Raw genomic sequence first — 57671 nt, 5'->3', positions numbered from 1 at the left:
CATCTATCAACAACTATAAGCTGATGCAGATGTACCGGTTGGATCGTAACGACGGTCGTGCCGATATGTTTGTGTCTTCCTTTATCGATGGTGTAGACTGGAAAGACGAGGTGGCTTCTTTAGATCGCATGAGTAAGGTGACAAAACAGGAAATTGTTGATTTTGCAAACAAGTATTTTGGTGATAACTATGCTTTAATCTATAAGAAACAAGGCAAAGACCCGAACGAAAAGAAAATCGACAAGCCTAAAATCACGCCTATCGTGATGAATCGTGATAGTTCAAGCGCATTCCTGAAAGAAATCCAGGCATCCAATGTCGCTCCGATCGAACCTGTATTCTTGGATTACAATAAAGATTTGCAGAAACTGACAGCTAAATCGAATATCCCTGTCCTGTATAAAGAAAATACATCGAATGATCTTTTCTCTCTGATGTATGTTTTCGAGATGGGAACGAATAATGATAAGGCAATGGGTACTGCTTTCGAATACATGAAATATCTGGGTACTTCCAAAAAGAGCTTGAAGGAAATCAACGAAGAATTTTACAGACTGGCTTGTTATTTCAGCGTCTTCCCGGGTTCTGACCGTACGTATGTAATGCTGGAAGGTTTGAAAGAAAATATGCCGAAAGCGATGGCATTGTTCGAAGAAATCCTGGCCGATGCACAGGTTAATAAGGAAGCTTACGACAATTTGGCTGGCGATATCCTGAAGAAACGTTCCGATGCGAAACTGAATCAGGGACAGAACTTCAACAAATTGATCCAGTATGCTATCTGGGGACCGAAATCTCCGTCAACAACTGTGTTGACAACTGCCGAATTGCAGCAGATGAATCCGCAGGAACTGGTAGACCGTATCCATAAGATCAACTCTTTTGAGCATAAGATTCTGTATTATGGTCCGGAAAAACCGCAGGCAGTTCTGGATATTATCAAACAATATCATAATGTCCCCGATCAGTTGCAACCGGTTCCGGTAGGTATCGAATTCCAGCAGCAGGAAACTCCGGCCAATAAAGTACTGTTTGCCCAGTATGATGCAAAACAGATTTATTATTCTGCCGTGTCTAATCGTGGTGAAAAGTTTGATCCGGCTATCCAGCCTACATTGAATATGTACAACGAATACTTTGGTGGCGGTATGAATGCAATCGTATTCCAGGAAATGCGTGAATCACGCGGTCTGGCCTATTCTGCCGGTGCATTCCTGATCACTCCGTCCAAGTTGAAATATCCGTATGTCTACCGTACGTTTATCGCTACCCAGAACGATAAGATGATCGATGCCATGAAAGCATTCGATGAGATTATCAACAATATGCCGGAATCAGAAAAAGCGTTCAATCTGGCTAAAGACGCGCTTATCACTCGTCTGCGTACCGAACGTATCACGAAATCCGATGTTCTCTGGTCTTATCTGAATGCACAGGATTTAGGTCTGACAACGGACAGCCGCAAGGAATTGTTCGAAAAAGCCCAGACCATGACATTGCCTGAAATCAAAGCATTCCAGGAAAAATGGGTAAAAGGCCGTACTTATACGTATTGCGTATTGGGCGATGAAAAAGACCTCGATATGAAAGGTCTTTCCCAATATGGTCCCATTCAGAAGCTGACGCAAGAGGAGCTGTTTGGGTATTGATGAAATTGATAAATAGAGAGTTGAGTCTAAAGAAACACTCAATTCTCTATTAGAAAAGGAGGGCGTGTCAAAAACATTTTGTTATTTCGATACGCCCTCTTATTGTATTAACAAAAACATAAAAAGAAAATACCTATATTTGGAAAATAAAGAGTACGTAAAATGAGAATCAAAGAGGACTTACTGATACGTTTAAAGGCTGGTGAAGAAAAAGCCTTTGAGACTCTGTATTGGACTTACAATTCTCAGGTTTATCATTTTATTAATTCTTTATTGTTTGATAAATCTCTTGCGGAAGATCTGACACAGAATGTCTTCTTGAAAATATGGGAGAAGCATGAACAGATAGAACCGGAACAGGGATTTACTGCTTATTTGTTTACTATTGCCCGCCATTTTGTGTATAAGGAAACGGAGCTCCGTTTATCTCAACATGCAGCATTGCATGTTGAGAATTTTGATGTAAGTGATAATGCTATAGAAGAGCAGCAACATGATGCCGATTCTCTTCGTGAATATATTGATAGTTTAATAGAAAACCTGCCTCCTGCACGAAGGGAAATTTTCCGTTTAAGTCGTTTTGAACAACTGTCTAACAAAGAAATCGCCAAAAAACTATCCATCTCTGAAAAAACGGTAGAAACGCAACTCTATCGGTCTTTCCAATACCTACGTTCCAAACTGCCTTTAGATAAAGGTTTGGTCCTCCTATTTCTTTATTTAGTTAATCAAAGTTAAACACAGGGCTTCTTGTAAGTGATTTCCCGCTGTGATGGATATACATAAGTATAGACATGGATAAGCATATATACATAGATTTGCTGGATCGCTTTATGCGCGGTGAACTCCCGGTTGAAAGGGAGCATGAATTGTTGACTTGGTTCCGACAAGCGGAGGCGCGTGAACAACTATTCCAACATTACCGGCAACGTTGGGTAGAAGCGGAAGATAAAAGTCTTCCGGTAGAAGTTCAGACTCGTATGTTCCGGGAGATACAGGCTCGTATGCATGCCGGTATGGGAGAGAAGAAAAAACGAAAGGCCATTTTCAGGCTGAAGATACCGCAATGGGTATCATATGCTGCTGTTGTGATTCTTCTAATTGGCTTTTCAACAACAGCCTTTCTGTATAAGAATTTGGCAGATGAGATCGCAAGCGATCCGTTACGGACTTATAGAGTCTTGGTCGATAAAGGACAGCGTGCAAGTGTCATGCTACCGGACGGAACGAAAGTTTGGTTAAATTCCCATATGGAGTTGACCTATAATGCCGATTACGGGAAAGAGAACCGCCTGGTGGCCTTGTCGGGAGAAGCCTATTTTGAAGTGGAGAAAGATTCAGCCAGTCATTTTATTGTCAAAGCTGGAGAAATGGAGGTTGAGGCTTTAGGAACCGCTTTTAATGTAAGGGCTTACGAAGAAGATAAAAAATTGACAGCTACACTCTTTGAAGGAAAGGTTCGTACGGCGGTAGGAAAAGATGAAGTTATTTTAAGGCCGGATGAGAGTCTTAGTTTTGATAAGGTTTCCCGGAAAATGCAAGTATCCAAGGATATTGCCGCTTATGCACGGATGTGGAAAGATAATGAGCTATTCTTTAAAGGAGAGACGCTGCAGGAGGTGGCGGTGATGCTGGATCGTTTGTATAATGTCCAGGTACGGTTTGCATCTGAAAAGGTAAAACACTATCGTTTTTCCGGAGTTATTAAAAATAATAGTTTGGAGAATGTGATAGAATTGATAAGTCTTACAGCACCGATTACTTATAAAAAAGTCGGAGGTGATATTGTAATAGATGAGAGAAAATAGATAGTTCAATTGTTAATTAAAAATGAAATGCTTATGAGAAAGGAGTTATGAAAAAACGCAGGTGCATCTACGGATAGATACACCTGAGATTTGTGCAATGTAATTTTGCTGAATTGAAATCACGCTTCTCACCACTTGATTTCACCACAAAGTTACCTGATAAATTTATTACTAATTAAAGAAGAACACTAAAAAACATGAATGTCTTAAAGAATTTCTTTCGGAAAGGACTTGTTATTGGAAGTTTTTGCCTTGTTTCGGGTACTATACTTTCTGCGCAGATTTCCTTATCCATGCAAAACAAATCAACTCGTGAGGTTATTCGCGAGATAGAAAAAGTCAGCGATTATCGTTTTTTTTACAATGATAATCTGTCCGGTCTGGATACCAGAATAACAATCTCAGCAGATGAAGAAAATATTCAAAATTTGCTGGAGCAGATAAAACAGCAGGCTAAAATCAGTTATATTATTAAAGAAAACAAGCAGATTGTACTTTCTGCGTTAAATCTGCTTTCTTCGACTCAACAAAACACAAGAAAAATCACCGGTACGATTAAAGATCAGAATGGCGAACCGGTAATCGGTGCAAATATCGTTGAGAAAGGAACAACTAACGGTACGATTACGGATGTTGAAGGGCAATATTCATTGGAAGTAACTTCGAAGAGTGTTTTGGTAATCTCTTATATCGGATATGTGACCCAGGAAGTCGTTGTAGGTAATAACAACACGGTGGATGTATTGCTGAAAGAGGATACGGAAACACTGGACGAAGTAATTGTCATTGGTTATGGTACGACAAAGAGAAAAGATTTTACCGGTTCTGTCAGCTCTGTAAAATTGGAAAATTCTCCGATAGCCTTGTCGCCCAATTTGAATGCGTTGGAATCTTTGAAGGGAAATGTTTCCGGATTGGATATCGGTGCAACCAATTCCGCGGGGGGGGAACCTTCCATGCAGATGCGCGGGCAAAAATCCATATCAGGATCAAATGATCCGTTGCTCGTTGTTGACGGAGTTATTTATATGGGAAGTATCAATGATATAAATCCCAATGATATCGCTTCGTATGATATCCTGAAGGATGCAACGTCTGCTGCCGCCTACGGTTCCCGTTCGGCGAACGGTGTAATTATCATTACCACGAAAAAGGGTAGAATGGGTAAACCTGTGATCACTTTTAATGCGACGGGAAGTATGCAAACCTGGCAAAATCGACCGGAGTTGATGAAAGGCGAACAATGGCTGGAGTCGGTTATGGCAAGAAACAACAGTACGGATTTAAGCTGGCTGAAACCCCAGGAACAGGCTAATATGGAAGCGGGACGGGAAACCAACTGGCTTGATGCTTCGACACGTACCGGTTGGGTGCAGGATTATCAAGTATCTGTTTCCGGTGCAGGTGAAAAAATGAATTACTATTTGTCTGCTGCCTATTCTGATAATCAAGGTATTGTCATTGGTGATAATTATAATCGTATAACAGCATTAGCCAAGATAAACACGGATATAACCAGTTGGTTGCAGATCGGCGTGGATGCGGCATTTACAAAGTCGGATTATTCCGGTGCCGGTGCCGACTTGCGTCAGGCTGTATTGATGTCTCCATACGGTGTCATGTATAGAGACGAAGATGAAAAACTATTGGAAAAATTTCCTTATACTCAATCTGGAGTAAATCCTTTGTGGAACACTGATAGAAGCCTTCGTGATAACAAAGATCTCCGGAATAATTTCCGGGCAAATGCATATGCGGTTGTTAAGCTGCCTTGGGTGGAAGGTTTGAGCTACCGTTTTAATTATGCCGGGAATTTGAGCAAAATTCAATCCGGAGATTTCTATTATGAAGGATATTATGTCAAGGAAGGTGATTATGATGATGAAACCCGATATTCTCCTTCTGCATTCCAGGATCTATTGTCTCGTGCAAACGGAAAGATAAATAATAATACAACAAACAGTTGGGTAATCGATAATATTCTGAATTATAAAAATACGTTTGGAAAGCACACGATCGATTTGACAGCCGTTGCCACACGTGACCGGAAATCATATAAAGAAATAATCACTACCGGAACAGATTTTGCTGCAAATGGGAATACTACTTTAGGTCTCAATGGTTTGCATAAAGCAACCGTTCAAAAAATAGACATGAATAATAACCGGCGTTCTAATATCGGTTATTTGGGACGTGCCTCTTATTCTTTTGACGATCGTTATTTCCTGACCGGTTCTTATCGTCGTGACGGTGCTTCTGTTTTCGGTGCCAATCAGAAATGGGGTGATTTCTTTGCTTTCGGTGCTGCTTGGAGAATGACCGGCGAAAAGTTTATGGAACCTGTCTCTTTCCTGGATGATTTGAAGTTGAAATTGTCGTGGGGTAAGAATGGTAACCAGGGATTGGATCCTTATGGAACGCTGTCGACTATTAATAATGGCTCTTCCGGAGGCGTTCGTTATGAGTTCGGGGGAAGTGATATTATTTATGGCTTAAATCAAAAAGCATTGGGTAACGCCAATTTAGGCTGGGAATCTACGGAATCCTGGAATACGGGTTTTGAGTCCGCATGGCTTGGAAACCGTTTATTTGTCGATCTGGACCTCTATTTCTCTAAAACGACAGACCAGATATTCACGAGAGATATTCCGGTTATGACTGGTTTTAAGAATATCAAATCATCGATGGGACAGGTGAATAACAAAGGTGTCGAACTGACGGTACGTTCGGTGAATATCACTACGCAGGATTGGTATTGGACAACAAGTGTTACCTTCTGGTTGAACCGGAATAAACTGACCCACCTTTATGGCGAAGATTTGAACGGTGACGGAAAAGAGGACGATGATATCTCCAACAGCCGTTTTATCGGTAAACCGTTAGGCGCAATTTACGGATATCAGCAGGATGGTATTGTCCAGGAAACAGATGTGGACTATATGGAAGCGAATGGTGCTACGGCAGGTATTCCGAAATATAAAGACTTGGACGGAGATGGCGTTATTACATCTGCAGACCGTACCATTTTAGGATATGAGACTCCTAACTTCAAGTTGAACATGAGTAATACGGTTACTTATAAGAACTGGGATTTGTATTTTATGTTGACAGGAACATTCGGTGGCGGCGGATATTATATGAAATCCAATACCAGTGCATACATGACAAACGGATCCGGATTGTTTAATTCGAATGGAATTTATATCCCCTGGTGGACTCCGGAAAATAAGAGCAATGTATATCCTTCTGCTACATTCTCCGGTGACGGAGGCCGTTACCAGGGATTGCAAAACCGGGCATTTGTTCGCCTGCAAGATGTGACGTTGTCATATACATTCCGTGAACCTTGGGTAAAGAAAATGCTTATCAATAATTTGAAAGTATTCTTTACGGCAAAGAACCTGTTGACAATAACAAATTGGGAAGGTGGAGATCCTGAAGTCGGAGTAACGGTGGGTGCAAACACTTATCCCGTATTGACCTCTTTCTCATTGGGAGCGAACATTAGTTTTTAATTTATAAGAAAGATGAAAATGAATCACTTAATAAAATATGGTATCTATAGCCTGCTGTTTGTAGGTCTATTCAGTAGTTGTAATGATTCGAAGTTTCTGGAAGAAAATCCTGAAACATTCTATACTGTGGATAATGCTTTTTCGACATCTGAACAGGTTGACCAGGTTTTGGTCGGCTGTTATTCCCACATACGGGTCATGACGTGCATGGTTGAAGAGAATATGACCGCTTTTGCTTTTCGCGGCGGAAACGGTACGGATATGTTTGATGTTGCAACGATCAGGCGTAGTAACCGTTTCAATGACTACGGTATATTGAATCCGTCGAACGAAGTTTATTATACGAATTATTCACATTGGTATCAGTTGATCTCGAAAGCGAATTTAGCTTTGTATGCGGCAGAACTTCCGCAAATAAGCTGGGGTTCGGAGGCCGACAAGGCTTATGTGATTGCACAAGCCCGCTTTTTCAGAGCTTTTGCATATAGGAACTTGGGTGAATTATACGGAGGCGTCCCTGTCGTTACCGAAATTACGACTACTCCCCAGTATGATTTTAAGAGGACCAGCCGTGTGGAAACATATCAGTTCGCAATCGATGAACTGGAAGCTGCTCTGAATGACCTGCCTGAAACGACCAATAGCCCGGGCCGTCTGGTAAGAGGCGCTGCACAGCATAACCTTTGTCAGTTATACATCGATAAAGGTGTTGCTTTGGAAGAAGCCGGACAAGGCGGGGAAGCTCCTGCTGCCTATGCAAAAGCCATTACTTACGGGAATGACGTGATAGACGGTTCCGTATATGGCCTGATGACAGAACGTTTTGGCAGTAGAAAAGATGAGAATCCTGATTTCTATTATGCAAACATAGAAAGCCAGCAAACACCGGATCATTTATATTCGGCTGCCGGTTATCCTATCGAAGGAAATGTCTATTGGGACTTGTTCCAGGAAGGAAACCAGAACTATCAGGAAGGAAATAAAGAAGCGATATGGGTGGCACAGATCGATTATGACGCCTATAAGGCGGAAGACGGGCAAGCTAAATTGCAATACACCCGTGTTTATGGTCCTGTTTACAGAGACCCGATGTCTGCTCACCTGTCCGGTGCGTTGGAAGATGTAGGAGGGCGCGGTATCGTGCAAACAATGCCGACCATGTACACCCGCGATGTCATTTATGACGGTAAATGGGGGAAAGATATGCGTAATTCCGAAGCTGTATTCAGACGTACATTCTTAGGCAATGTTCCGACATCTCCCTATTACGGCAAACCTGTTCCCTGGAGTGTCATTTACAGGGATGGAGAAAGCCAGGATGCCATCGATGTGGCAAAGACGCAGTGTTTCCCGGTCTCTTGTAAAATCTCAACAGATAAATACAGAGGTATTGCAGACGGCGAAAACAGAAGTAATCTGTTCCGGGATGAATACCTGATCCGTTTGCCGGAAACCATCTTGTTGCGTGCGGAAGCGAAGATGCGCGCTGGTGATAACGCAGGTGCGGCCAACGACATTAACTTGTTGCGTAAGAGAGCGCAGTGTGATTATCTGGTACAAGCTTCGGATGTGAATGTCGATTTAATACTGGATGAGCGCGCCCGCGAATTGGTCTATGAAGAATGTCGCTGGAATACCTTGTTGCGTATGGGTGGCACGATTGCTGTCGACCGGATTAAGAAATATTCCTATTGGAATGATCCGAGAGCGACATTGACTAAGAACTTTAATCTGTGGCCGATCCCGCAGGTCGTGATCGATACGAATAAAGATGTGGTAATGGAACAAAACCCGGGCTGGAATTGATTCCTGTGCCTTAGTTAAGCAAGAGCCCGCTAAAGTTTTATTGATAGAAAGAAAATAAGATTTTAGCGGGCTCGATTTTTTAGACTGATAATATACATGAATTATGAATTGGAAGATAATAGTATGGGAGCTTATGTTGGTTAGCTTCCTGTTTAGTTGTACGGACCCGGGAAAAGTGGGTGTAAACGATGATCAGCAGGTTAATTATGACTATCTGAAAAGCCATTTTCAGCAGCCGGAACAGGTTTATGGCGTAAATTGCTGGTGGTGGTGGCTAAATGGAAATGTGACAAAAGAAGCCATCACGAAAGATTTGGAAGCCATGAAATCCAAAAATTTCCAAGGTGCCATGATTTTTGATGCCGGTGGTCATAACCAACGGGGAAATAAAGATATTCCGGCCGGTCCCTTGTTCGGCAGTAAGGAATGGACCGATCTTTTTGTTTTTGCCTTGGATGAGGCCAAACGTTTAGGCTTGGAGATGGGTTTCAATATCCAAAGCGGCTGGAATTTAGGAGGTCCTTGTGTCACTCCGCAATATGCCGCCAAGCAATTGACCTATTCGGAATTGAAAACGACAGGAGGAAAAACGCTCCATTTGCAGTTGGCGAAACCGGAAGAGCATAAAGGGTTTTATAAAGATGTCGCAGTGTTGGCCTTCCCGGCAAACGGGGAAAATCAGACAGACAAAACAGTTGATAAGTTAGATTTGAAATTGGGCCTGCACGAATTGGGCGGCTCTGCTCCGGACTGCCGCTTCTTATTGGAAAATACATCCCGGAGCGAAGAACGGAAAACGGGTAAAACGGCTTATCTCGTTGATCCGTCAAAAATAGTAGACCTTACGGCTCAGATGGATGAAAAGGGGGCGCTTAGTTGGGATGCTCCCCAAGGCGAATGGAACATTATGCGTATAGGATATACGTGTACGAATTCGGAAGTCTCGACTTCCAGTAATGAATGGCAAGGCAATGTGTTGGATTATATGAGTAAGGAAGCCTTTGACTATTATTGGAATACTGTCGTCGAGCCGATTTTTAAAGCGGCCGGAGACCATGTCGGTTCCACCCTTAAATTTATGGAAACAGATAGTTGGGAGTGTGGAGGAATGAACTGGACGGATTCTTTTTCCGATGAGTTTCGCGCTTATTGCGGATATGACCTGAAACAGTATTTGCCTCTCATAGCCGGTCATGTAGTCGGAAATGTAGATGTTTCGAATGCTTTTTTGGCTGACTTCAGAAAAGCGATCGCCCATTTGGTCGCCAATAACCATTATGCCCGTTTTGCAGCGTATGCCCATAAGAATAATATGGGGATTCAGCCGGAGTCTGCCGGTCCTCATGCCGGTCCGCTGGACGGTATTAAGAATTATGGTTTCAGTGATATCGTGATGAGCGAGTTCTGGTCTCCGTCACCGCATCGCCCGAGGCCGCAGGACCGCTTCTTTATCAAGCAGGCTTCTTCCGCCGCCCATATCTATGGAAAGAAAATCGTAGGAGCCGAGTCTTTTACGACTATTGGCCCGCATTGGAATGATGAATTGTGGCATGACCAGAAGTCGGCGTTCGACCATGAAATCTGTGACGGTTTGAACCGGCTCTATTTCCATACCTTTACTTGTTCTCCTGCGGAACAGGGATTGCCGGGGCAGGAATATTTTGCAGGTACGCATGTGAATCCGCGCGTTACGTGGTGGGATCAATCCGGGCCTTTTGTCGACTACTTGCACCGGACACAAATGCTTGTGCAAGAAGGTAAGTTTGTTGCAGATGTCCTTTATTATTATGGCGATCATGTTCCTAATGTCTACCCGTTCAAACACCGGGATATGGCTGGCGCAATGTTCGGATTTGATTATGACGTGACGGATGAGACCATTTTTATGAAGTTAGATGTGGACAACGGGAATGTTACGACACCGGCCGGCGGAACCTACAAAGTGTTGGTTCTTCCGGATCACCGTGTTTTGTCTTTGGCAGTGTTGAAAAAACTGGAAACATTAGTGAAAGAAGGCGCTCATGTGATCGGTTACAAACCGTTGAAAACCGTGTCTTTGGTCGGTGGAAAAACTGCAGATGCCGAATTTAAGCAATTGGCGGACAAACTTTGGGGTGATGTAACTGAAGCTACGGGCCGGAATGAATATGGCAAAGGCACTGTCTCATGGGGAAAGAATGCTAAAGAATACCTGCTTTCGCAGAATATACCGGTGGATTTCTCCATCGAAGGAAACGACAGTAAAACGGACTTTGATTATATCCATTACAGGATCGGTGAAACCCATCTCTATTTTGTAAGTAATCAAACGGATGAAAAGCAAACGGTTACGGCTCGATTCCGTGTATCCGGGCTTCAGCCAGAACTCTGGGATGCACTTTCCGGGGAAATACGCGAAGCGGAAGCCTTTGCCCAGAAAGACGGGTTGACGTCTGTCCCTCTGGTATTGGAACCTTACGGTTCGGTGTTCGTTGTGTTCAATAAAGAGATCGGCAAGAACCGGCAAGGTACGAAACAACGCAATTATCCGGATTATGAAACCGTAAAGACCTTGGACGGCTCCTGGACTGTCTGCTTTGATCCGAAATGGGGCGGCCCGGCGTCTGTTGTATTTCCGGAATTGATGGATTGGACGACACATCCGGACAAGGGCATCCGGTATTATTCGGGTACGGCCGTCTACAACAAGAGATTCACTGTCGATTTTGAAAAGACTCCGGCAAACCGTTGTTTCCTGCAACTGGAAAATGTAAAGGATGTCGGAATTGCTGCTGTCCGTATCAATCATACGGATAAAGGCATTGTCTGGACCAAACCTTTCCGGGTGGATATAACAGATGCCCTGAAAGAGGGTGAAAATGAATTGGTCGTAGAAGTTACGAACTCATGGTTCAACAGGGTTGCTGGAGATGAAATGTCGGTAAGCCCGACCCGATACACGCAAACGAATGTTGTTTTGGGAAATGATTTCAGGGGAAACCCGGTTTCCGAAATACAGTTGGAACCTTCCGGCCTGTTAGGACCTGTGACAATTGTCCGGACGAAAACTCCGGATAACGGATAGTGGAATATGGAAACGGATGGGCTGAAAATTCGATGCCCATCCGTTTTCAGTCCGATGCCCATGGAATTTTCATTCGATGGGCATCGGATATTTTTATTTCGCTTTTGCTTCTTCCTCTTTCAATTCTTCCTCTTCCACCTCTTTCACTTTGCGGAACAGGTCGGACGCAAAGATGAAGTCGTTTAGCGCCTTGTTTTGGGAAGTAATGACCTCTTTGCTGTTTCCCTGCCATTCCTTGACGCCTTCTTTGATGAAGATGATGTTTTCACCGATATTCATAACCGAGTTCATATCGTGCGTGTTGATGATAGTCGTCATCTTGTATTCGCTCGTAATATCGTGGATCAGATCGTCGATAATCAGAGAGGTCTTCGGGTCGAGTCCGGAGTTGGGTTCGTCGCAAAACAGGTATTTCGGATTCAGGGCAATCGCCCGTGCAATAGCGGCGCGTTTCATCATACCGCCACTGATCTCGGAAGGATACAAATGTCCGGCCTCCGACAAGTTGACGCGGTCCAGGCAAAACTGAGCCCGTTTCAGACGGTCTTTGTTGGTATCGTTGGAGAACATATCCAGCGGGAACATGACATTTTCCAACACCGTCATGCTGTCGAACAAGGCTGATCCCTGGAACAGCATACCCATTTCACGGCGCAGCATATTCAGTTCATGCTTTCCCATCGATGTCAAATCACGTCCGTCATACAGGATTTCCCCCGAATCCGGCCGCATCAACCCGATGATATTTTTAATAAGAACCGTCTTTCCGGAACCGCTTCGGCCGATAATCAGGTTCGTCTTCCCTGTTTCAAAAACAGCGCTGATGTCGTTCAGTACTGTCCGTCCCTCAAAGGATTTTGTAATATGTTTTACTTCTACCATTTCTTTATGTCAGCATTAAGTTGGTTAAGATCACGTCGGCAAGCAGGATCATTATACTGCTCATTACGACTGCATTCGTACTGGCTTTACCCACATCCAAGGCACCGCCTTTTACATTATAACCGAAATAGGCTGCGATCGACGAAATGATGAATGCGTACACCACCGATTTGATGATGGAATACCAGATATAAAACTCATTGAAGTAGAACTGCAAACCATATTCGAACGAGGCCGGTGTCATGCCTGTCCCGGTGGAATGGCTGGCAGCGATACCGCCCAATATCCCCGTGAACATACTGAAAATAACCAATACCGGAATAAAAATCATCAGTCCGACGATTTTCGGCATAATCAGGAAATTAGCCGAGTTAACACCCATGATCTCCATTGCGTCGATCTGTTCCGTCACGCGCATGGTGCCGATCTCGGATGCAATGTTACTGCCGACTTTACCGGCCAGGATCAGTGACATGATAGAGGATGAAAACTCCAACAGGATGATTTCACGCGTTGTATATCCGATTGTAAATTTAGGAATAAGCGGCGAACTGATGTTCAGTGATATCTGGATGGCGATAACCGTACCGATAAAAACGGAGATGATGATAACAATCCAGAGCGAGTCGACTCCTAATTTGTAAATCTCTTTTATCAGCTGCTTAAAGAACATACTCCAACGGTTCGGGATGGAGATGCTTTTGCCCATCAACATGACATATTCACCTAATTGATGTAATGCTTTATTCATTATTATATATTTCTGTTCAATTTCAGTCTGCAAATATAACGCAAATCTGGGAACAACTGTTCATTTCCTGTTGATACTTCTGGTTTGGATTTAATCTAACTGGGTTGTAAATTATTTAGGAAGAACATCCGGAGAGCAGATTTGTCGATTATTTGAATAAAAGAATATACCTTTGAGGGTTCCATTAAATAAGTATAGTTACATGAAAACACAGACCATTAAGCAATATCTTTTTTGTAGTTTTATGTTTGCGGGAAGCGTTCTTTTGATGGGGGCTTCTGCCGGTAAATCATATCGGGACACCTCTCTTTCTCCGGCCCGGCGCGCCGATTTATTGTTGAAGGAGATGACCTTGGAAGAAAAAATCGGCCAGATGTGCCAGTATGTCGGACCCGGTCATATCAAGCAAAACGAACAGAAAGCCGATCAGAACAGCAGTGATATGGGAAATATCGATGCCAATGCTTTCGGCTTGAAATCACAGGCGATCATCGATAAAGTACGGAAAGGCGAAATCGGTTCTTTCCTGCATGTCCTTTCTGTCGATGAGGCGAATGCCTTGCAACAGGTGGCGCAGCAGACCCGTTTGAAAATTCCCTTGTTGATCGGTGTGGATGCGATTCACGGCAACGGACTTCATGCCGGTTGTACGGTGTATCCGACTTCGATCGGTATGGCTTCGACGTTCAATCCCGACCTGTTGGAACAAAGCGGCCGGGAGACGGCTTCCGAAATGCGTGCCAGCGGCATGCACTGGGCGTTCAATCCGAATCTGGATGTGGCCCGCGATGCGCGTTGGGGACGTATTGGGGAAACATTCGGCGAAGATACTTATCTGGTTACCCGCATGGGAACAAGTCTGATTTTAGGTTTGCAGGGCCGGGACGGTGTAGAGCCGGATCGCGTGCTGGCTTGCGCTAAACACCTGATCGGCGGTGGTGAGCCGGCCGGCGGTATCAATGCCGCTCCGATGGATATGTCGGAACAGAAATTGCGTGAAGTCTTTCTGCCGCCTTTTATATCGGCTGTCCAATCGAAAGTCTTTACCGTAATGGCAGCCCACAATGAGTTGAACGGCATTCCCTGTCATGGCAATTATTGGTTGTTGAACGACCTGCTGCGCGATGAAATGGGGTTCAAAGGATTTATCGTCAGCGACTGGATGGATATCGAACGTATGCACTCCATGCATCATTACCTGCCGAGTGAGGAAGAGGCTTTCCGGGTGTCGGTGGAAGCCGGTATCGACATGCACATGCAGGGTGATAACTATTATGAAACGATTCTGGCTGCCGTTAGGGACGGACGCATTCCGGAAACCCGGATCGACAAGGCCGTACATAAGATTCTGGAAGCTAAATTCTTATTGGGACTGTTTGAAAAGCCGGTAGTCGATATTCCGGCAACCCGCAAACTGATTGCTCCGGCTGCTCATCGCGAGACAGCGCTGGATGCTGCCCGCCAGTCGCTTGTCTTGTTGAAAAACGACGGGTTGCTGCCCCTGAAGAAAGGTGCATACCGCAAAATATTTATTACCGGTCCGAACGCCGACAGCCAGACGATATTGGGTGACTGGGCTATGCCGCAGCCGGATGATAACGTGGTAACCGTTTACGAAGGTATCCGCGCCGCTTGTCCGGACGCCTCGATCGATTCCTTGTGTTTTTCCGGTGTCATAACCAGCATAACGCCGGAAGATGTCGAGATGGCCGGACGGAAAGCACAGGAGGCCGATCTGAATATTGTCGTGATAGGCGAAAATTCCCAGCGCTACGAAAGCAAAGGCCGTACCTGCGGTGAAAATTGTGATCGCGACAACCTCGATTTCCCCGGCTTGCAACAGGAATTGCTTGAAAAGGTCTGTGCATCCGGCAAACCGACTGTCCTGGTGATGTTGAACGGCCGTCCGTTGAGCATTGTCTGGGCGAATGAACATGTTCCGGCTATTCTGGAAGCATGGGAACCGGGTATGATGGGCGGACAGGCGATTGCTGAAGTTCTTTTCGGCGATATCAATCCTTGCGGAAAACTTCCGGTAACTGTTCCGTATAATGTCGGACAGATCCAGACAATCTATAATCACAAGGCTTCCCAATATTCCCGCCAGTTTGCTTTGGGACATACGGGCCCGCTTTATCCGTTTGGCTTCGGACTGAGCTACACTTCGTATCAATATGGCAAACCGGCCCTTTCAAAGGATAAGATCCGGAAAGATGAATCCGTAACAGTCTCTTTCGATGTGACAAACACGGGCAAAATGGATGGAACAGAAATCGTGCAGTTGTATATCCGCGACGAATACGGTTCAATCACTCGTCCGGTCAAAGAGCTGAAAGGTTTTCAACGTGTCTCCCTGAAAGCCGGCGAAACCAAACGTGTCGAGTTTGCGATCACTCCGGACGACCTGAAATTCTATACCGTCCGTAAACTCTGGGAAGTGGAACCCGGTGATTTCACCCTAATGGTCGGCTCCTCTTCAGCAGGCAAAGACTTGCAGAAATTAGCGTTAACGGTGGAAGGGGATTAGCCCTTCCATTCATAGCGTCCTCTCTTTCTGTTTTTGTTTTTATTGATATTTTCCAATTCTTCCATTGTGCTGTATTGAGGTTCGGATAACAATGCTTTTATCTCTTTCGCATATCCTAATGCTTTTGCAAGAGCAACGAAAGAAGCCAATGAAATAGTATATTTCTGTTCAAATTTGGCAATTGTTGGAGCTGGTACGCCGCTAAGCTGGGAAAGAGCTTCTCTGGAAAGATTCTTCTCTAATCTCCTTTTTTGCAGATTCTGGGCTATTATCTGTAAAAGGCTCTGTGCCGTATCTAAATCAAATGTATATATTAAAGATATTATTGTATCTTTTATGTGACAAAATTAGCTATAATGAATATTATTGTATTTATTGCAAATATACGGAAAACTCACATAGTCGTATCCGTTTGATAGTAAATTAACATTTGTTCTTATTTGTCTTCTATCAGTCCGTTATTTAAGGGGGCTTATTGTATAAAACGTATTTTTTAGCTTCGAAAGACATCCGAAACAAAACAAATGTTAATCCGCTTTTCGGACGTCAAAAAGTGGCTTTTTCGACTTTTTCGAGCGTTTTCCCAAATTACGACCGTCCTCTTTGCCATTACGACCGTGCTAATGTGTAGTGCACTCGGCACCTCGCGAAGATTAGCACGGTCGTAATGGCGATTTGGACGGTCGTAATTGAAAAGAGGACCGTCTTTAGGGCAAAAAAGCACCTGAATTTCCTTGGGATATTTGGGACGCCGTCCGTTTTATTTTCAAATATTCGATTCTCCGGGAGTTAAGGTTTATCACTTTGTCGGTTTTTCAGCCTTTAGACAATCAAATTGCAGGCATTGCGGGACGAGTTCGGCACCTCGTTTCATCAGTTGTTAGTCCTAAAAGCTAAAACCGTAAAAAAAGTCAATCCAAAATTGATCAAAATTTTAGATGAAATAGAAAAATGGCCGAAATGGGGGGTTATTGTATTTTTTTATTTGCGGGAGATTTAAATTTAGGTAGAAGTGAGTTACTTTCTTATGATTAATATTCGCAAAGATCTTGAATTACCTTCTCAATGGTAGGAAGTAAGGTCGGAATATCTTCTTTTATTGTTGAATAAACAATTCCAGCATCAACATCAAAGTAATGGTGAGCAATTTTATCTCTTATCTGCATAACTCCTCTCCAATATATTTCAGGGTATTGAGGCAAAACTTTCCCTCCTGTTATTTTGTCGAAACTTTTAACTGATTCTCCTAATGCTATCAGATTCATACAAATAGCATCTAACCGTAACATACCATCCGGTGAACAAAGAAAGTCGTTTACACAAGAAATGACTGTAGCACGTTCTTCTATAGTTAACAATGCTTTTCTAATATTTTCCAGACATTGGACAGCTAACTCTCGGTCAAACATAAATAGCCTCCTTTGTGATACGTTGTTTCAAATAAGCATTCATGTGTTCTCGTATGCGTACTAAGTCAACAGGACATCCAAACAGATTCTTTAGCTCTGATTGCATCTTATCCAATGTTAACAAAGACGGTGCTTTTCCTTCGTAGCAAATATCGATATCACTTTCTTCTTTTTGTTCGCCACGAGCAACAGAACCAAATATACCCATGCGAGTAATCCCGTATTTACCAGCATGTTGTGCCTGGTAGCTCTTTAGGATTGAAAGATATTCAGTTGTTGTTTTCATATTACCACGTTTTGGGCAAATATACGGAATATTATCGAAAGCTGATAAATTCTATCCTGATTTCGGGTAAACCTGTAAGCTGTTTTTAGCTCTTTTTACCCCCCCTTTTTTGCCGCATCCCTTCAAAAATAACAAAACAGCACTTCAAGCACTACTTGAATGGAGGTGGTGTAAGTGGTTATAAATAAGAAATATATACACAATTGTAAGCGGACACGGAAAAGCCCGTTTTTTAGGGGTAAAAATGACCTGTTTTTGACTTATAACTGACTGGAAATAAAAAAGATAGGAGGCTAATTCAAAATGACGAAAAAAACGTACGTTTAAATTCGTCACAAATTTACGCATACTTTTTAAACCTGCAATTCTTTTCTCTAATAATTTTTCATTTTCTATGTTGTTTCTTATCAATTAGATAGCTTATCAAGGACAAAAATACCTCTTTTTGCAACAAACTCCAAAAACGCCTCAAAAAATGACGAATTTAAACGTACGTATTTGTAGTCAAAATACAATCGTTAACATTCACAAAGTGATATACATTATATAACACATAAGTTTTATTACTAATTAAATTATTAAATTATGAACAAAAGATTTTCTACTCTTTTGGCTGCCATTTTGGTAGCCGGTGGATTGTCAGCAAGTGCAACGCCTACCGATTATAACGAGTTAGACGGCACTAAGCTCAAGGATGGTTTCATCTACTTGAGAAGCGCCAGTGGCGATAACTCTTTGGTCGTTAAAAACGGGAAGCTTGATTCTACAGTAGTCGCTTCAACCGATTCCACTTTCGCACGATTGGATTCTATGGCATGGAAGGTCACTGTGAAAACAACTTCTATCGGTAAGTCTTACCAATTGCAAAACAGGGCAACCGGTGATATTCTTTCATACGAAAAGAAAACCGGAACAATGAAACTTGGTGGTGCCATTAACGAATGGGGATTGGATGACACAGGTTTCTATGCAATGAGCGGTGACTCTACTTATTATTTGAAAGCAGGTGCAAGTTTTGCAGGTGTTGTTGAAAGTAGTACAACCACAACATTTACCAATGTGGATTATGTAAAGCCGTATGAGATTACAACTTCTTTCAACTTGACAGCTGAAGATTTCAACAACGTTGTCAAGAAATTTAGTTTTGCTGCAGTGAATGGTCGTAAAGATCCTGCAAAAACATCCGAAGGACAGGCAAACGTATTGACCGATAATGACTGGGTGGCTATTTCCATTCATGGTAAAAAGAAAGCAGACGGTACGTTGGACGGACAGTATTTCAAACGCAATGACAATACAGCGTCTCTTGACACTTTGTTGTTCCAGAAAGTAGGAGCAAAGGATTCCACAGGCTTCCTGTATGTGGATACGGCAAATATTAATCCGACTCAGTCTATGAAGTTGGCTGTAGGTGACTCTGCATTCTTCCGCCGTGCTGCAGGAACAGCGTCTCCTTCTAACTACTACAAAGCAGGTCTTGACAGTTTGCATATGTTTGTCGTTTCTTACGATTATGTGACAGACTCTATGTCAATCAAGCCGGTAGCCACTCCGATCAAACTGAGTTCTCCGAATACAAACGGTGCTTCATGGTGGAACGCTGATGGACAGGAGAATGTAAAGACAGGATTAGGCGAAAACGGTTCTACAGAAGCTGTTGTTTGCTTGAGAGCATTGGATAATGTGACTGTTTTAGCTGTGGATTCAACATCTATGATTGACGCTGAAAATACCGGCCTTTCTTATGCCAACATCAAATCTCCGTTGCGCTCTGCTACTTTGGGTGGTGATGCTAAGATTGCAGCCGACAAGGTGTATTTCATCAAGTATGCAAACAAAGGTGACAACAAGGACAAATATGTAGTTGCCGGTGCTATTGTAAATGCTACTGAAAAGTCTTATAGCGACCATGCTTATGCTTATATGCCTTCTACTCAGTGGGTAGTTGAGGCTGGTACCGCCGATGGCTTGTATGTGATCAAGAACCGTGAGTTCCCGGCTATTAAATATTCCGGCGCGTTCAACAAGGTAAAAGATGCTGATGGCAAGGCTATTGCCGATACATATGTTGTCGGTAGCGACACGCTTCTGTTGGAAGACGCCAAGTGTGCAGTTGTTGAAGGCAAAATCACTGTAAATAAGAAGAACTACGCTACTACCGGTTATGGTTACTATGACCCGAAAGTTCTGGAAAACAAAACATTTAAGGTGGCTTCTGCTTCTCCTTTCATGAAAGATTTGTTTATGCAAGCTAAAGCTGATTCTACAATGAATTTGGCTGAAGATGATTATTTCTTCTACCTGAAAGATGTAAACAATGCAGCTTATGGCGCAACAGTTAAGGGTGTGGATTCTCTGTATCGTTACACATATAAGTTGGTAACAAAGAAGGGAGAGTTTGTTGCTCAGAAAGATAGTAAATATATCTTGACAAAAGACGCAGCAAACAAACCGTCTGTATTCTTCTTCAAGTCTTGGGGTGCAGCTGACAGCTACATGTTGATTGATACGACCGGTATTGGTGCTGCTACTGTAGATTGGAGCAAAGCTATTATCGTAAGCGTAAATGCTCAGAATGCAGAAATCTATCCTTCTTCTTTGACTGCTGCTAAGAGCGATTTGTTCACAGTAACAGAAAAGGCTGCTCCTTCAATGTTGTTCACAGATCCGACTCACCAGAATATCTATAATAACAACGACCGTCTGGCTGTTGGTAAGAACAATTTGGCTGTGATGGCTCAACCGGGTAACGACTTGAAGGCTGATGCTGACAAATTCGTAAATGACAACTTTACATTGTGGTTCGATACTGTAAACTACAAAGCTGATATCGAAGCTTCTTACTTCATTTCACAGGGTATCAAAGCCGCTGGCGAAGAAACAAAGGCTGAAGATGCTGTTGCTGAAAGATTATATCTGACAGTTGCAAGCAATGACTCTATTAAGAAATCAGATGATCTGGCCAAGTTATATACGTTAGATGGTGCTGCTCGCCTGTACTTCCGTACTGCTGCCCGCCATGGTGTAGATACTTTGATCGTAAATAACTTTGATGAAAAGGCTGGCGTTATGGCTCCTGATACAGTAGCTGCTGGTGCTAACGGAACTAAGCATTCTGCAGATGCCGCTAAGGGCTTGTTGCTGGGCGGTATCGATAACTTTAAGTTCCAATTCGAAGTAGTAGATGGTACCGATAATTATCTGATGAAATCTATGACAGGTAAATATGTCGTAAGTGTTAACGGCCTGTTAGTTGTTAAAGCTGATTCTGATGAAAATATGCTTGCTACTTTGAAAGCTCCTGATTATGCAACATCAAACGAAGCTGCTCCTTCCGTAACGGAAGTGAAAGTTATTGCTGCTAACGGTGGTGTTCAGATCATCGGTGCTGCCGGTAAGAAAGTTGTTGTAACTAACATCTTAGGCCAGGTAGTTGCTAACACAGTTCTTACTTCAAGCGACGCTGTAATCGCTGCTCCTGCCGGTGTAGTGGTTGTCGCTATCGAAGGCGAAGATGCTGTAAAAGCTATCGTTAAATAACTAAGGATATTATAAGAATAATTCTAAAACCGACCGCGCGGGTTTGTAGAGACGGACGGCCGTCCGTCTCGATCAACACCAATTACCCTGTGACAGGCGAACAAGCGGTCAAGTTTAATATTAATAATACTAAAGTATATTGAATTTAAAAAGTTCAATGTAGCCGGTAACCCTGTGAAGGACGAAAGCATACAAAAAAACAAGCCCCGGGAGATGGTAACACTTCCGGGGCTTTGTCGTTAGCCGGTATATCAGCGATACGATCTGCCACTACTGCCGGAAAGAAGAAGTGGCTTTCTTTCTGGTGCGCCTGATCAAAAGCGAACGTCAGGAATTTCTCGATTACTTGCATGACGAAACGATATTAGGGTAATTCCTGTATGAGATGGAATAGCAGATTAAAAAGGGCGGGCCTCTATTTGTATAGAAGGAATTAATTCCGTTTCTTTGTGGCAAAGATTTTTGGATATGGCAGACGAACAACAAATGGTGCTCCGCACGGAGGACCTCGTTAAGAAATATAAGACACGAACCGTTGTAAATCATGTTTCTATTAATGTGAAGCAAGGGGAGATCGTGGGATTGCTCGGACCGAACGGGGCGGGGAAAACGACTACGTTCTATATGACGGTTGGCTTGGTGACGCCCAACGAAGGAAAGATATTTCTGAACGATATGGAGATCACGAAGTTTCCGGTATATAAACGTGCCCGTAACGGTATCGGTTACCTGGCGCAGGAAGCTTCCATCTTCCGGAAAATGACGGTGGAAGATAATATCCGGTCCGTATTGGAAATGACGGAAACGACACCTGAATACCAGAAGGAGAAGCTGGAAAGCCTGATTGCCGAGTTTGGTTTGAACAAGGTGCGGAAAAACTTAGGTGACCAGTTGTCAGGAGGTGAACGGCGCCGTGCCGAGATTGCCCGCTGTCTGGCTATCGACCCGAAATTTATCATGCTCGACGAACCGTTTGCCGGAGTCGACCCGATTGCCGTACAGGATATCCAGAGCATCGTTGCCAAATTGAAACACAAAAATATCGGTATCCTGATTACCGACCACAACGTGTATGAGACGCTGAGTATTTGCGACCGTGCGTACCTTTTGTTTGAAGGAAAGGTGCTCTTTCAGGGAACAGCCGAGCAGTTGGCTGAGAACGAGATCGTACGCGAAAAATACCTGGGTAAAGACTTTGTGCTTCGCAAGAAAGACTTTTAGTTTTTGGCTGCCGTCAACTGTTTAATCTTTTTTGCACAGGCATAAAACAGGAACAACGAGATAATGGCTATGACGGTGTAAGGCAACAGGTTTTGCGCAGAGATATCGCCGGTGATAAATTCGTTGTCTTTGAGCTTGGCATCCGACATGCTTATTACGGCAAAAGCGTTGTTCGTAAAGTGGGCGAATACCGGTATCCAGATATTCCGTCCCCAGTAGAGCAGATAACCGAAATAAGCACCTAACAGCATACGGGGCAGGAAACCGAAAAACTGCATATGGAAGGCGCTGAAAAGAATTGCGGCGCTCCAGATGATAATATGGTGGTTACGTGTCCATCCTCCGATTACCCGTTGCACAGCTCCCCTGAAAAGAAATTCTTCCGTGATCCCGGCTGCAAGGGCGATGACAAGCAAATTGAACAATAACGTTACGATCCCTTTGCCTGCCAGCAGCATCAGTGTCAACTCTTCAGCGGTCTTTTCCTGCGCGCGCATCCAGTTTTCTACCGGTTCCATAAAAGACGGCAGTTCCATTTGTTTATTCAACAATCCGACCAGGCTGATGGAGGGAGAGAGCAGGAAGATACTGACCAGTGTGAGCAGCAGAATTTGTCCTTTGGGGATTTTGCCGATCGACAGATATTCTTTCGGATTGTTGCTGCAAGTCCAGGCCAGTGCTACGGCCGGAAACAGGAAAGTTCCGACAGCCGATATCAATTGCAAAAGGCGCATCATGTCGGGATATTGCATGATATCGGACTGGAAACCATACACCATATAGAATATTCCCATTGCGATCAGCGATGAGAAAATAGCCCCGAACAAAACCAGCAGGAGCAAGACGAACAGTTGAAAGAAAGCCGGTTTTCCGGCATATATACCTTTTAAGAACATACGTTTGGACATAAAAAAACTTCTGCTCAAAGATAAGCAGAAGTTTTTTATTTCTTTCCGGAAAAGTAATTATTTAGGACGAGCCTCTTTTACTACCATCTGACGGCCTTCGTATTCAGCTTCGTTTAATTCTTCGATAGCCTTCTTTGCGGCTGCATCGTCGGGCATTTCAACGAAAGCAAAACCTTTTGATTTGCCGGTTTCACGGTCTTTGATGATCTTTACGGAATCAACAGTACCGTATTCTTCCATTACTTGTTTCAAATCATCTTCCCGAACACGATAGTTCAGGTTTCCAACATAAATGTTCATAAAATAGAAAATTAAAAAAATAAAATTGTTACTTAATGAAAGAAGTAAACCGGAACTTCGTAACAGGTTGCCCTTTCATGTCACAAAGGAATACATTTATTTTAGATAAACAACATTTTAGCCGGGAAAAAATAATATTGCTCTTAAATTCATCTCGGTTATAACAAATTAAGCAAACAATTTGCGAGATTAAAAGAATAAGTCTAATTTTGCACCCTAAAATTCGAACAAGACTATTAATTAAATAAATCATTCAGAATGAACGTTTCGCTTAAAAACATTGATGCCACAAAAGGCATTGTGAAATTAGAAATAGTGAAAGCTGACTATGCTGAAAAGGTCGAAAAGAGCCTTCGCAGCTTCCGTCAGAAAGCAAATGTGCCTGGTTTCCGTAAAGGTATGGTGCCGATGGGTATGGTGAAAAAGATGTATGGAAAGCATGTGTTGGTGGAAGAAATCAACAAATTGGTTTCTGAAAACCTGTACAACTATATCCGTGAAAATAACCTGAACATTTTGGGCGAACCGCTGCCTAACGAGACTGAACAGAAAGAAATCAACTTTGATACTCAGGAAGAGTTCGAATTTTGTTTCGACGTTGCTTTGGCTCCGGAAATCAAGCTTGAACTGTCCAAGAATGATAAAGTTCCTTACTATCAGGTGAATATCGACGACGACATGATCGGCAAGCAGGTTGAAGCTTACCAGGCTAATTTCGGCTCTTATGACGAAGTTGACGATGTGGAAGAAAAAGACCTGATAAAAGGTACTGTAGCTGAGCTGGAAAACGGTTCTCCGAAAGAAGGCGGTATTGTTGTTGAAGACGCAGTCCTGATGCCTATGTATATTAAGGATGAAGCAGAAAAGGCTAAATTCTTGGGTGCAAAGAAAAATACGGTTGTCGTGTTCAACCCGAACAAGGCTTATGAAGGTGCAGAAGCTGAAATCGCTTCATTCCTGAAGGTAGAGAAAGAGGCTGTTGCCGGCATCACAGGTGACTTTAGCTTCGAAATCAAGGAAGTGACTCGTCATAAAAACGCAGAACTGAACCAGGAATTGTTCGACAAAGTATTCGGAGAAGGTGTAGTTACCAGCGAAGAAGAATTTAAGAACAAGATCCGTGAAGCGTTGGCTGAACAGTTCACTCCGCAGAGCGACTTCAAGTTCCTGACCGATACACGTGATATTTTGGTTAAGAAAGCCGGAGAACTGGCTTTTGCCGAAGACCTGTTGAAACGTTGGTTGCTGGTTGCAAACGAAAAGAATACAAAAGAAAAGATCGACGAAGAATATCCGCAGATCGTGGAAGACCTGAAATATCACCTGATCAAGGAAAATCTGGTGAAAGAAAACGGTCTGAAGGTTGAAGATGCCGATATCGAAAACTTCGCTAAACGTGTGGCTAAAGCCCAGTTCGCACAGTACGGAATGCTTTCTGTACCTGAAGATGTGCTGGCTAACTATGCGAAGGACATTTTGAAGAATAAACAAACCTTGCAGAATATCATCGACCGTGCTGTCGAAGAAAAACTGGCTGGTTGGTTGAAGGAACAGGTTGAGCTGGATGTTAAGGAAGTATCAGCCGACGAGTTCAATAAACTTTTTGAAGAATAATATCCCCTGAAAAAGCAGCTCCGGCTGCTTTTTTCTTCTAAAAAGGGCTTTCTCTCGAAAAAATATCTTACCGGATTGCAAATAAGTTGTTTCTTTCAGAAATTTATTTATAACTTTGTTTTTCCGATAAGTAAGAGGGGAATCCCTTTTTTTATGACTTTTCGGTAATACAAATAAGACTATAGATTATGGAAGATTTCAGAAAGTATGCAACGAAGCATTTAGGGATGAGCAGTAATGCGCTGGACAGTTATATGAACATAACCAGCAGTTACATCTCTCCGACGATTATCGAAGAGCGCCAATTGAACGTTGCTCAGATGGACGTTTTTTCACGGTTGATGATGGACCGTATTATATTTTTAGGTACACAAGTTGACGATTATACGGCCAATGTAATCCAGGCACAGTTGTTGTATCTGGACTCCAGTGATCCTGGTAAAGATATTTCAATTTATATCAATTCGCCGGGCGGTTCCGTCTATGCCGGATATGGCATCTATGACACCATGCAGTTTATCAGCAGTGACGTATCGACAATCTGTACGGGTATGGCAGCTTCATTTGCAGCCGTATTGCTGGTGGCCGGAACAAAAGGCAAACGTATGGCATTGCCCCATTCCCGCGTGATGATTCACCAACCGTTAGGTGGTGCTCAGGGACAGGCCTCGGATATCGAGATTACGGCGCGTGAAATCCTGAAAGTAAAGAAAGAACTGTACACGATCATATCGACCCATTCCGGTCAGCCGTATGAAAAGGTAGAACACGACAGTGACCGTGACTACTGGATGACAGCGGAAGAAGCGTTGGCTTACGGTATGGTGGACAAGGTTCTGGTACGTAACAAATAATATTAATGCAGGGGCAAGGTAAGCTTGCCCTTTAAAAAAACAAATACGGAATGGCCAAAACAGGCGATAGCTGTACGTTTTGCGGGCGCAGTAGCCGGGATGTTAATATGCTGATTAACGGAATTTCCGGCGCTATCTGTGATGAATGTGCACAGCAGGCGTACGAAATAGTAAAAGAACAAATGCCCGGTAAAAAGAGCTCTTTCGGATTAAGCCAGGGAGAGTTGCCGAAACCGGAAGATATTAAGGCTTTCCTGGATCAATATGTAATAGGGCAAGACGATGCCAAACGTTACCTGTCGGTTGCCGTTTATAACCACTATAAGCGTTTGATCCAGAAAGTGACATCGGATGATGTCGAGATCGAGAAATCGAATATTATTATGGTGGGTGCTACGGGTACCGGTAAAACGTTATTGGCCCGTACGATCGCCAAATTGCTTCATGTCCCGTTTGCTATTGTCGATGCAACGGTGTTGACGGAAGCCGGTTATGTAGGGGAGGATATAGAAAGTATTTTGACCCGTTTGTTGCAGGCAGCCGATTATGATGTGGATGCGGCGCAACGCGGTATCGTATTTATCGACGAAATAGACAAGATTGCCCGCAAGAGCGATAATCCTTCCATTACACGTGATGTCAGTGGTGAAGGTGTACAGCAGGGATTGCTGAAACTGCTGGAAGGTTCCATCGTGAACGTGCCTCCCCAGGGTGGCCGTAAGCATCCGGAACAGAAGATGATTGCTGTGGATACCAAAAATATCCTGTTTGTATGTGGTGGCGCTTTCGACGGAATAGAGAAGAAAATCGCCCAGCGTTTGAATACCCGTGTAGTTGGATACGCCGCAAACGAAAACACAGCACAGGTTGACCGTAACAATCTGCTGAAATATATTACGCCTACCGATTTGAAGTCGTTTGGTCTGATTCCTGAGATCATCGGACGTCTGCCCATCCTGACGTATTTGAATCCGTTGGATAGAAGTACGCTCCGGAATATCCTGACGGAGCCGAAGAACTCCATTATCAAACAATACATCAAATTGTTCGATATGGATGATATAAAGCTGACGTTTGATGAGGACGTGTTCGAATTTATTGTCGATAAGGCACTCGAATTTAAGTTGGGAGCACGTGGTCTGCGTTCCATTGTAGAGGCTGTGATGATGGATGCCATGTACAGTATGCCGTCTGCAAAAAAGAAGACACTCCATGTTACGTTGGAGTATGCGAAGGATAAGTTTGAAAAGTCGGACGTAAACCGTCTGCAGGTGGTCTGATCGGCGGTTTTTAAAATATTAATTAGTATGGCAAAGAAGGATAATTTGACAGAGGCGCTCAAAAAACATTTTGGTTTGGTACCTTTAAAGGTAATCAGAGAGCGATCATCGAAAATGTGCTGGCAGGAAACGATACCTTTGTGTTGATGCCGACCGGAGGAGGAAAGTCTTTGTGTTACCAATTGCCTTCTCTGATGATGCAGGGGACGGCCATTGTGATTTCTCCCTTGATAGCCCTGATGAAAAACCAGGTGGATGCCATGCGTAACTTCAGTGAGGAAGACGGGGTGGCTCATTTCATCAACTCCTCTCTGAACAAGTCGGCTATAGATCAGGTGAAAGATGATATCAGAAGCGGCCGTACCAAGTTGCTTTATGTGGCCCCGGAGTCTCTGACAAAGGAAGAGAATGTCGAATTTTTGCGTCAGGTCAATATTTCGTTTTATGCCGTGGACGAAGCGCATTGTATTTCAGAGTGGGGACATGACTTCCGGCCGGAATACCGTCGTATCCGCCCGATCATAAACGAAATCGGCAAACGTCCGTTAATAGCCCTGACTGCTACGGCAACGCCAAAAGTGCAGCACGATATCCAGAAAAACCTGGGAATGATCGATGCTTCAGTTTTCAAATCATCCTTCAACCGTTCTAATCTGTATTATGAGATTCGTCCGAAAACGGCGAATATCGACCGTGAGATCATTAAATATATTAAGTCCAACGAGGGAAAATCAGGTATTATTTATTGTCTGAGCCGTAAGAAGGTGGAAGAGTTTGCCGATATCCTGAAAGCAAACGGCATTAAGGCGTTGCCTTATCATGCCGGTATGGATTCGCAGCAACGTTCGTCCAACCAGGATGCATTCCTGATGGAAAAAGCGGATGTGATTGTGGCGACTATTGCTTTCGGTATGGGAATCGATAAACCGGATGTACGCTATGTCATTCATTACGATATACCGAAAAGCCTCGAAGGATATTACCAGGAAACCGGACGTGCCGGCCGTGATGGTGGCGAGGGGCAGTGCATTGCTTTTTATGCATACAAAGACTTGCAGAAATTAGAAAAGTTCATGCAGGGGAAGCCGGTTGCGGAGCAGGAAATCGGAAAGCAATTATTGCTGGAAACTGCCGCTTACGCCGAAACTTCCGTATGTCGACGGAAAGTATTGTTGCACTACTTCGGTGAAGAGTACCTGGAAGATAATTGTGGAAATTGTGATAATTGTTTGAACCCCAAAAAGAAAGTGGAAGCAAAAGAATTATTAAGCGCCGTACTGGAAGTTATTGGTACGTTAAAGGAAAAGTTTAAGGCAGAATATATCGTCAACATGTTGGTTGGCAACGAAACCTCCGAAATTCAATCTTACAAACACAACGAACTGGAAGTTTTCGGCTCCGGTTCGGATGAAGAAGAGAAAACATGGAATGCTGTTATCCGTCAGGCTCTGATCGCCGGGTATCTGGCTAAAGACATTGAAAACTACGGACTGCTGAAGATTACGGAAAAAGGAAAAGAGTTTATAAAAAAGCCGGTCTCTTTCAAGATTACGGAAGACAACGAATTTGACGAAGAGGAAGAAGAGGTTCCGGTACGCGGCGGGGCTACCTGTGCTGTCGACCCGATCCTTTATTCGATGATGAAGGATTTGCGTAAGAAGCTGTCGAAACGCCTGGAGGTTCCTCCTTTCGTGATTTTCCAGGACCCGTCTTTAGAAGCGATGGCAACGACTTATCCGGTGACATTGGATGAGTTGCAGAACATCCCGGGAGTGGGTGCCGGTAAGGCAAAGAGATATGGCAAGGAGTTTGTCGAGCTGATTAAGAAACATGTGGAAGAAAATGAGATCGAACGTCCCGAAGACCTTCGTGTGCGTACGGTTGCCAATAAGTCCAAACTGAAAGTTTCAATCATCCAGCGTATCGACCGCAAGGTGGCGTTGGACGAGATCGCGATGACGAACGGACTGGAGTTTAACGAACTGCTGGACGAAATCGAAGCGATCGTTTATTCCGGAACCCGTATCAATATCGACTATTTCCTGAACGACGTGATGGATGAAGATCATATCGAAGATATTTACGAATACTTCAAGGATTCGGAAACGGATGATCTGGAAGATGCTATTGAAGAATTGGGAGGCGATTATACCGAAGAAGAAATTCGTTTGGTCCGTATCAAGTTCCTGTCTGAAATGGCGAACTGATTAATAATTATTTAAAGTATAAGTTTATGTCATTTATAGCAGACAGAGTAGTGATGGACGGGTTGACATTCGACGATGTATTGTTGATTCCGGCCTATTCGGAAGTACTTCCCCGTAATGTCGATCTGACTACGAAGTTTTCCCGTAACATCTCTTTGAATATCCCGATGGTTTCGGCTGCGATGGATACGGTTACCGAAGCGAAGATGGCGATTGCCATTGCCCGCGAAGGCGGTATCGGTGTTATTCATAAGAATATGACGATTGCCGAACAGGCAAAGCAGGTTCAGAGTGTGAAACGGGCCGAGAACGGCATGATCTATGATCCCGTTACCATCACAAGAGGCAAGACCGTTGGGGATGCTTTGGGGATGATGAAGGAGTATAAGATCGGAGGGATTCCTGTGGTGGATGAAGCCGGTTGCCTGGTCGGGATCGTGACGAACCGTGACTTGCGGTTCGAAAGAGACATGAACCGTTCGATCGACGAGGTGATGACAAGGGAGAACCTGATTGTGGCGGACCAGTCGACAGACCTGGAAGCGGCAGCCAGCATCCTGCAGCAGCACAAGATCGAGAAACTGCCGGTAGTGGACCACCATAATAAACTGGTCGGCCTGATTACCTATAAAGATATAACGAGGGCAAAAGACAAACCGACCGCTTGCAAGGACTCAAAAGGCCGTTTGCGTGTAGCTGCCGGTGTCGGCGTTACGTTCAACACGTTTGAACGGGTTGCCGCTTTGGTGGAAGCCGGTGCGGATGCGCTGGTGATCGATACGGCCCACGGGCACTCCAAAGGGGTTGTCGACGTGTTGAAGCAGATCAAAGCCCAATATTCGCAAATCGACTGTGTCGTGGGAAACATAGCGACAGGCGATGCGGCCCGGTATCTGGTGGAAGCCGGGGCGGATGCCGTAAAAGTCGGGATCGGTCCGGGTTCTATCTGTACGACCCGTGTGATTGCAGGTGTCGGTGTGCCCCAGCTGTCAGCCATCTATGAGGTGGCAAAGGCGTTGAAGGATACGGAAGTCCCGTTGATTGCAGACGGAGGCTTGCGCTATTCCGGTGATATCGTGAAAGCGATTGCCGCCGGCGGCTCGTCGGTCATGATGGGTTCGTTGTTGGCCGGTGTGGAAGAGTCGCCGGGTGAGACGATCATCTTCAACGGGCGTAAGTTCAAGTCTTATCGTGGCATGGGTTCGCTGGAAGCCATGCAGAAAGGTTCGAAAGACCGCTATTTCCAGGATGTGGAAGACGATGTGAAGAAGCTGGTTCCCGAAGGTATTGCCGCGCGTGTGCCGTACAAAGGCTCGCTGTATGAGGTGATCTACCAGATGGTAGGCGGTCTGCGTGCAGGGATGGGGTATTGCGGAGCACACAATATCGACGAACTGCATTCGGCCCGGTTTACCCGTATCACGAATGCCGGTGTGCTGGAAAGCCATCCGCATGATGTGGCGATTACGCAGGAAGCGCCGAATTACAGCCGTGGAGAATAAGAAAGTCATATGACCTGTATTATAAAAAACACTAATTTAATTGGATAGCATACTTTTCTTGCCTGCTCTCCGTTAGATTAGTGTTATTTTTGTAATGTATATCGTGATATGATAAAAGGAGGATTAATGAAGAAGTTACTTGTATTATCTTTGGTATTCGCTTGTATGACAGGACATGCCCAGATCCCGGCCGATTCAGTTGTGATGACGGTTGCCGGAAAGCAGATCCCGTTGGATGAATTTATTTTTATTGCACAAAAGAATAGCGAAGTTAATTTGTCAGACCAGAAGTCCGTGAATGCCTATGTGGAGTTGTTTAAGAACTTCAAGCTGAAAGTGGCGGAAGCGGAAGAACAGGGCCTGGACAAGACAAAGGCGTTCAAAGACGAATTGGACGGCTATCGCGCTCAGTTGACTTCGAGTTATTTGTCGGATAAAGAAGGTGAAGAGGCTGCAGTGCATGCCGTGTACGATCGCTATGGCGAGGTGCTCGAATTAAGTCACATCTTATTCCGCTTGCCGGCGCGTACCTTGTCGAAAGATACGGTTGCCGTTTATCAGAAAGCGATGCAGGCTTACGAGCGCATTCAGAAAGGGGAGGACTTTGCCGCTGTAGGTGAGGAACTGAAAGAAGCCGACAAAGAAAATGTCGGTTATGAGTATGTCCATTGCCTGCTGCCGATGCAGACGGTCAAAGCCTTTGAGAATGTCGCCTATTCCATGCCGGTAGGGGCTATATCCAAGCCGGTGCGTACGACGATGGGTTTCCATCTGATAAAGATACATAGCCGTAAGCCGAATCCCGGTCTGGTGCGTGTGGCGCATATCCTGATCCCGTTTCCGGCGGACTCGGTGAAGCAGGATGAAGCAGAGGTGTTGGCGCGTGCGGAAGAAGTTTACCGGAAAGCAAAAGAAGGAGCCGACTTTGCCGAGTTGGCAAAAGAATATTCATCGGATACCGGCTCTGCCAAAAGGGGTGGCGAACTGCCCGCTTTCGGTGTCGGCGAGATGGTAGAACCGTTCGAAGCGGCTGCTTTTGCATTGAATACGCCGGGGGAATTGTCCCGTCCGGTGAAAACGCGTTTCGGCTATCATATCATTAAGTTGATCGAGAAGAAAGGAATGCCTGCTTTCGATGAAAAGAAAAAAGGTTGGTCACGCCAGATGGCACAAGGCGAACGCAACTTTGAATATTACGGTGCCTTTGATGAACGGATGAAGAAAGAGTACGGATATAAATTCTATCCCGAAGCCTATGCGGAATTGCAGGCGCTTTGCAATGACTATTTCCCGTCCGATCCGGCTTTCTACGAGAAGGCGAAGGATATGAACAAGACATTGTTCCATCTTAACGGTACGGATTTCCCGCAGAGCGAGTTCGCTTATTACATCCAGCGTTGCCCGTTCTCCACAAAATCCTATGCCGGAGATTTTATGCAGGAAGTGTACGATCTTTTCATCCGTGATATCGTAACGACAGCAGAGCGTAAGAATCTGACGACAAAGCATCCTGAATTTAACCTGTTGATGCAGGAATACCGGGATGGCATCCTGTTGTTTGATATTAGCAATAAGGAAGTCTGGAACAAGCCGATGAATGAGCAGGCTCAGGCAGAAGCCGCTTGGATCGAGCGTTTGAACCAGAAATATCCGGTGACGGTAAACAAGAAATTGCTGAAGAAGATCGATAAAAAGATAAAGAAATAATAAAGAGAAAGTTATATGAGATATTGCTTCATTTTTATAGCATTCGTATCTTTGCTGTGTTCTTGCAAGAAGACACAGTCTTCCGATGATGCGGATGTACTGGTAAGAGTGAAGGACCGGGTTCTCGAGCGTTCGGAGGTCAAAAAGCAGATCCCGCGCGGACTCTCGTCGGCTGACAGCCTGTTGCTTGGCGAAAGCTGGAAAAGAAATGGGTGAAAGACGCTTTGGTTTACGAGGTGGCACAGCGTAACCTGGAAGGAAAAGATAAAGAAGAAGTGGACAAGCTGGTGGAGGAATACCGCCATTCGCTGATCCGCTACCGCTATCAGGAACAACTGGTAAGGGAAAGGCTTTCATCCGAGTTCCAGGAAAGTGACAAGTTGAGCTATTACGAAGAGAACCAGAAAAAGTTTGTATTGGACAAGGCTTTGGTGAAAGGCTTGTTCCTGAAAATCCCGGTGGACGCCCCCGGGCTTTCTGATGTAAAAGGATGGTATAGATCGACATCTGAGGCTTCTTTAGAAAAAATTGAGAAGTATAGTGTGCAGAATGCCAGTATTTATGACTACTTTTACGACAAATGGGTGGACTTCGACCAGGTGATGGATAATATTCCTGTCCGGGTGTCGAACGCAAACGACTTCCTGAAGGCGAATAAATTTGTGGAAGCGACCGATAGTACGTATTGCTATCTGTTGAATATCAAAGAGTATTTGCCCGTAGGTAGTGTGGCTCCCTACGATTACGCCAGTCCGCAGATTGTGGAGATGCTGACTAATTTGCGTAAGGTGGAGTTTTTGAGGAAATTTGAAGAAGAATTATATAATGATGCAGTCAGGCGAGGTGATGTTCAGTTTTACACGGAACCCTGATTGGTAACTTATTTATAAATAGTACATGATGAAAAAGATTTTAACAGTATTCATTCTTGCCTGCTTATCCTGTGTTGTTTATGCACAGGATAATGTGATTGATGAGATAGTGTGGGTGGTAGGAGATGATGCAATTCTGCGTTCGGATGTGGAAAGCCAGCGTTTGTACTTACAGAACGAGGGGCAGCGTCTGGATGGAGACCCCTATTGTGTGATTCCGGAACAGATGGCCATCCAGAAATTGTATCTGAACCAGGCAAAGATCGATAGTGTGGAAGTAAGTGAAAGCCAGGTGATCCAGGAAGCGGACCGTTGGGTAAACTATGCGATCAACCAGAGTGGTTCAAGAGAAAAGCTGGAGGAGTATTTCAATAAAAGGATTTCCGAAATAAAGGAAGAAAAAAAGGAACAGCTTATGGAGCAGCAAACGGTGCAGCAGATGCAGCGCCAGTTGATCGGTGAGATCAAGCTGACCCCTTCCGAAGTCCGCAAATACTACAACCAGCTGTCCAAGGACAGTCTGCCTAATATCCCGACAACAGTGGAAGTGCAGGTTATCACAATGGAACCGAAGATTCCGTTTGAAGAAACGGATGCGATCAAGGCTCGTTTGCGCCAGTACACGGAAGAGATCAACAGTGGACAGAAAGAGTTCTCGACAGTGGCACGCCTCTATTCCGAAGACCCGGGATCGTCTGTCCGTGGTGGCGAGTTGGGCTTTATGAGTAAGATGGACTTGTTGCCGGAATTTGCTAATGTCGCTTTCAACTTGAACGATCCGAAGAAGATTTCCCAGATTGTACAGACCGAATATGGTTTTCACATTATCCAGTTGATCGAAAAGCGTGGCGACCGTATCAACTGCCGCCATATCCTGTTGAAGCCGAAAGTGTCGGATAAGGAATTGAACGAATGTTTGACCCGTATGGATTCGCTCTACACGGACTTGACGGCTAAGAAATTTACATTCGAAGAAGCGGCAACCTTTATCTCTGCCGATAAGGATACAAGAAACAACAAAGGTTTGATGGTAAACCCGAAATTTGAAAGCAACAATCACGGAACGCCGAAGTTTGAGATGTCCGAGCTGCCGCAGGAAATTGGTAAGATGGTTTATACCATGCAGGTTGGCGAAATCTCCAAACCTTTTACGATGATTAACGACAAGCAGAAAGAAGTGGTTGCTATCGTAAAGTTGAAATCCAGAGTAGAGCAGCATAAGGCAAATATCTCGGACGACTATCAGGCTTTGAAGGCAATCGTCGAAGCTCGGAAGCGTGAAGAATTGTTGAATAACTGGATTGTTAAGAAGCAGAAAAGTACATATGTACGCATCAGTGAAGGCTGGCGTAATTGTGACTTCAAGTTCCCTGGCTGGGTTAAAGAATGAAGACGGTAAAGAAATTTGTTTTCACATCTCTGTTTTTTCTCTGTACGGTCTGCGCTTTTGCACAGACCCAGGATACCATTGTCGTCTCTGCACAAAATATAACAGTCGCTCCGCCGGACAGTTTGTTGGCCGGCGATAGCTTGCAGGTTGCAGATAGCTTGCTTGTTACTGATACCGTTCCGGTAAAGAAGACAAAAATTTATTTGGAACATACGAATACGCTGTCGTTTGACAAGGATATCATGCCCGATGCGCAAATCCTGAACGGGGATGTCTGTTTCCGGCACGACAGTTCGTATATGTATTGCGACAGCGCTTACTTTTTTGAGCAGGCCAATTCGCTCGAAGCATTCAGCAATGTCCGGATGGAGCAGGGAGACACCTTGTTCGTCTATGGCGATTACCTGTTTTATGACGGTAATACGCAAATAGCCTACCTGCGCGAGAATGTCCGGATGGAGAACGGGGAGGTGACGCTTTTTACGGACAGTCTCAACTATGAGCGTATTCCAAATATCGGTTATTATTTCGAGGGAGGGATGATTGTCGATTCTCTCAATCAGCTTACCTCTTTCTACGGGCAATATTCTCCGGATACAAAACTGGCTATCTTTAATGACAGTGTGCAACTCGAGAATCCCGATTTCACGTTGTACTCCGATACCTTGAATTACGATACGGAATCGAAGATCGCAACTATCCTGGGGCCGTCTGTCATTGTTTCGGACAGCGGCACGATCCATACTTCGCGCGGTTGGTATGATACGCAAAACAATACCTCCCTTTTGCTTGACCGCTCGCAGGTGGAGTCGGGTGAAAAGATACTGATCGGTGACTCCATCTTCTATAACCGGGATTCGGGTATGGGGGAAGTTTACGGTAATATGCTCCTGATTGATACGGCGCAACATGTGACCCTGGAAGGCAATTACGGCTATTATAACGAACAGACCGGCTATGCATTTGCAACTGACAGTGCCCGTTTCCTTGAATATTCGCAAGGTGATACGCTTTTCCTGCATGCCGATACCTTACAGATGATGACGGTCGACTCGGCTTACCGGGAGATCAAAGCCTATTACGGTGTCCGTTTCTACCGGACCGATATGCAGGGAGTTTGTGACTCCATGCAGTTTAATACGCGTGACTCTGTATTATATATGTACACGGAACCGGTTATCTGGAACGAACAATACCAGTTGTACGGCGATACGATTGCTATTTATATGAACGACAGTACGATCGAGTACGCCCATGTGATCCAGTTCGCTTTCGCCGCCCAGCATGTCGACTCGACTTATTATAACCAGCTGAAAGGGAACGACCTGAAAGCCTATTTCGAAGGGCAGGCACTCAGCCGGATCGATGTGGCGGGAAATGCCGAGTCTATTTTTTATCCTTTGGAAAAAGACGGGGCAAAGGTGGGCATGAATCAAACGAAGAGCGGTTTTCTGACTATTTGGGTGAAAGAAAACAAGCTGGACCGATTGAAGCTCTGGCCGCAGGTGACAGCCGATATGACGCCGATCCCGGACTTGAGGCCCGATCAGAAAATGCTGAAAGATTTCTACTGGTTCGACTATCTGCGTCCGAAGGATAAGTATGATATTTACCAGGTGGTGAAAAGAAAAGCGGCAGAGTCACCCAAGAGAAGCAATAAATTTGTACATTAGCACAGTATTTATAAACAATAAAAGACTATGGCGTTATTCTCATTTTATAATGTACGGAAACCTCGCCAATTCGAGCACAAGCCGATCTATTGGGATCCTCATAAAGAGGCGATGGAAGATCGTATCCGCAAGGTGAAGCGAGAGATTGGGATGGACGGTGAACTGTCGATCGACGATTACAAAGCTGAGATCAAAGGCAGTTTTGTCGAAGGAACTTCCCATTTGAAAAAGAGCCGCGACAATGGACATGATTCCCGTAGTCGTACCTATAAGAATGTAAAACTGTTATTGGCTGCCGCTATTTTAGTCGGCATATTCTGGTATTTGTTCATGTAATGAGCGATATAATACATTTACTTCCCGACAGTATTGCCAATCAGATAGCGGCAGGCGAGGTGATCCAACGTCCTGCCTCTGTTGTGAAGGAGCTGGTGGAGAATGCGGTTGATGCCGGTGCCGGACATATTCAGGTGAATATCAAGGATGCCGGCCGTACATTGGTCCAGGTGATCGATGACGGGAAAGGTATGTCCGAGACGGATGCCCGCATGGCTTTCGAACGGCATGCAACGTCTAAGATTTCTTCTGCCGACGATCTATTCTCTTTGCATACGATGGGTTTCCGCGGCGAGGCGCTTGCTTCGATCGTGGCTGTCTCGCAGGTTGAGCTTCGTACACGCCTGAAGGGAACGGAGCTGGGTTCGCATCTTGTCTTTTCCGGTTCTAACCTGGAAAGCATCGAGCCGGATGCCTGTAACGAGGGGAGTATATTTTCTGTCAAGAATCTTTTCTTTAATGTCCCGGCACGTCGCAAGTTCCTGAAATCGAACGAGACGGAGTTCCGGAATATCATCAATGAATTTGAACGGATTGCCCTGGTGAATCCGCAGGTCGCCTTGTCTCTCTATCATAACGATACGGAGATTTTCAACCTGCCGGAGTCCGGCTTGAGGCAACGTATTATTAATGTATATGGCAAGACGCTGAACCAAAAGCTGCTTTCGGTGGATGCCCAAAGTTCGTTAGTTACGGTTTCCGGCTTTGTCGGCCGTCCCGATTCGGCCAAGAAACGCGGAGCCTTGCAATATTTCTTTGTGAACGGACGCTTCATGAAGCACCCGTATTTCCACAAAGCCGTGATGCAGGCCTATGAACAATTGATCCCGCAAGGCGAACAGCCAAACTATTTTATCTATTTCACGCTCGATCCCTCCACGATAGATGTGAATATACATCCGACCAAAACGGAGATCAAGTTTGAAAACGAACAACCGATCTGGCAAATCCTGATGGCGGCAACCCGCGAAGCGCTGGCCAAATCGAGCGCTATCCCAACAATCGACTTCGATGTGGAGGGCGCTATCAACATCCCGGTCTATAATCCTGTCAAGGAGACTGCTTCTTATAAAGCTCCCCGTGTACAGGTGGATGCCGGCTATAATCCATTTGAATCCTCTTCCTATAAGAAACCTGAGTTCGACTGGTCCAAGCTCTATCAGGATTTTGAGGAAGACCGTTCTGCTGTCAGCCAGGACCCGGATTTGACGGATACCCTGCTGCCGGACCTCTCGGAACCTGTGGCCGATGTCGGTGAAGCGGCTGCGTCGGACTCTTCTACAGGTCTGTTTAATGATGTGTCTAATCCCTGCTATCAGTATAAAGGGAAGTATATCATTACGTCGCTGAAGTCCGGTCTGGCTCTGATCGATCAGCATCGTGCCCATGTCCGCATCCTCTTCGACCAATATATCACGAATATACGCCAGCAGAAAGGCGCCTCCCAACAGATGCTTTTCCCGGAAGTAGTGGAGTTTACGACTGCCGAGGCGGCTGTCTTGCCGTCTTTGCTGGATGATATGCACTTCATCGGTTTTGAGTTGACCCATCTGGGGAACAACAGTTATGCCATCAACGGCATGCCTGCCGGTATCGAGAATCTGGATACGGTAGCTCTGGTGCGCGACATGGTCAGCCGCGCCATTGAAACAGGCTGTGAGGTACATGAGGAAATTTGTGAATCGCTGGCGCTTTCCCTGGCAAAAGCTGCAGCTATCCGCCCCGGCAAAGTCCTTTCCGCCGAAGAAATGGATAACCTGATCGCAACTCTTTTCTCCTGTCCGGATTCTAACTTGACTCCCGACGGCAAGACGATCATCTCGCTATTGACGGATGATGAGCTGGAAAAACGCTTCAAGTAATTATTGATATAGGACTCTTTATACGGACTGCAGTCCGTTTGCGATTCGATGGGCATCGGCTGCAACTTCGATGGGCATCGGCTGCAACTTCGATGGGCATCGAATCGCAAACGCTAAAGGAGCGGAAGCTTAACGAATGTCTCCTTCTTGATGAAATAATTGTTAATTATCTGTAAATGGATAAAAGGTTGGTCTTGTGATACGGGAACAAATGCGTAACTTTGCACCGTTTTTAGCGCGAAGTGTATAATAAAGTGGACTTAAATGATTGATAGTCCGAAAAGAATGCGTACCTTTGCAGCTCAAAATAAAGAAATAGATAATTATAATAATAACACATTCAAAGTTTAAAAAAGAAAAGAAATGCCTACAATTCAGCAATTAGTTAGAAAAGGAAGGGAAACTTTGGTGGAAAAGGGTAAATCACCCGCATTGGATTCATGTCCGCAGAGACGTGGCGTTTGCGTTCGTGTTTACACTACAACTCCGAAGAAACCTAACTCTGCAATGCGTAAAGTAGCGAGAGTACGTTTGACAAATGGAAAAGAAGTAAACTCTTACATTCCGGGAGAAGGACACAACTTGCAGGAACACTCAATCGTACTGGTACGTGGTGGTCGTGTGAAAGACCTTCCTGGTGTACGTTATCACATTGTACGTGGAACCTTGGATACTGCAGGCGTAAACGGACGTACTCAGAGACGTTCCAAATACGGCGCTAAACGCCCGAAACCGGGACAGGCAGCTGCAGCAGCTAAAGGAAAGAAGAAGTAATTAGTTACATCCCTTCAAACTGAGAATTTAAATTTAAGTATTAAAGCTGGTTTGAGTTATTTGGATAGGCTATAGGTTGAGTAAATGGTTCAGCGGAACCGTTGAAGACGCATAAAAGGCAACCAAGAAACAAGAACGAAATTTTTGAAAACAAAATGAGAAAAGCAAAACCAAAGAAAAGACAGATCCTTCCGGATCCTGTTTTCGGTGATGTTAAGGTTACGAGATTCGTTAACCATTTGATGTATGACGGCAAGAAAAATACTGCCTTCGAAATTTTCTATTCCGCTTTGGAAACAGTTAAGGCCAAATTGCCTAACGAAGAAAAGTCCGCTCTCGAAATTTGGAAAGCTGCACTCGACAATATTACTCCTCAAGTCGAAGTGAAATCCCGCCGTGTTGGTGGTGCTACTTTCCAGGTACCTACTGAAATCCGCCCCGATCGTAAAGAATCAATTTCAATGAAGAACCTGATCATCTTCTCACGCAAGAGAGGTGGTAAGACTATGGCTGACAAGCTGTCTGCAGAGATTGTAGATGCTTACAACAACCAGGGTGGCGCATTCAAAAGAAAAGAAGATATGCACCGTATGGCTGAAGCTAACCGTGCATTCGCTCACTTCAGATTTTAATTTATCAATTATTTAGGAGATAATAAAAAAGATGGCAACAAAAGCTGACGAACAATTAAAGTATACCAGAAACATCGGTATCATGGCGCACATCGATGCAGGAAAGACTACGACTTCAGAGCGTATCCTTTTCTACACAGGTCTGACTCACAAGATTGGTGAAGTTCACGACGGTGCTGCAACAATGGACTGGATGGAACAGGAGCAGGAACGCGGTATCACAATTACCTCTGCTGCAACTACGACTTTCTGGAACTACGCTAATGATAAATATAAGATTAACTTGATTGACACTCCGGGACACGTTGACTTCACTGTCGAAGTAGAACGTTCACTGCGTATCCTGGATGGTGCTGTTGCTGCTTTCTGTGCTGTAGGTGGTGTTGAACCGCAGTCTGAAACAGTATGGCGTCAAGCTGATAAATATAACGTACCCAGAATTGGTTATGTAAATAAAATGGACCGTTCCGGCGCAAACTTCTTCGAAGTAGTTCGTCAGGTAAAGGATGTTTTAGGTGCTAATCCTTGTCCGATTCAGATACCTATCGGTGCAGAAGAAACTTTCAAAGGCGTAGTCGACCTGGTTACGATGAAGGCTATTTTCTGGCACGATGAAACAATGGGTGCTGAATATTCTGTTGAAGAAATTCCGGCAAACCTGAAGGATGAAGCGGAAGAATGGAGAGACAAGATGCTCGAAGTTTTGGCTGAATGCGACGATGCTTTGATGGAGAAATATTTCGACGATCCTTCTACTATTACAGAAGATGAGATCCGTGTAGCTATCCGCAAAGGAACTATCGCTATGCAGATCAATCCGATGATCTGTGGTTCTTCTTTCAAGAACAAAGGTGTTCAGACACTGTTGAACGCTGTCTGTGCTTATTTGCCGAGTCCTGCCGATACAGATGCTATCGAAGGTACAGATCCGCGTGATCCGGATAAAGTGATTGTTCGCAAACCGTTGTTTGAAGAACCGTTGACTGCGTTGGCATTTAAGATCGCAACCGACCCGTATGTAGGCCGCTTGTGTTTCTTCCGTGTGTATTCAGGTTCTTTACAGGCTGGTTCTTATGTATATAATACTCGTTCAGACAAGAAAGAACGTATTTCACGTCTGTTCCAGATGCACTCAAACAAACAGAACCCGATGGAAGCTATCGGTTGCGGTGATATCGGTGCAGGTGTTGGTTTCAAGGATATCCGTACTGGTGATACTCTTTGCGACGAAGCACATCCGATCACTCTGGAATCAATGGAATTCCCGGATCCGGTTATCGGTATCGCAGTAGAGCCTAAGACTCAGAAAGACCTGGATAAGTTGGGTATGGGATTGGCTAAGCTGGCTGAAGAAGACCCGACGTTCCGCGTACAGACTAACGAAGAAACTGGCCAGACAGTAATCAGCGGTATGGGTGAGCTCCACCTGGATATCATTGTTGACCGTCTGCGTCGTGAATTCAAGGTTGAATGTAACCAGGGTAAACCTCAGGTTACTTACAAGGAAGCTATCACCAAGTCTGTTGAACTTCGCGAAGTTTATAAGAAACAGTCCGGTGGTCGTGGTAAGTTTGCCGATATCATCGTTCGCATCGAACCGGCTGACGAAAGCTTTGAAGGTACACTGCAGTTTATCGACGAAGTGAAGGGTGGTAACATTCCGAAGGAATTTATCCCGTCTGTTCAGAAAGGTTTCGAAAAGGCAATGAAGAACGGTATCTTGGCCGGTTATCCGTTGGATAAACTGAAAGTTACTTTGATCGATGGTTCTTTCCACCCGGTAGACTCTGACCAGTTGTCATTCGAAATTTGTGCCATCCAGGCATTCAAGAGTGCTTCTGAAAAGGCAGGTCCTGCTTTGATGGAACCGATCATGCAGATGGAAGTTGTGACTCCGGAAGAAAGCATGGGTGATGTAATCGGCGACTTGAACAAACGTCGTGGACAGGTTGAAGGTATGGAATCAAGCCGTACCGGTGCACGTGTAGTGAAAGCGAAAGTTCCTTTGGCTGAAACATTCGGTTATGTAACAGCATTGCGTACTATCACTTCAGGTCGTGCAACTTCTTCAATGCAGTTCTCACACTATGCTCAGGTATCTTCTTCTATCGCTAAGCAGGTATTGACAGAAGTACAGGGTCGTGCTGATTTGATCAAATAATTTAGAAACATATATATAAATATGAGCCAAAAGATCAGAATTAAATTAAAGTCTTACGATTATTCTCTGGTAGACAAGTCTGCCGAGAAGATCGTGAAGACGGTTAAGGCTACCGGTGCAGTTGTTAGCGGCCCGATACCTCTGCCTACGCACAAGCGTATCTTTACTGTGAACCGCTCGACTTTCGTTAACAAAAAGTCTCGTGAGCAGTTCGAACTCTCTTCTTATAAGAGATTAATCGATATCTATAGCTCGACTGCAAAAACAGTTGACGCTTTGATGAAGCTGGAATTGCCCAGCGGTGTTGAAGTAGAAATTAAAGTGTAAGTTTATTAACAAATTAGTGAAATGCCAGGATTATTAGGAAAAAAAATCGGAATGACATCCGTTTTCAGTGCCGAGGGAAAAAATCTTCCATGCACTGTTATCGAAGTGGGTCCTTGTGTAGTTACACAGATTAAGACTTTGGAAAATGATGGCTATGAAGCTGTACAGTTGGGTTTCGAAGAGAAAAAAGAGAAACACACTACGCAGCCTGAAATGGGCCACTTTAAAAAAGCTGGTGTAACTCCCAAGAGATACTTGGCCGAGTTCAAGAATTTTGAAACCGAATATAAGCTCGGTGATGTAATCACTGTAGATTATTTGGAAGATGCAGGTTTCGTTGATGTAGTTGGTACATCAAAAGGTAAAGGTTTCCAGGGTGTAGTAAAACGTCATGGTTTCGGTGGTGTAGGTCAGACTACTCACGGTCAGCATAACCGTTTGCGTGCTCCCGGTGGTATCGGTGCCTGTTCTTACCCTGCAAAGGTATTCAAAGGTATGCGTATGGCCGGCCAAATGGGTAATGAACGTGTAACTGTTCAGAACCTGCAAGTGATCAAGGTGATGCCGGAACACAATCTTTTATTGGTTAAAGGATCTGTTCCAGGAGCAAAAGGTTCAATCTTATTAATTGAAAAGTAATGGAACTGAGCGTATTAAATATTAAAGGTGAAGATACCGGAAGAAAGGTAACATTGAACGATGCTATCTTTGGAATTGAACCCAATGATCATGCTATTTACTTGGATGTAAAACAGTATTTGGCTAATCAGCGTCAGGGAACTCACAAATCGAAAGAAAGAAGTGAAGTTTCCGGTAGTACTCGTAAACTGATCCGCCAGAAGGGTGGTGGTGGAGCTCGTCGTGGTGACATCAACTCTCCGGTGTTGGTAGGTGGTGGCCGTGTATTCGGTCCGAAACCCAGAGATTATGAGTTCAAATTGAACAAGAAAGTAAAGGGTCTGGCTCGTAAGTCTGCCTTGGCTTATAAAGCAAAGAATAACGCAATCGTAGTAGTAGAAGATTTCACTTTGGAAGCTCCTAAGACTAAAGAATTCGTAACAATTGCTAAGAATCTGAAAGTGGCTGACGGAAAGTTACTTTTGGTTTTATCAGAGAAAAATAATTTCGTATATTTGTCGGCCAGAAATTTAGAGAAGGCAAATGTTATAACAGCTTCTGAATTAAATACATACGGAGTGTTAAATGCTGCAAATGTTGTATTTACCGAAAGTTCAGTCGCTGCTATTGAAAAACTGTTTAACGCATAAGGAGTAGAAAAATGGGAATTATTATTAAACCTATAGTAACTGAGAAGCAAACAGCGATTACAGAAAAGATGGCTAATCGCTATGGTTTTCGTGTTTCTCCTGATGCCAACAAGTTAGAGATTAAAAAAGCCATTGAAGACATGTACAATGTTACCGTAGTTGATGTTAATACCATCAACTACTCAGGCAAACAGAAAAGTCGTTATACCAAATCCGGTATTATCAATGGCAAACAATCAGCTTTCAAAAAAGCTATCGTAACGTTGAAAGAAGGAGAAACAATTGATTTCTTTAGTAATATCTAAAAAAAGAAATGGGAATACGTAAATTAAAGCCCACAACACCGGGGCAGAGACACAAAGTTATTGGTGCATTTGATAAAATCACTGCAAGTACACCAGAAAAGTCTCTTGTAACAGGTAAAAGAAGTACAGGTGGTCGTAACAACACAGGTAAGATGACAATGCGTTATCTTGGTGGCGGTCACAAACAGAAGTACAGATTTATCGATTTCAAGAGAAATAAAGATGGCATTCCTGCAACAGTTAAGTCTATCGAGTATGATCCTAACCGTACATCTCGTATCGCACTGTTGTATTACGCAGACGGAGCAAAGAGCTATATCATTGCTCCGAACGGACTGGAAGTTGGCCAGACAGTGGTTTCAGGTAGCGAAGCAGCTCCTGAGATAGGTAATACTTTGCCTATGGCAAATATTCCCGTTGGTACTATTATTCATAATATCGAGCTTCGTCCGGGACAGGGTGCCAAAATGGTACGTTCTGCCGGTGCATTTGCTCAGCTGACTTCAAAAGAAGGCGATTATGCAATTATTAAGATGCCTTCTGGTGAAACCAGAAAGATTCTTGCTGCATGTAAGGCTACAGTTGGTAGCGTAGGTAACTCAGACCATGGTCTTGAAAAATCAGGTAAAGCCGGTCGTTCTAGATGGTTAGGTCGTCGTCCTCGTAACCGTGGTGTTGTAATGAACCCGGTTGATCACCCAATGGGTGGTGGTGAAGGTCGTGCTTCCGGAGGTCATCCAAGATCTCGTAATGGCTTGTATGCTAAGGGCTTGAAGACAAGAGCTCCGAAGAAGCATTCTTCAAAATATATCATTGAAAGAAGAAAGAAATAATCTGATTAATTAAGTAAACTATGAGTCGTTCGCTAAAAAAAGGCCCGTACATTAATATCAAGCTGGAAAAGAAAGTCCTGGCAATGAATGAGTCAGGTAAGAAGGCTGTCGTTAAGACATGGGCAAGAGCTTCAATGATTTCGCCTGACTTTGTAGGCCATACTATTGCAGTTCATAATGGAAATAAATTTATTCCTGTTTTTGTAACCGAGAACATGGTAGGTCATAAACTGGGAGAGTTTTCTCCTACTCGTACGTTCCGTGGTCACGCCGGTAACAAGAAAAAATAATCGGTAGTAACAGGAATTCAGGAATCTGAAAATAAAAAGAATCAATAAAATGGGTGCTAGAAAAAGAATATCAGCTGAAGCAAGAAAAGAAGCCCAAAAAACCATGTATTTCGCAAAGTTGCGTAACGTGCCGACTTCTCCGCGCAAGATGCGTCTCGTTGTAGACATGATCCGCGGTATGGAAGTATTCCGTGCACTTGGTGTTTTGAAGTTTTCTAATAAGGAAGCTGCAGCAAGAGTAGAAAAATTGCTTCGTTCGGCTATTGCCAATTGGGAACAGAAGAATGAACGTAAAGCAGAAGCTGGAGAGTTGTGCGTATCTTCAATCAGCGTAGATTGCGCTACTACATTGAAGAGAATGCGTCCGGCTCCTCAGGGAAGAGGTTACAGAATTCGTAAACGTTCGAACCATGTAACTCTGTTTGTTGATACACTTAGTAAAAACGATAGTCAAAATTAATTTGTAGATGGGACAAAAAGTTAATCCGGTTAGTAATCGTTTGGGAATTATCCGTGGATGGGATTCCAATTGGTATGGCGGCAAGAAATACGGAGATACTTTGCTGGAAGATAGCAAAATCCGTAAATATCTGAATGCTCGTCTTGCTAAGGCTAGTGTATCTCGCGTCGTTATTGAACGTACGCTGAAGTTGATTACAATTACAGTTTGCACATCACGTCCGGGTATCATCATCGGAAAAGGTGGTCAGGAAGTTGATAAGTTGAAAGAAGAGTTGAAGAAAATTACCGACAAAGAAGTTCAGATCAATATCTTTGAGGTAAAAAGACCCGAATTGGACGCTGTTATCGTTGCAAACAACATTGCTCGTCAGCTTGAAGGAAAAATTGCTTACCGTCGTGCTATCAAGATGGCTATCGCCTCTACCATGAGAATGGGTGCCGAAGGTATTAAAGTGCAAGTCTCTGGTCGTTTGAATGGTGCTGAAATGGCGCGTTCAGAAATGTATAAAGAAGGAAGAACTCCGTTACACACATTCAGAGCAGATATTGATTATGCTTTGGCTGAAGCGTTGACGAAGGTTGGTTTGATCGGCGTTAAGGTTTGGATCTGCCGTGGTGAAGTATATGGTAAGAGAGATCTTGCTCCTTCATTCGCTGCTACTAAAGATTCAGGTCGCAGAAATGACAATGCCGGCGGCAGCAGAGAAAAGAACTTCAAGAGAAAGAAAGCTAATCGTTAAACGTTAGAATTTAAGAAGAGATGTTACAACCAAAGAAAACCAAGTTCAGAAGACAGCAGAAAGGCCGCATGAAGGGCGAAGCTCAACGTGGCAACCAGCTGGCATTCGGTTCGTTTGGTATAAAAGCGTTAGAGAATAAATGGATTACCGGTCGTCAGATTGAAGCTGCTCGTATCGCGGTAACTCGTTATATGCAACGTCAGGGTCAGGTTTGGGTTCGTATTTTCCCGGACAAACCAATCACAAAGAAGCCTGCTGAAGTACGTATGGGTAAAGGTAAAGGTAATCCCGAAGGGTTTGTTGCGCCTGTTACTCCAGGTCGTTTGATTTTCGAAATCGAAGGGGTTCCTTTTGATATTGCTAAAGAAGCTTTGCGCTTAGCTGCACAGAAGCTTCCGGTAACAACAAAGTTTGTTGTGAGACGTGATTATGATATGGCTAATCAAAATGCGTAATTGTTATGAAGATTGCAGAAATTAGAGAATTAAGCACGAAGGAGTTAGTAGAAAGAATTGATGCTGAAGTTACTGCTTACGATCAGAAAGTAATTAACCACAGCATATCTCCGAGTGAAAACCCTGCTCAGATTAAACAACAACGCAGGATGATTGCGCGCATGAAGACAGAATTGCGCCAGAGAGAACTTAACAACAAATAATTGAGCCTGATGGAAACTAGAAATTTAAGAAAAGAAAGAACGGGCGTGGTTACCAGCAACAAGATGGATAAGAGCATCACGGTTGCTATCAAATGGAAGGAAAAACACCCCATTTATGGAAAGTTCGTTAGCAAGACGAAGAAATATCATGCTCATGACGAAAAGAATGAATGCGGTATCGGCGATACTGTAAAGATTATGGAAACTCGTCCTTTGAGCAAAACAAAAAGATGGAGATTAGTTCAAATAATCGAAAGGGCTAAGTAACATGATACAACAAGAATCAAGACTAGTAGTAGCAGATAACAGTGGCGCTAAAGAAGCGTTGTGTATCCGTGTTTTGGGCGGAACAAGAAAACGTTATGCCTCTGTTGGGGATGTAATTGTAGTAGCAATTAAGAGTGTAATCCCGGCAAGTGATGTGAAGAAGGGTGCTGTTTCTAAGGCTATCATTGTTCGCACTAAAAAAGAAATCCGCCGTCCGGATGGTTCATACATCCGTTTCGATGATAACGCATGCGTATTGTTGAATGCCGGTGGTGATATTCGTGGAAGCCGTATCTTCGGTCCGGTTGCCAGAGAACTTCGTGCAACAAACATGAAAATCGTTTCACTTGCACCTGAAGTGCTTTAATTTTGTAAAACGTAAAGTAATGAGCAAATTACATATCAAAAAAGGCGATATAGTTTTTGTTAATACCGGCGAAGACAAAGGTAAGACAGGTCGTGTTTTAGAAGTACTCGTAAAAGACAGCCGTGCCATTGTAGAAGGTATTAATATGGTATCAAAGCATACCAAGCCTAATGCAAAGAATCCTCAGGGAGGAATTGAAAAGAAAGAAGCCCCGATTCATATTTCTAACCTAAACGTCGTTGACCCGAAATCCGGCAAGCCGACACGTATTGGTCGTAAATTAGACGAAAAAGGTGCTTTAGTGCGTTATTCTAAAAAATCAGGGGAGGAAATTAAGTAATGAGCAATACTGCCAGTCTTAAGAAAGAATATCAGGACAGAATTGTTCCTGCTTTGACGAAAGAGTTCGGTTATAAAACCGTTATGCAGGTGCCCGTACTGAAGAAGATTGTTATCAATCAAGGTTTAGGTATGGCTGCTGCTGATAAGAAGATTATTGATATCGCTATCAGCGAATTGTCAACTATCACAGGCCAGAAGGCTGTTGCGACAGTTTCAAAGAAAGATATCTCTAACTTCAAATTGCGTAAGAAAATGCCGATCGGTGTAATGGTAACATTGCGTCGTGAACAGATGTACGAATTCCTGGAAAGACTCGTTCGCGTGGCTCTTCCCCGTATCCGTGACTTCAAGGGCATCGAAAGCAAATTGGACGGAAGAGGTAATTATACACTCGGTATTCAGGAACAAATCATTTTCCCTGAAATAAATATCGATAATATTACCAAAATATTGGGAATGAATATTACCTTTGTGACCTCTGCGAAAACAGATGAAGAAGGGTATGCTCTCTTGAGAGAATTTGGATTGCCTTTTAAAAATGCAAAAAAAGACTAAGTAGTTATGGCAAAGGAATCAATGAAAGCCCGTGAGGTGAAAAGAGCAAAGCTCGTAGCTAAATATGCTGCTAAAAGAGCAGAACTGAAAGCAGCAGGTGACTATGAAGCTTTACAGGCTTTACCTAAAAATGCTTCTCCTGTACGTTTGCACAACCGTTGCAAAATTACAGGACGTCCGAAAGGCTATGTACGCCAGTTCGGTATTTCTCGTATTCAACTGCGTGAAATGGCATCTAATGGTTTAATCCCGGGTGTAAAGAAAGCAAGTTGGTAAGAGTTTTTTAATTTAAATATTGTCCGGGTGTCCGGATCAATTTAATTCATTTATATATGACAGATCCTATTGCAGATTATTTGACAAGATTGCGTAATGCAATTAAAGCGAAGCACAGAGTTGTTGAAGTGCCGGCGTCAAATTTAAAGAAAGAGATCACAAAGATCCTTTTCGACAAGGGCTACATTCTTAATTTCAAGTTTGTAGAAGATGGTCCTCAGGGTACAATTAAGATTGCCTTGAAGTATGACCTGGTAAACAAAGTTAATGCAATCAAGAAACTTGAGAGAGTTTCTACCCCTGGTTTGCGTAAGTACACTGGTTACAAGGAAATGCCGAGAGTATTGAATGGTTTAGGTATTGCCGTTCTTTCTACTTCTAAGGGTGTGATGACAGACAAAGAAGCACGTGATCTGAAGATCGGCGGCGAAGTATTATGTTATGTTTATTAATTAGGAGGAAAGAAGAATGTCAAGAATAGGAAAATTACCAATTCATGTACGGCCGGTGTTACGGTTACCATTAAGGATAATGTAGTGACTGTAAAAGGTCCCAAAGGTGAGATGACTCAGGCTGTGAATCCTGATATTAATGTGACTTTGGAAGATGGAATCATCCATCTGACACGTCCGACAGACGAAAAGAACCATCGTGCATTGCACGGCTTGTATCGTTCACTGATCAACAACATGGTGATCGGATGTTCAGAAGGATATAAGAAAGAACTGGAACTTGTCGGTGTTGGTTACCGTGTGACAAATACAGGTCAGCTGTTAGACCTTTCTTTAGGTTATACACACAACATTTACATGCAGTTGCCTAAAGAAGTGAAAGTTGAAACAAAGGCAGAGAGAAATAAAAATCCTCTTATTATCCTTGAATCGGCTGATAAACAATTACTGGGACAGATTTGTGCTAAGATTCGTTCATTCAGAATGCCGGAACCGTATAAAGGTAAAGGTATCAAGTTCGTGGGTGAAGAAATTCGCAGAAAGTCTGGTAAATCAGCAGGTAAGTAATCTACGTAAACTGAAATTATCATGACAACGAAGGAAGAAAGAAGATTAAAGATAAAAGCAGGTGTACGCGGTAAGATCTCAGGAACTCCTGAACGTCCGCGCCTGACTGTGTTTAGAAGCAACAAGCAGATCTATGCACAGGTTATTGATGACACTACAGGTAAGACTCTGGCTGCAGCATCATCTCTGAAGATGGATGTTAAAGCTCCGAAAAAGGAGATTGCTGCCAAGGTTGGAGAACAGATCGCTAAAGTAGCCCAGGAAGCTGGTGTACAAGCTGTCGTTTTCGACCGTAACGGTTACCTGTATCATGGGAGAATTAAAGAATTAGCTGATGCTGCACGTAACGGCGGCCTTAAATTTTAATGAAGATGGCAGGAGTTAATAATAGAGTTAAGTCGACCAACGACATAGAGTTGAAGGACCGTTTGGTTGCAATCAACCGCGTAACTAAAGTAACTAAGGGTGGACGTACATTCAGTTTTGCTGCAATCGTTGTAGTAGGAAATGAAGACGGCATCGTTGGTTGGGGCTTGGGAAAAGCCGGTGAAGTCACGACAGCTATCGCTAAAGGTGTTGAAGCTGCAAAGAAAAACTTGATCAAGGTTCCCGTTCATAAAGGAACTATCCCTCACGAACAATTAGCTAAGTTCGGTGGTGCTCAGGTGCTGATCAAACCGGCATCTCACGGTACCGGAGTGAAGGCTGGTGGTGCTATGCGTGCCGTATTGGAAAGTGTTGGTATCACAGACGTTTTGGCTAAGTCAAAAGGTTCTTCTAACCCTCACAACCTGGTGAAAGCGACTATCGCTGCACTGAGTGAGTTGAGAAGCCCGTTGATGGTTGCTCAGAACAGAGGTGTTGCAGTTGAAAAAGTATTCAGAGGTTAATTAGGGAGGATAATAAGTTATGGCAACTATCAAAGTTAAGCAGACAAAAAGTAGAATTAAATGCCCGAAAGACCAAAAGAGAACTCTTGATGCACTGGGTCTGAAGAAAATGAACCAGGTAGTAGAACATGAAGCTACTCCGGCAATTCTGGGTATGGTTGAGAAAGTGAAACATTTGGTTTCAGTAGTAAAGTAATAACGGTTGAAAAATAAATTATACGATATGAACTTATCAAATTTAAAACCTGCTGAAGGATCTACCAAGACCAGAAAGAGAATCGGCCGTGGTCCGGGTTCAGGATTAGGAGGAACTTCAACAAGAGGTCATAAAGGTGCGAAATCAAGATCCGGTTACAGCCAGAAGATTGGTTTCGAAGGTGGTCAGATGCCTATACAGAGACGCTTACCTAAATTTGGTTTCAAGAATATTAACCGCGTAGAATATAAAGCTATCAATCTTTCTACATTACAGGGCATGGCTGAAGCTCAGCAGCTCACAAAGATTGGTATCAATGATTTGATCGAAGCTGGTTTCATTTCAGCTTCCCAGTTGGTTAAAATCCTTGCTAAAGGTAGCTTGACAGCGAAACTTGAAGTGGAAGCTCACGCTTTCTCAAAGAGTGCTGAAGCAGCTATCCAGGCTGTAGGTGGAACTGTTGTTAAACTCTAAGTTATGAGAGCAGTTGAAACAATAAAAAATATCTGGAAGATTGAGGATCTGAGAAATCGGATCCTCACCACTCTTTTGTTAGTGGCGATATACCGTTTCGGTACATACGTTGTACTTCCGGGTATTGATCCTAAAGCGTTGACCGCTTTGCAGGAACAGACAAGAGGCGGATTGCTGGCATTGTTGGACATGTTCTCTGGTGGTGCATTCTCTAATGCTTCTATTTTTGCATTAGGGATTATGCCGTATATCTCCGCTTCCATTGTGATGCAGTTGATGGCAATTGCAGTTCCTTCTTTCCAGAAATTACAGAGAGAAGGCGAAAGTGGTCGTCGTAAGATCAACCAGTGGACTCGTTACCTGACAGTGGCTATTCTTCTGTTCCAGGGTCCTACTTATCTTGTTAACTTAAGTGTACAGCTGAAAGCCGCCGGAGCAGCTCTGCCTGCAGGTATATGGTTTACAGTATCTTCTACAGTTATCTTAGCTGCTGGAAGTATGTTTATCTTATGGCTTGGTGAAAGAATTACAGATAAAGGTGTTGGAAATGGTATATCATTTATCATTTTAGTTGGTATTATAGCCCGTCTGCCGCACTCGCTGTTCGAAGAATTTATTTCAAGAACAAGTGAAAAAACCGGTGGTCTGGTTATGTTCCTGTTTGAAATGTTGTTCCTTTTGCTGGTTATCGCAGGTGCTATCCTGTTGGTACAAGGTACCCGTAAGGTCCCCGTACAGTATGCAAAACGGATCATTGGAAATAAACAATATGGTGGCGCACGCCAGTACATTCCCCTGAAGGTGAATGCTGCAAACGTAATGCCTATCATCTTTGCCCAGGCAATCATGTTTATTCCGATTTCAATTGTTGGTTTCTCAAGCACGGGCGAACGTTCCGGCTTTGTAGCTGCCTTTATGGATAATACCGGATTTTGGTACAACTTCGTATTTGCTGTACTGATTATCTTGTTTACATATTTCTATACAGCTATCACGATCAATCCTACCCAGATGTCGGATGATCTGAAGAGAAACAACGGGTTCATTCCGGGTGTCAAGCCGGGAAAGAGTACCAAAGATTATTTGGATACCATCATGGACCGTATTACTTTGCCGGGAGCATTCTTCCTTGCATTAGTGGCAATCATGCCTGCTTTTGCCCGGATCGCCGGTGTAAGTATGGCGTTCTCCCAATTCTTTGGCGGAACATCTTTGTTGATCCTGGTTGGTGTAGTGTTGGATACACTGCAGCAAGTAGAAAGTCATTTGTTGATGCGTCATTATGACGGTTTGTTGAAGTCAGGAAGAATTAAAGGTCGTACAGGCTCAGTTGCCGCTTACTAATAGAATGATCTATTTAAAAACAGATGAAGAAATAGAGTTGATGCGTGCCGCGAATCAACTGGTGGGTAAGACGCTTGGCGAATTAGCCAAACATATCGCTCCCGGCGTGAATACGCTTCAACTCGATAAGATTGCCGAGGAATTCATTAGAGATAATGGTGCAGTTCCGGCCTTTTTAGGATACGGTGGTTTTCCAAACTCAATCTGTGCTTCCGTAAACGAGCAGGTAGTACACGGCATCCCTTCCGAGAAAGCAGTTTTGAAAGAAGGTGACGTTATATCTGTCGATTGCGGTACGGTGTTGAATGGTTTTGTCGGAGATTCCGCTTATACCTTTTGTGTAGGCGAAGTCGATCCCAAAGTGAAAGCCTTGTTGAAGACAACAAAAGAATCACTTTACTTGGGTATCCAGCATGCCCTCGAAGGCAAACGCCTGGGTGATATCAGCCATGCCGTACAGTCCTATTGCGAATCGAAAGGTTACTCTGTTGTCAGAGAGCTGGTCGGTCACGGAATCGGACGTAAGATGCACGAAGAACCGGAAGTCCCCAATTACGGGCGCCCCGGTTGCGGTCCCTTATTACGCAGCGGTATGTGTATCTGCATAGAACCGATGATCAATATGGGAAGCAAGAATGTAGCTTTTGAGAAAGACGGATGGACAGTCCGCACGAAAGACAGAAAGTGTTCGGCTCATTTCGAGCATTGTATCGCGATCCGTCCCGACGGTCCCCAGATCTTATCTTCATTCGAGTTTTTAGAAGAAGTTTTAGGTAATAACGCAATTTAATTTGATTTAATTTATATGGCTAAACAGTCAGCAATTGAACAAGATGGAGTTATAGTAGAAGCATTGTCAAACGCAATGTTTCGTGTAGAATTAGAGAACGGACATGAAATTACTGCTCATATCTCAGGGAAGATGAGAATGCACTACATTAAGATTCTCCCGGGTGATAAAGTAAGAGTTGAGATGTCTCCGTATGATCTATCGAAAGGTAGAATTGCTTTTAGATATAAATAAAAAAAACAACAAGATATGAAAGTAAGAGCATCTTTAAAGAAGCGTACTCCCGAATGTAAAATCGTTAGAAGAAAGGGACGCTTATACGTAATTAACAAGAAAAATCCTAAGTATAAACAACGTCAAGGATAATTTATTATTTTTGCAAAATAATTTAAGTAAGTAATATGGCTATAAGAATAGTTGGTGTAGACTTGCCACAAAATAAAAGAGGAGAAATTGCCTTGACCTATATTTACGGTATTGGTCGTAGTGCTTCAAAATCCATCTTAGATAAAGCAGGCATCGATCGTGATATCAAAGTAAAAGACTGGACAGACGATCAGGCTGCAAAAGTACGTGAAGTCATTGGCGCTGAGTATAAAGTAGAAGGTGATCTTCGTTCAGAAGTTCAGCTGAACATCAAGCGTCTGATGGATATCGGATGTTACAGAGGTGTTCGTCACCGTATTGGTTTGCCTTTGAGAGGCCAGAGCACAAAGAACAATGCTCGTACTCGTAAGGGTAAGAAGAAAACTGTTGCAAATAAGAAAAAAGCTACTAAATAATAAGAATTGATATGGCAAAGAAATCAGTCGCAGCAAAGAAGAGAAACGTAAAAGTTGACGCTTACGGTCAAGCTCATATTCATTCTTCTTTTAACAACATTATTGTGTCTCTTGCTAATAGCGAAGGTCAGGTTATCAGTTGGTCTTCTGCTGGTAAGATGGGATTCAGAAGTTCTAAAAAGAACACTCCGTATGCCGCTCAGATGGCAGCTCAGGATTGTGCAAAAGTAGCTTATGATCTTGGTTTGAGAAAAGTAAAAGTATTCGTTAAGGGCCCGGGTAACGGACGTGAGTCTGCTATCCGTACAATTCACGGTGCCGGTATTGAAGTAACAGAAATCGTTGACGTTACTCCGCTTCCTCACAATGGTTGTCGTCCTCCGAAAAAGAGAAGAGTATAATTAACTATAGTTTCTTGAACATTGAATCCGGAATTGTGAATAGATTACACAAAGACCTTATCCTCTCTGTAATCGCGGCTGCACGGTTCCAGATTCAGAACAGAACATTAAAACAATAAAAAAATGGCAAGATATACTGGACCTAAAACAAGAATTGCCCGTAAGTTTGGTGAGGCAATATTCGGACCGGATAAAGTTCTTTCAAAGAAGAACTATCCTCCCGGACAGCACGGAAACGCCCGCAAAAGAAAAACTTCTGAGTACGGAATCCAGCTTCGTGAGAAGCAGAAAGCAAAATACACTTACGGTGTATTGGAAAAACAATTTAGAAACCTGTTTGAAAAGGCTTCACGTTCAAAAGGTATTACCGGTGAGGTGCTGTTGCAGCTCCTGGAAGGCCGTCTGGACAACGTAGTATTCCGTTTGGGTATCGCCCCGACGCGTGCTGCAGCTCGTCAGTTGGTTTCTCATCGTCACATTACAGTAGACGGTAAGGTTGTAAACATTCCTTCTTACTCTGTAAAAGCCGGTCAGGTTATTGGTGTTAGAGAAAAATCCAAATCACTTGAAGTGATTGCTGACGCATTGTCAGGATTCAATCACAGCAAGTATCCCTGGATCGAATGGGATCAGTCTTCTTTAAGCGGAAAATTACTGCATCTGCCGGAAAGAGCTGACATTCCTGAAAACATTAAAGAGCAGTTGATCGTAGAATTGTATTCTAAATAATAATTGATTTCCATGGCGATATTAGCATTTCAAAAACCCGATAAAGTATTAATGTTGGAAGCGGACAATTTCTTCGGAAAGTTTGAATTTCGTCCGTTGGAACCCGGCTATGGTATTACAATAGGTAATGCTCTACGTCGTATTCTCCTGTCGTCACTTGAAGGTTTTGCTATTACATCCATTAAGATCGAAGGCGTTGACCATGAATTTGGTACAATTCCCGGCGTGATCGAGGATGTGACAAACATAATCTTGAATCTGAAACAAGTCCGGTTCAAGCATATTGTAGACGACATAGAGAATGAAAAAGTAAGTATTACTGTTTCGGGTTCGGAAGTGTTCAAAGCCGGTGATATAGGTAAACAGCTGACCGGATTCGAAGTATTGAATCCTGAGTTGGTTATTTGTCGCTTAGATCCGAACGCAGGTTTCCAGATTGAACTGACGATTAACAAAGGTCGCGGATATGTTCCCGCTGATGAAAACAGAGACCCGAACGCAGACATGCACGTGATTGCAATCGACTCTATTTACACACCTGTGCGTAACGTCAAATATTCAATCGAAAACTTCCGTGTTGAGCAGAAGACGGACTACGAAAAGTTGGTTCTTGAAATAGCCACTGATGGTTCTATTCATCCGAAGGAAGCGTTAAAAGAAGCAGCTAAGATTCTGATTCACCATTTCATGTTGTTCTCAGATGAAAAGATTGCTATCGAGACAGTTGATACTGACGGTAATGAGGAATTCGATGAAGAAGTACTTCACATGCGCCAGTTGCTCAAGAGCAAACTCTCGGATATGGATCTTTCCGTTCGCGCATTGAATTGCTTGAAGGCCGCAGATGTTGAAACGTTAGGCGAACTGGTTAAATTCAACAAGAATGATCTGTTGAAGTTCCGTAACTTCGGTAAGAAGTCACTGACCGAGCTTGACGAACTGCTTGAAAGTCTGAACCTTTCATTCGGTATGGATATCACTAAGTATAAATTAGATAAAGAGTAAGTATAGCGATGAGACATAATAAAAAAATAAATCATTTGGGTCGTACAAATACTCACCGTAACGCGATGCTTTCAAACATGGCATGTTCCCTTATCAAGCATAAGAGAATCTTTACTACTGTTGCAAAAGCTAAAGCGCTTCGTAAATTTGTAGAACCGCTTATCACTAAGTCTAAGGAGGATACAACTCACTCAAGACGTGTGGTATTCAGCAATTTGCAGGACAAATTTGCTGTAACAGAATTGTTCAAGGAAGTATCTCAGAAGATCGGCGACCGTCCGGGTGGTTACACACGTATCCTGAAGACTGGCAATCGTCTGGGTGACAACGCAGCCATGTGCTTCATTGAACTGGTTGATTACAACGAAAACATGTTGAGCGCAGCTACAACTAAGAAAGCTACGAAGACAAGACGTTCTCGTAAGAAAGCTACAGCTGCTGAAGCCGCTGTCGAAGCTCCTGTTGCAGAAGCACCGGTTGCTGAAGAAAAAGCTGCCGAATAATACTATCAAAGCCCTGTAAGGGCGACAGAACTTAGCCCAGGGCGTGAGCCTGGGGGATAGGAGTTCCTCATTATGATAAAAGCCCTGTAGGGGCGACACTTTGTATATAGAAAACATTGTGTCGCCCTTACAGGGCTTTAGTGTTAGGGTAGGGGCCTTTCCCCCAAGGCTCACGCCTTGGGCTAAGTTCTGTCGCCCCTACAGGTAGGGTGTCCAAAAACTGTCGTTCATTTTTATACTGCGAACTTTAGCGTTTTTATACGTTTAGTCACGAGATTATCAGTTAAGCAGACTTCTCTCCACTGCTGAATCTGGCAA

Annotated in this window: 58 protein-coding genes and 3 pseudogenes (1 of these 61 running past the window's edge); 53 read left to right on the top strand and 8 right to left on the bottom strand. The window is 43.8% G+C overall.

Translation table 11 applies throughout. The features are described from left to right. The 6 genes from DW083_RS08520 to DW083_RS08495 all read left to right on the top strand — a co-directional run. A protein-coding gene (locus tag DW083_RS08520) for a pitrilysin family protein (RefSeq protein ID WP_122332078.1) crosses the window boundary here: on the top strand, positions 1-1649 show its 3' portion. 1264 nt of this gene lie to the left of the window's left edge; 1649 of the gene's 2913 nt are visible here — the last part of the coding sequence; its start codon lies off the left edge, out of view; its stop codon occupies positions 1647-1649. 162 nt (positions 1650-1811) lie between these two features. Further along, positions 1812-2387: an RNA polymerase sigma factor gene (locus DW083_RS08515; RefSeq protein WP_115500725.1), complete on the top strand. Its 576-nt coding sequence runs from the start codon at positions 1812-1814 to the stop codon at positions 2385-2387. 56 nt (positions 2388-2443) lie between these two features. Continuing rightward, positions 2444-3457, top strand: coding sequence for a FecR family protein (locus tag DW083_RS08510; protein WP_122332077.1), 1014 nt, complete (start codon positions 2444-2446; stop codon positions 3455-3457). 293 nt (positions 3458-3750) lie between these two features. Further along, entirely contained in the window at positions 3751-6972 is a 3222-nt protein-coding gene (locus tag DW083_RS08505) for a SusC/RagA family TonB-linked outer membrane protein (RefSeq protein WP_233551963.1), read from the top strand. 18 nt (positions 6973-6990) lie between these two features. Further along, positions 6991-8778 carry a RagB/SusD family nutrient uptake outer membrane protein gene (locus DW083_RS08500; protein ID WP_122332100.1) on the top strand — a complete coding sequence of 596 codons (1788 nt, stop codon included), beginning with the start codon at positions 6991-6993 and terminating at the stop codon, positions 8776-8778. A gap of 103 nt (positions 8779-8881) precedes the next feature. Next, complete coding sequence (locus tag DW083_RS08495; RefSeq protein ID WP_122332075.1) at positions 8882-11842, top strand: glycosyl hydrolase; 2961 nt, start codon at positions 8882-8884, stop codon at positions 11840-11842. A gap of 93 nt (positions 11843-11935) precedes the next feature. Here DW083_RS08495 and DW083_RS08490 read toward each other — a convergent pair whose 3' ends face one another. Both DW083_RS08490 and DW083_RS08485 read right to left on the bottom strand, forming a co-directional pair. Further along, on the bottom strand, positions 11936-12724 hold the full coding sequence (locus tag DW083_RS08490; protein ID WP_122332074.1) for an ABC transporter ATP-binding protein: 789 nt from the start codon (positions 12722-12724) through the stop codon (positions 11936-11938). A gap of 4 nt (positions 12725-12728) precedes the next feature. Beyond that, positions 12729-13475 (bottom strand): ABC transporter permease, encoded by a 747-nt coding sequence (locus DW083_RS08485; RefSeq protein ID WP_122332099.1) that lies wholly within the window; start codon positions 13473-13475, stop codon positions 12729-12731. A gap of 202 nt (positions 13476-13677) precedes the next feature. Between DW083_RS08485 and DW083_RS08480 the strand changes: the two genes are divergently transcribed. Then, a complete protein-coding gene (locus DW083_RS08480; RefSeq protein ID WP_122332073.1) occupies positions 13678-16002 on the top strand; it encodes a glycoside hydrolase family 3 N-terminal domain-containing protein in 2325 nt (774 codons plus the stop codon). Here the strand turns inward: DW083_RS08480 and DW083_RS08475 are convergent. The 3 genes from DW083_RS08475 to DW083_RS08465 all read right to left on the bottom strand — a co-directional run bounded on the left by DW083_RS08475 (position 15999) and on the right by DW083_RS08465 (position 17697). Further along, complete coding sequence (locus tag DW083_RS08475) at positions 15999-16259, bottom strand: helix-turn-helix domain-containing protein (RefSeq protein ID WP_233551967.1); 261 nt, start codon at positions 16257-16259, stop codon at positions 15999-16001. The two genes, DW083_RS08480 and DW083_RS08475, sit on opposite strands and share 4 nt — an antisense overlap. A gap of 774 nt (positions 16260-17033) precedes the next feature. After that, positions 17034-17411 (bottom strand): DUF86 domain-containing protein, encoded by a 378-nt coding sequence (locus tag DW083_RS08470; RefSeq protein ID WP_122332071.1) that lies wholly within the window; start codon positions 17409-17411, stop codon positions 17034-17036. Continuing rightward, positions 17404-17697, bottom strand: coding sequence for a nucleotidyltransferase family protein (locus DW083_RS08465; protein ID WP_115497968.1), 294 nt, complete (start codon positions 17695-17697; stop codon positions 17404-17406). Before DW083_RS08465 ends, DW083_RS08470 begins: the two co-directional genes overlap by 8 nt. Positions 17698-18282: 585 nt before the next feature. On the opposite strand from DW083_RS08465, the gene DW083_RS23485 reads away from it, so the two are divergent. Beyond that, entirely contained in the window at positions 18283-21237 is a 2955-nt protein-coding gene (locus DW083_RS23485; RefSeq protein ID WP_147382114.1) for a DUF6383 domain-containing protein, read from the top strand. A gap of 154 nt (positions 21238-21391) precedes the next feature. Here the strand turns inward: DW083_RS23485 and DW083_RS21995 are convergent, their stop codons facing one another. Next, positions 21392-21589 carry a hypothetical protein gene (locus DW083_RS21995; RefSeq protein ID WP_147382113.1) on the bottom strand — a complete coding sequence of 66 codons (198 nt, stop codon included), beginning with the start codon at positions 21587-21589 and terminating at the stop codon, positions 21392-21394. Between the two features lie 116 nt (positions 21590-21705). Here DW083_RS21995 and lptB point away from each other — a divergent pair, with 116 nt between their 5' ends. Beyond that, positions 21706-22458: an LPS export ABC transporter ATP-binding protein gene (lptB, locus tag DW083_RS08455; protein ID WP_036658357.1), complete on the top strand. Its 753-nt coding sequence runs from the start codon at positions 21706-21708 to the stop codon at positions 22456-22458. Here the strand turns inward: lptB and DW083_RS08450 are convergent. Then, complete coding sequence (locus DW083_RS08450) at positions 22455-23354, bottom strand: CPBP family intramembrane glutamic endopeptidase (RefSeq protein ID WP_122332098.1); 900 nt, start codon at positions 23352-23354, stop codon at positions 22455-22457. The two genes, lptB and DW083_RS08450, sit on opposite strands and share 4 nt — an antisense overlap. 69 nt (positions 23355-23423) lie before the next feature. After that, on the bottom strand, positions 23424-23666 hold the full coding sequence (locus tag DW083_RS08445; RefSeq protein ID WP_115497971.1) for an RNA-binding protein: 243 nt from the start codon (positions 23664-23666) through the stop codon (positions 23424-23426). A 258-nt stretch (positions 23667-23924) separates the two neighbouring features. Between DW083_RS08445 and tig the strand changes: the two genes are divergently transcribed. The 44 genes and pseudogenes from tig to rplQ all read left to right on the top strand — a co-directional run bounded on the left by tig (position 23925) and on the right by rplQ (position 57353). Continuing rightward, positions 23925-25280, top strand: a complete 1356-nt coding sequence (gene tig, locus DW083_RS08440) for a trigger factor (RefSeq protein ID WP_115497972.1) — start codon at positions 23925-23927, stop codon at positions 25278-25280. A gap of 188 nt (positions 25281-25468) precedes the next feature. Continuing rightward, entirely contained in the window at positions 25469-26134 is a 666-nt protein-coding gene (gene clpP / locus DW083_RS08430; RefSeq protein ID WP_115497974.1) for an ATP-dependent Clp endopeptidase proteolytic subunit ClpP, read from the top strand. Between the two features lie 50 nt (positions 26135-26184). Beyond that, positions 26185-27414, top strand: coding sequence for an ATP-dependent Clp protease ATP-binding subunit ClpX (gene clpX / locus DW083_RS08425; RefSeq protein ID WP_115497975.1), 1230 nt, complete (start codon positions 26185-26187; stop codon positions 27412-27414). A gap of 27 nt (positions 27415-27441) precedes the next feature. Further along, positions 27442-29621: pseudogene (gene recQ / locus DW083_RS08420) on the top strand (DNA helicase RecQ). Between the two features lie 26 nt (positions 29622-29647). Next, positions 29648-31123 carry an IMP dehydrogenase gene (gene guaB, locus DW083_RS08415; RefSeq protein ID WP_115497977.1) on the top strand — a complete coding sequence of 492 codons (1476 nt, stop codon included), beginning with the start codon at positions 29648-29650 and terminating at the stop codon, positions 31121-31123. A 108-nt stretch (positions 31124-31231) separates the two neighbouring features. Beyond that, positions 31232-32830, top strand: a complete 1599-nt coding sequence (locus tag DW083_RS08410; protein ID WP_122332069.1) for a peptidylprolyl isomerase — start codon at positions 31232-31234, stop codon at positions 32828-32830. A 15-nt stretch (positions 32831-32845) separates the two neighbouring features. Further along, positions 32846-33702 (top strand): annotated as a pseudogene (locus tag DW083_RS08405) (peptidyl-prolyl cis-trans isomerase). 25 nt (positions 33703-33727) lie between these two features. Beyond that, the gene (locus DW083_RS08400) at positions 33728-35092 is read left to right on the top strand and encodes a peptidylprolyl isomerase (RefSeq protein WP_122332068.1); all 1365 of its coding nucleotides are present in this window, start codon (positions 33728-33730) and stop codon (positions 35090-35092) included. Next, on the top strand, positions 35089-36765 hold the full coding sequence (locus DW083_RS08395; RefSeq protein ID WP_122332067.1) for an OstA-like protein: 1677 nt from the start codon (positions 35089-35091) through the stop codon (positions 36763-36765). Before DW083_RS08400 ends, DW083_RS08395 begins: the two co-directional genes overlap by 4 nt. A 27-nt stretch (positions 36766-36792) precedes the next feature. Next, positions 36793-37101 (top strand): hypothetical protein, encoded by a 309-nt coding sequence (locus DW083_RS08390; RefSeq protein ID WP_122332066.1) that lies wholly within the window; start codon positions 36793-36795, stop codon positions 37099-37101. Next, complete coding sequence (gene mutL, locus DW083_RS08385; protein WP_122332065.1) at positions 37101-38963, top strand: DNA mismatch repair endonuclease MutL; 1863 nt, start codon at positions 37101-37103, stop codon at positions 38961-38963. Before DW083_RS08390 ends, mutL begins: the two co-directional genes overlap by 1 nt. A 363-nt stretch (positions 38964-39326) precedes the next feature. Next, positions 39327-39737, top strand: coding sequence for a 30S ribosomal protein S12 (gene rpsL / locus DW083_RS08380; RefSeq protein ID WP_005634721.1), 411 nt, complete (start codon positions 39327-39329; stop codon positions 39735-39737). 155 nt (positions 39738-39892) lie between these two features. Then, positions 39893-40369 carry a 30S ribosomal protein S7 gene (gene rpsG, locus DW083_RS08375; protein ID WP_122276555.1) on the top strand — a complete coding sequence of 159 codons (477 nt, stop codon included), beginning with the start codon at positions 39893-39895 and terminating at the stop codon, positions 40367-40369. 31 nt (positions 40370-40400) lie between these two features. After that, positions 40401-42530 (top strand): elongation factor G, encoded by a 2130-nt coding sequence (gene fusA, locus DW083_RS08370; protein ID WP_122332064.1) that lies wholly within the window; start codon positions 40401-40403, stop codon positions 42528-42530. Between the two features lie 21 nt (positions 42531-42551). Then, positions 42552-42857 (top strand): 30S ribosomal protein S10, encoded by a 306-nt coding sequence (gene rpsJ, locus DW083_RS08365; RefSeq protein ID WP_005634728.1) that lies wholly within the window; start codon positions 42552-42554, stop codon positions 42855-42857. A 21-nt stretch (positions 42858-42878) separates the two neighbouring features. Next, complete coding sequence (gene rplC, locus DW083_RS08360) at positions 42879-43496, top strand: 50S ribosomal protein L3 (protein WP_122332063.1); 618 nt, start codon at positions 42879-42881, stop codon at positions 43494-43496. Next, positions 43496-44125: a 50S ribosomal protein L4 gene (gene rplD, locus DW083_RS08355; protein WP_115497985.1), complete on the top strand. Its 630-nt coding sequence runs from the start codon at positions 43496-43498 to the stop codon at positions 44123-44125. Before rplC ends, rplD begins: the two co-directional genes overlap by 1 nt. A gap of 11 nt (positions 44126-44136) precedes the next feature. Continuing rightward, complete coding sequence (rplW, locus tag DW083_RS08350; protein ID WP_115497986.1) at positions 44137-44430, top strand: 50S ribosomal protein L23; 294 nt, start codon at positions 44137-44139, stop codon at positions 44428-44430. A gap of 8 nt (positions 44431-44438) precedes the next feature. Further along, positions 44439-45263: a 50S ribosomal protein L2 gene (gene rplB / locus DW083_RS08345; protein WP_115497987.1), complete on the top strand. Its 825-nt coding sequence runs from the start codon at positions 44439-44441 to the stop codon at positions 45261-45263. Positions 45264-45283: 20 nt separating this feature from the next. Further along, positions 45284-45553 (top strand): 30S ribosomal protein S19, encoded by a 270-nt coding sequence (gene rpsS / locus DW083_RS08340; protein ID WP_028730655.1) that lies wholly within the window; start codon positions 45284-45286, stop codon positions 45551-45553. Positions 45554-45602: 49 nt separating this feature from the next. Next, positions 45603-46013, top strand: coding sequence for a 50S ribosomal protein L22 (gene rplV / locus DW083_RS08335; RefSeq protein ID WP_005634739.1), 411 nt, complete (start codon positions 45603-45605; stop codon positions 46011-46013). Between the two features lie 7 nt (positions 46014-46020). Next, positions 46021-46755, top strand: coding sequence for a 30S ribosomal protein S3 (rpsC, locus tag DW083_RS08330; RefSeq protein ID WP_115497988.1), 735 nt, complete (start codon positions 46021-46023; stop codon positions 46753-46755). Between the two features lie 20 nt (positions 46756-46775). After that, positions 46776-47210 carry a 50S ribosomal protein L16 gene (gene rplP, locus DW083_RS08325; RefSeq protein WP_005634742.1) on the top strand — a complete coding sequence of 145 codons (435 nt, stop codon included), beginning with the start codon at positions 46776-46778 and terminating at the stop codon, positions 47208-47210. A gap of 5 nt (positions 47211-47215) precedes the next feature. After that, entirely contained in the window at positions 47216-47413 is a 198-nt protein-coding gene (rpmC, locus tag DW083_RS08320; RefSeq protein WP_075966666.1) for a 50S ribosomal protein L29, read from the top strand. A 9-nt stretch (positions 47414-47422) separates the two neighbouring features. Next, the gene (gene rpsQ / locus DW083_RS08315) at positions 47423-47680 is read left to right on the top strand and encodes a 30S ribosomal protein S17 (protein WP_115497989.1); all 258 of its coding nucleotides are present in this window, start codon (positions 47423-47425) and stop codon (positions 47678-47680) included. Position 47681: 1 nt separating this feature from the next. Beyond that, on the top strand, positions 47682-48047 hold the full coding sequence (gene rplN / locus DW083_RS08310) for a 50S ribosomal protein L14 (RefSeq protein WP_008149935.1): 366 nt from the start codon (positions 47682-47684) through the stop codon (positions 48045-48047). A gap of 19 nt (positions 48048-48066) precedes the next feature. Then, positions 48067-48387: a 50S ribosomal protein L24 gene (gene rplX, locus DW083_RS08305; protein WP_115497990.1), complete on the top strand. Its 321-nt coding sequence runs from the start codon at positions 48067-48069 to the stop codon at positions 48385-48387. Further along, complete coding sequence (gene rplE / locus DW083_RS08300) at positions 48387-48944, top strand: 50S ribosomal protein L5 (RefSeq protein WP_008149932.1); 558 nt, start codon at positions 48387-48389, stop codon at positions 48942-48944. Before rplX ends, rplE begins: the two co-directional genes overlap by 1 nt. Positions 48945-48950: 6 nt before the next feature. After that, positions 48951-49220, top strand: coding sequence for a 30S ribosomal protein S14 (gene rpsN / locus DW083_RS08295; protein WP_115497991.1), 270 nt, complete (start codon positions 48951-48953; stop codon positions 49218-49220). A 56-nt stretch (positions 49221-49276) separates the two neighbouring features. Next, positions 49277-49672 (top strand): 30S ribosomal protein S8, encoded by a 396-nt coding sequence (gene rpsH, locus DW083_RS08290; RefSeq protein WP_005634758.1) that lies wholly within the window; start codon positions 49277-49279, stop codon positions 49670-49672. Positions 49673-49688: 16 nt separating this feature from the next. Then, positions 49689-50239, top strand: a pseudogene (gene rplF / locus DW083_RS08285) (50S ribosomal protein L6). 21 nt (positions 50240-50260) lie between these two features. Continuing rightward, positions 50261-50605 carry a 50S ribosomal protein L18 gene (gene rplR, locus DW083_RS08280; protein ID WP_005634763.1) on the top strand — a complete coding sequence of 115 codons (345 nt, stop codon included), beginning with the start codon at positions 50261-50263 and terminating at the stop codon, positions 50603-50605. Between the two features lie 5 nt (positions 50606-50610). Further along, a complete protein-coding gene (rpsE, locus tag DW083_RS08275; RefSeq protein ID WP_115498103.1) occupies positions 50611-51129 on the top strand; it encodes a 30S ribosomal protein S5 in 519 nt (172 codons plus the stop codon). 19 nt (positions 51130-51148) lie between these two features. Then, positions 51149-51325 carry a 50S ribosomal protein L30 gene (gene rpmD, locus DW083_RS08270; protein WP_005651341.1) on the top strand — a complete coding sequence of 59 codons (177 nt, stop codon included), beginning with the start codon at positions 51149-51151 and terminating at the stop codon, positions 51323-51325. 27 nt (positions 51326-51352) lie between these two features. Next, positions 51353-51799, top strand: coding sequence for a 50S ribosomal protein L15 (gene rplO / locus DW083_RS08265; protein WP_115497992.1), 447 nt, complete (start codon positions 51353-51355; stop codon positions 51797-51799). 3 nt (positions 51800-51802) lie between these two features. Continuing rightward, positions 51803-53143 (top strand): preprotein translocase subunit SecY, encoded by a 1341-nt coding sequence (secY, locus tag DW083_RS08260; RefSeq protein WP_122332061.1) that lies wholly within the window; start codon positions 51803-51805, stop codon positions 53141-53143. A gap of 4 nt (positions 53144-53147) precedes the next feature. After that, positions 53148-53933 (top strand): type I methionyl aminopeptidase, encoded by a 786-nt coding sequence (gene map, locus DW083_RS08255; RefSeq protein ID WP_115497994.1) that lies wholly within the window; start codon positions 53148-53150, stop codon positions 53931-53933. Positions 53934-53948: 15 nt separating this feature from the next. Beyond that, positions 53949-54167, top strand: coding sequence for a translation initiation factor IF-1 (gene infA, locus DW083_RS08250; protein ID WP_005634776.1), 219 nt, complete (start codon positions 53949-53951; stop codon positions 54165-54167). A 15-nt stretch (positions 54168-54182) separates the two neighbouring features. Next, the gene (gene ykgO / locus DW083_RS08245; protein WP_005645768.1) at positions 54183-54299 is read left to right on the top strand and encodes a type B 50S ribosomal protein L36; all 117 of its coding nucleotides are present in this window, start codon (positions 54183-54185) and stop codon (positions 54297-54299) included. Positions 54300-54334: 35 nt separating this feature from the next. After that, positions 54335-54715 carry a 30S ribosomal protein S13 gene (gene rpsM / locus DW083_RS08240; protein ID WP_005634778.1) on the top strand — a complete coding sequence of 127 codons (381 nt, stop codon included), beginning with the start codon at positions 54335-54337 and terminating at the stop codon, positions 54713-54715. 11 nt (positions 54716-54726) lie between these two features. Next, positions 54727-55116: a 30S ribosomal protein S11 gene (gene rpsK, locus DW083_RS08235; RefSeq protein ID WP_115497995.1), complete on the top strand. Its 390-nt coding sequence runs from the start codon at positions 54727-54729 to the stop codon at positions 55114-55116. A gap of 123 nt (positions 55117-55239) precedes the next feature. After that, positions 55240-55845, top strand: coding sequence for a 30S ribosomal protein S4 (rpsD, locus tag DW083_RS08230; protein WP_008149909.1), 606 nt, complete (start codon positions 55240-55242; stop codon positions 55843-55845). A gap of 12 nt (positions 55846-55857) precedes the next feature. Further along, positions 55858-56850 carry a DNA-directed RNA polymerase subunit alpha gene (locus DW083_RS08225; protein WP_115497996.1) on the top strand — a complete coding sequence of 331 codons (993 nt, stop codon included), beginning with the start codon at positions 55858-55860 and terminating at the stop codon, positions 56848-56850. Between the two features lie 8 nt (positions 56851-56858). Beyond that, on the top strand, positions 56859-57353 hold the full coding sequence (gene rplQ, locus DW083_RS08220; protein WP_115497997.1) for a 50S ribosomal protein L17: 495 nt from the start codon (positions 56859-56861) through the stop codon (positions 57351-57353). Positions 57354-57671: the final 318 nt, after the last annotated feature.

The organism is Parabacteroides sp. AF48-14 (assembly GCF_003477465.1).
GTDB lineage: Bacteria > Bacteroidota > Bacteroidia > Bacteroidales > Tannerellaceae > Parabacteroides > Parabacteroides acidifaciens.
This window is presented reverse-complemented; position numbering and strand designations above follow the sequence as displayed.

Excerpts from the sequence above, each read along its gene's own strand:
- DW083_RS08395 (WP_122332067.1), top strand. The coding sequence starts at position 35,089 with ATGAAGACGGTAAAGAAATTTGTTTTCACATCTCTGTTTTTTCTCTGT.
- rpsG (WP_122276555.1), top strand. The coding sequence starts at position 39,893 with ATGAGAAAAGCAAAACCAAAGAAAAGACAGATCCTTCCGGATCCTGTT.
- rpsN (WP_115497991.1), top strand. The coding sequence starts at position 48,951 with ATGGCAAAGGAATCAATGAAAGCCCGTGAGGTGAAAAGAGCAAAGCTC.
- map (WP_115497994.1), top strand. The coding sequence starts at position 53,148 with ATGATCTATTTAAAAACAGATGAAGAAATAGAGTTGATGCGTGCCGCG.
- DW083_RS08515 (WP_115500725.1), top strand. The coding sequence starts at position 1,812 with ATGAGAATCAAAGAGGACTTACTGATACGTTTAAAGGCTGGTGAAGAA.
- DW083_RS08485 (WP_122332099.1), bottom strand. The coding sequence starts at position 13,475 with ATGAATAAAGCATTACATCAATTAGGTGAATATGTCATGTTGATGGGC.
- DW083_RS08510 (WP_122332077.1), top strand. The coding sequence starts at position 2,444 with ATGGATAAGCATATATACATAGATTTGCTGGATCGCTTTATGCGCGGT.
- DW083_RS08390 (WP_122332066.1), top strand. The coding sequence starts at position 36,793 with ATGGCGTTATTCTCATTTTATAATGTACGGAAACCTCGCCAATTCGAG.
- lptB (WP_036658357.1), top strand. The coding sequence starts at position 21,706 with ATGGCAGACGAACAACAAATGGTGCTCCGCACGGAGGACCTCGTTAAG.
- clpP (WP_115497974.1), top strand. The coding sequence starts at position 25,469 with ATGGAAGATTTCAGAAAGTATGCAACGAAGCATTTAGGGATGAGCAGT.
- rplN (WP_008149935.1), top strand. The coding sequence starts at position 47,682 with ATGATACAACAAGAATCAAGACTAGTAGTAGCAGATAACAGTGGCGCT.
- DW083_RS08445 (WP_115497971.1), bottom strand. The coding sequence starts at position 23,666 with ATGAACATTTATGTTGGAAACCTGAACTATCGTGTTCGGGAAGATGAT.
- rpsD (WP_008149909.1), top strand. The coding sequence starts at position 55,240 with ATGGCAAGATATACTGGACCTAAAACAAGAATTGCCCGTAAGTTTGGT.
- DW083_RS08490 (WP_122332074.1), bottom strand. The coding sequence starts at position 12,724 with ATGGTAGAAGTAAAACATATTACAAAATCCTTTGAGGGACGGACAGTA.
- guaB (WP_115497977.1), top strand. The coding sequence starts at position 29,648 with ATGTCATTTATAGCAGACAGAGTAGTGATGGACGGGTTGACATTCGAC.
- rpsE (WP_115498103.1), top strand. The coding sequence starts at position 50,611 with ATGGCAGGAGTTAATAATAGAGTTAAGTCGACCAACGACATAGAGTTG.
- rplR (WP_005634763.1), top strand. The coding sequence starts at position 50,261 with ATGACAACGAAGGAAGAAAGAAGATTAAAGATAAAAGCAGGTGTACGC.
- rpsH (WP_005634758.1), top strand. The coding sequence starts at position 49,277 with ATGACAGATCCTATTGCAGATTATTTGACAAGATTGCGTAATGCAATT.
- DW083_RS08495 (WP_122332075.1), top strand. The coding sequence starts at position 8,882 with ATGAATTGGAAGATAATAGTATGGGAGCTTATGTTGGTTAGCTTCCTG.
- rplQ (WP_115497997.1), top strand. The coding sequence starts at position 56,859 with ATGAGACATAATAAAAAAATAAATCATTTGGGTCGTACAAATACTCAC.
- DW083_RS21995 (WP_147382113.1), bottom strand. The coding sequence starts at position 21,589 with ATGCAAGTAATCGAGAAATTCCTGACGTTCGCTTTTGATCAGGCGCAC.
- rpsC (WP_115497988.1), top strand. The coding sequence starts at position 46,021 with ATGGGACAAAAAGTTAATCCGGTTAGTAATCGTTTGGGAATTATCCGT.
- rplD (WP_115497985.1), top strand. The coding sequence starts at position 43,496 with ATGGAACTGAGCGTATTAAATATTAAAGGTGAAGATACCGGAAGAAAG.
- DW083_RS08450 (WP_122332098.1), bottom strand. The coding sequence starts at position 23,354 with ATGTTCTTAAAAGGTATATATGCCGGAAAACCGGCTTTCTTTCAACTG.
- DW083_RS08410 (WP_122332069.1), top strand. The coding sequence starts at position 31,232 with ATGATAAAAGGAGGATTAATGAAGAAGTTACTTGTATTATCTTTGGTA.
- rpmD (WP_005651341.1), top strand. The coding sequence starts at position 51,149 with ATGGCAACTATCAAAGTTAAGCAGACAAAAAGTAGAATTAAATGCCCG.
- rplV (WP_005634739.1), top strand. The coding sequence starts at position 45,603 with ATGGGTGCTAGAAAAAGAATATCAGCTGAAGCAAGAAAAGAAGCCCAA.
- DW083_RS08470 (WP_122332071.1), bottom strand. The coding sequence starts at position 17,411 with ATGTTTGACCGAGAGTTAGCTGTCCAATGTCTGGAAAATATTAGAAAA.
- rplE (WP_008149932.1), top strand. The coding sequence starts at position 48,387 with ATGAGCAATACTGCCAGTCTTAAGAAAGAATATCAGGACAGAATTGTT.
- DW083_RS08465 (WP_115497968.1), bottom strand. The coding sequence starts at position 17,697 with ATGAAAACAACAACTGAATATCTTTCAATCCTAAAGAGCTACCAGGCA.
- DW083_RS23485 (WP_147382114.1), top strand. The coding sequence starts at position 18,283 with ATGAACAAAAGATTTTCTACTCTTTTGGCTGCCATTTTGGTAGCCGGT.
- DW083_RS08480 (WP_122332073.1), top strand. The coding sequence starts at position 13,678 with ATGAAAACACAGACCATTAAGCAATATCTTTTTTGTAGTTTTATGTTT.
- rplW (WP_115497986.1), top strand. The coding sequence starts at position 44,137 with ATGGGAATTATTATTAAACCTATAGTAACTGAGAAGCAAACAGCGATT.
- mutL (WP_122332065.1), top strand. The coding sequence starts at position 37,101 with ATGAGCGATATAATACATTTACTTCCCGACAGTATTGCCAATCAGATA.
- DW083_RS08225 (WP_115497996.1), top strand. The coding sequence starts at position 55,858 with ATGGCGATATTAGCATTTCAAAAACCCGATAAAGTATTAATGTTGGAA.
- rpsJ (WP_005634728.1), top strand. The coding sequence starts at position 42,552 with ATGAGCCAAAAGATCAGAATTAAATTAAAGTCTTACGATTATTCTCTG.
- DW083_RS08500 (WP_122332100.1), top strand. The coding sequence starts at position 6,991 with ATGAATCACTTAATAAAATATGGTATCTATAGCCTGCTGTTTGTAGGT.
- clpX (WP_115497975.1), top strand. The coding sequence starts at position 26,185 with ATGGCCAAAACAGGCGATAGCTGTACGTTTTGCGGGCGCAGTAGCCGG.
- tig (WP_115497972.1), top strand. The coding sequence starts at position 23,925 with ATGAACGTTTCGCTTAAAAACATTGATGCCACAAAAGGCATTGTGAAA.
- infA (WP_005634776.1), top strand. The coding sequence starts at position 53,949 with ATGGCTAAACAGTCAGCAATTGAACAAGATGGAGTTATAGTAGAAGCA.
- DW083_RS08505 (WP_233551963.1), top strand. The coding sequence starts at position 3,751 with ATGCAAAACAAATCAACTCGTGAGGTTATTCGCGAGATAGAAAAAGTC.
- rpsS (WP_028730655.1), top strand. The coding sequence starts at position 45,284 with ATGAGTCGTTCGCTAAAAAAAGGCCCGTACATTAATATCAAGCTGGAA.
- rpsM (WP_005634778.1), top strand. The coding sequence starts at position 54,335 with ATGGCTATAAGAATAGTTGGTGTAGACTTGCCACAAAATAAAAGAGGA.
- rplO (WP_115497992.1), top strand. The coding sequence starts at position 51,353 with ATGAACTTATCAAATTTAAAACCTGCTGAAGGATCTACCAAGACCAGA.
- rpmC (WP_075966666.1), top strand. The coding sequence starts at position 47,216 with ATGAAGATTGCAGAAATTAGAGAATTAAGCACGAAGGAGTTAGTAGAA.
- DW083_RS08400 (WP_122332068.1), top strand. The coding sequence starts at position 33,728 with ATGATGAAAAAGATTTTAACAGTATTCATTCTTGCCTGCTTATCCTGT.
- rpsK (WP_115497995.1), top strand. The coding sequence starts at position 54,727 with ATGGCAAAGAAATCAGTCGCAGCAAAGAAGAGAAACGTAAAAGTTGAC.
- rplB (WP_115497987.1), top strand. The coding sequence starts at position 44,439 with ATGGGAATACGTAAATTAAAGCCCACAACACCGGGGCAGAGACACAAA.
- rpsL (WP_005634721.1), top strand. The coding sequence starts at position 39,327 with ATGCCTACAATTCAGCAATTAGTTAGAAAAGGAAGGGAAACTTTGGTG.
- rplP (WP_005634742.1), top strand. The coding sequence starts at position 46,776 with ATGTTACAACCAAAGAAAACCAAGTTCAGAAGACAGCAGAAAGGCCGC.
- secY (WP_122332061.1), top strand. The coding sequence starts at position 51,803 with ATGAGAGCAGTTGAAACAATAAAAAATATCTGGAAGATTGAGGATCTG.
- rplC (WP_122332063.1), top strand. The coding sequence starts at position 42,879 with ATGCCAGGATTATTAGGAAAAAAAATCGGAATGACATCCGTTTTCAGT.
- ykgO (WP_005645768.1), top strand. The coding sequence starts at position 54,183 with ATGAAAGTAAGAGCATCTTTAAAGAAGCGTACTCCCGAATGTAAAATC.
- rpsQ (WP_115497989.1), top strand. The coding sequence starts at position 47,423 with ATGGAAACTAGAAATTTAAGAAAAGAAAGAACGGGCGTGGTTACCAGC.
- rplX (WP_115497990.1), top strand. The coding sequence starts at position 48,067 with ATGAGCAAATTACATATCAAAAAAGGCGATATAGTTTTTGTTAATACC.
- fusA (WP_122332064.1), top strand. The coding sequence starts at position 40,401 with ATGGCAACAAAAGCTGACGAACAATTAAAGTATACCAGAAACATCGGT.